Genomic DNA, 55,861 nt, shown 5'->3' with positions numbered 1-55,861 from the left:
GTGAGGCTCCGCGATCCTTCGGGGGAGGACCACAACGCATGGGCGTAGACGCTCGACACGCCGCCGGCCGGACCGTGCAGTACCTGCGGTCCCTCGCCGAGCGGCAGTACGACCGGGTCTGGACCCCTGACTTCCTGCACCTCACCCCGGACGTGCAGGGCTTCGCCGTGTTCCACCGCGGCGGCCTGGTGCTGGTCTACGGCGCGGTGTCGCCGGACGACCCGGCCCGCTGGGTCTTCCGGATGACGTGCGTGGCCGGTGCCGACGTGCCGGACATCTCCGGGGCGATGGCCTGGGCGAACATCAGGAACCGGCTGGCCGAGGCCGGGCGCTACTACTGTGTCGTGAAGGCCGACCAGAGCGCCTGCCACGTGGTGTTCGTGCTCGACGTGCGCAGCCCGCTGCTCGGCGACGTCACGGCCCCGGACGCGCAGGCGGCGCGGGAACTGCTGCACTTCTCGCTCGCGGTGTGCGTGCACAACGCCGTGGCGGACTTCCGCGACCTGGCGTCGTATCTGCCGGCGCGGCCGTTGGCGCCGACCGAGATCGACGCCTGGACCCTGTTCGCCGGCACGCAGGACTGACGGGTGTCCGCGGACCGGGTGAGACCGCTGCCGTACTCGGCCCCGCTGCGGGCTCCGTCACCAACCGGGATAGCGATCCCACCAGTCCGGATCACTCCCGTCGGTGTACCCGGTGCCTGACGGTCGGTCGACGAACTCGGCGAGCAGGTCGCGTGCCAGCACATCGGCGACCCAGGCCAGTTCCAGCCGGGACACCAGTCCAACCGGGAGAGCGTTCACGCCGTGCCGCGCGCCGAGCAGGGCTCCTGCGGTCGCTGCCGCATGCCGACCGTGCGGTGCGGAGGCGGCGAACAACAGAGCGTCGCGCACGTGCGCCCGCTCGGGGAAGGAGAGGACGACGTACACGGCTCCCGCGAGCGCTGACAGCGCCCGGCTGTCAGGAACGAGCCGCGCCAGCATCGCCGGGTCGCGCGGATGCGCAAGAGCTGTTTGTGCGGCCTCGGCGAGCGGCCGTCCGGTCAGCACCTGGAGGAAGCTCTGACATTCCCGTTGCGCCCGCTCCACCGCCTCATCGGGTTCACGGCCGGCTGCCATCGTTTTGATCATCGTTGCACCGAGCGCGGCGGCGTCCACCGCCTCGGAACCATGCGTGGTGGCCGCCACCTCCGCAGCGAACCGACCGGGCTCCGGATGCCACCACTCGATCAGGCCGGCGGGCAGGGTGCGGGTGAGCCCGTGCGCCCCCAGGCTGGTCCAGACATGGTCGTCGGGATCCAGCACCGGCCGGGCCTGCAGGGCGGACACGGTGGCCGGGGCGGACCCCCGGCGAACACCCAGTGCGGGGACCTGTGCAAGCCAGCCGTCCGGCCAGTTCTCGTCCCGCCAAGGTCTGATCCCAGGGATGCCCTGCACCGATGCCCAGCGCGTGTAGGCGTGCCACACGACGCTGGGCGGATGGCAGATGCCCTTGTGTGATCCCCGGACATCGGCGCGGATGATGCCCTCGACGGTGAAGCAGGCGAGTTGGCCGGCGCTCGTCGCCCGTAACGGGCCTTCGGCCGGCAGATGGCCGCCGGTCACGCCCACCGCGTCACCGAGCATCAGCCCGAGCATGCACCCCCTCGCCGTGGCGAGCTGCTCTGCCGTCACCCTGGTCATTCCGAGCAGCATAGGGGCGGGCGGCGCGAGCACGACCCGGCGTCCGGATGCCGTCGTGCCGGTGCAGGCCGGTCGTCTGCACGAAGATCTCCCGCTTCGCGGTGGCGACGCCCCGACGGTTGAGCACGTAGCCGGTCAGCCAGATCCAGTGGGTGTGCGGCACCTCTGGGCCGACCGACACGACCCGGAACGTCAGCGCCCGGCCGCCGTCGAACTGCACCGACGCGCGACCGTCGACCCGCAGGAGATCGCCGGGTTGCGGGCGCACCGCTACCAGTGACCGTCGTTCGGCGGGCGGCACTCCCGCGCGTGCATGGTCTGCCAGTCCCGCAGGGCGCGCTTCAGCCGGTCGTTCTCCTGCGCGAGCAGGCGTACCCGCCGGTGCAGGTCGGTCAGCTCGTCGGCGACCCGGGCCTGGAACTCGCGTACCTGATGAGGGTCGACGCCTCGCCTGCGTGCGTCGAAGGCGTGCGTGCGCACCTCGTGCGGGGTCAGCCGGGCCGGTGTACCGGTCAGGTAGAGCCGGCCGGATCGATGCGGCGTCATCTCGGTCCTTCCAGGAACAGGGGACAGTGCGGTGGGTCTGGAAGGGCGGGTCGTCCGCACTCCGGCCGCGGACGACCCGCCCGCTCCGCCGCCGCAGCCCAGGTCGGCGGTACGGAGGCGGAGCAGTCCGGAGGGTCGGGACGGGTACGCGCACCCGCCCCGACCGGGGGATGGGCCGAACTCGTTGCCACGCGAGGATCGGCCCGGAATCAACTTATCTAGACATGTCAGATGAGTCAACGCTGCTTGTTAGGCGAGTCGCGGTGTGATCGAATCGGATCGCCACGCGAGGAGTGCCATGCGAGAAGTGCCGGATTACTGGCGCATCGCCGACGATGTGATCGCCGACGTCAGGGGAAAGAAGCTGAAGCCGGGGGACAAGCTGCCCTCGATCGCTGAGCTACGCGATCGCTACGACGTCAGTCATGGAACCGTGCAGATGGCGTATGCGCGTCTCGAAGCGTTGCGGGTGATCCGGCGGCAGCAGGGCAAGGGTGTCTTCGTGACCGATCCGAAGACCTGGATGAGAGAGCCGTAACCGGCGTCAGCCTGTCAGGCCCCACCCGTCCGGCGCGCGACTCGCCATACTGTCGGCGATGAGTGCGGACGTTCGTACCGATGACGACTGCCACCTGTGGGCGGACGAGGCCGGCGCCGGGGCTGCGGTGGTGCTCTGTCACGGTGGTCCGGGCCTTTGGGACTACCTCGGGCCGGTCGCCCGGCTGCTCGACGGGCACGCCCGTGTCATCCGGTGGGACCAACGTGGTTGCGGGCGCTCCCAGCGGCGCGGTCCGTACTCGATCGGCCGCTTCGTCGCGGACCTCGACGCGGTACGCGAACACCTGGCCGGACCGCGGACGGCCCTGCTGGGCCACTCGTGGGGCGCGCACCTGGCGCTGCGGTACGCGATCGAACACCCGGAGCGGGTCAGTCACCTGATCTACGTGTCCGGCACCGGCATCGATCCCGGACGCGCGTGGCATCCGCACTACGAACGGAATCTCCGGCGGCGGCTCGGGCGGCATCTGGACCGGTGGGAGGCGCTGGGCGCGCGGGACCGCACCCCGGCGGAGGAACGCGAACGTGCCGTTCTCCAGTGGTCGGCCGACTTCGCCGACCCCGATGCCGCCGTGACGCACGCCGAGGACATGGCCACGCCGTGGCTGGGCATCAACCACGACTGCAACCGGGCCGTCAACGTCGAGGTCAAGCAGGAACTCCGTACATCAGGGATCGCGGCGCGGTGCCGGACGCTCGACCCGCCCGTGCTGATCATCGACGGTCCCGAGGACATCCGTCCTCGCTGGAGTGTCGACTCGCTGGAGGAGGTGCTGCCGAACTGCGAGCGGGTCAGCCTCCCCGGATGCGGTCATCTGCCGTGGGTCGAGAATCCGCACGACTTCCGCCGGGTTGTGACCACCTTCCTCGAGGCGGCGATGTGAGCCGGCTTCCCTCCGGCTCGGCATGCTGCCGAACTGGGGAGATCTTGGTACGAAAGGGCCCTCATGGGGGCCGTTTCCTACCAAGATCTGTGTCTCGTTTGGTGGGACATGAGTCTCGAAACTGCTCGGCCGGAGCGGCGGCGGGCGCTCACCGAGAGATTAATGAATCAGCATTTATGGATGTTCGGATGGTGTCGGACGGTTGATCGTCCTGGTCGGATGGCGGAACGGACATCGCCGTTCGACGATGACAGGAGGGACCGTGCGCACACCATCCCGTGCGTTGACGGGGACCACCGCGCTGCTGCTGGCAGCCGGTCTGGTCCTGACCGCCGCAGGCGGCGGCCAGGCGGCACCCCGGGAACAGACCCGTACCCAGGCGCCACCCGACCACCTGCCGGGCGACCGGCACGACACCAAGGCCACTGACAACCGTAAGGGCCGCGTCGCCGCCAGCGACCGGCAGCGCGACCGGGCCGCCGCGCTCGGCGCGCGCGTGCGCTGGACCGACTTCGGTACGCCCGCCACGCTCACCTCGACCGGCAAGCCGCTCGCCACCGGGCTGCCCGCCGACCCGGCCGCCGCCGCGCGCGCGTACGTCGCCGCGAACCGGGACGTGCTGGGGCTGACCGCCGAGGGCGCCGCCGCGCTGGAACTGCTGACGGTGGCGCCGATGGGGCAGGGCGCGACGGTCCTGTTCCGGCAGCGCTTCGGCGACCTGCCGGCCGCCGTCGACGGCATGCTGTCGGTCGGCGTACGCGACGGAGCGGTGTGGCACGTCAGCTCCTCGCTCGCCCGCGACGCCGGTACGCCGGCTCCGGCCACGATCAGCGCCGAGCAGGCCCGCAGGGCCGCCGTCGCCGACGCCGGCCGGGCCGACGCGCAGGTCGTACGTACCTCCTTGGTCGCGGTGCCCACCGCGGACCGTGGGCCGCGCGCGGCGTGGGAGGTGGTCCTGGGCGCGGACACCACCGGCGCGGACCCGGTCGCCTACTCCACCTACGTGGACGCCCGTGACGGCGCCGTGCTGGTCCGCGAGAACCTGATCGACCACGACGCCGACCACCCCTCGTGGGAGGTCTTCCCGAACTCGCCGCGGGTCGACAAGTCCTCCGTCGACACCCGCAAGCGGTGGTGCGCCGTGCCGGCGCGCGGCTGCGCCGAGGTGGTGGGCGTTCCCGGTCACCCGGCGTGGGACGTGGACCCGGCCACCGGGCAGTCCACCACCACGACCAAGGGCAACAACGCGATCGCGGTGCAGAACTGGTACAGCAATGACCCGTTCAGCGTCGGCACCGAGACGGCGACGCCCCGCGCGGACCGCAGGTACGCGTACCCGTGGACGAACCAGTGGCACGAGCAGCGCTGCAACCCGGAGGTCTTCACCTCACCGCAGGCCAACGACATCGACGCGGCGCGGGCGAACCTGTTCGCGATGCACAACCGGATGCACGACTGGACCTACCACCTCGGGTTCACCGAGGAGACCTGGAACATGCAGCAGGACAACCTCGGCCGCGGCGGGCTCGGTAACGACCCGGAGCAGGGCAACGCCCAGGCCGGTGGCGTCAGCGGCGGTCCGCCCACGTTCGCGGCCCGCAACAACGCCAACCAGATCACCCCGCCGGACGGCGTCGCCCCGACCACCAACATGTACCTGTGGCAGCCCATGGCGGGCTCGTTCTACGCGCCCTGCGTCGACGGCGACTTCGACATGTCGGTGATCGCCCACGAGTACGGCCACGCGGTCACCAACCGCATGATCGCCGGCCCGAGCGCCGGGGTCAGCTCGCCGCAGGGCATGAGCGAGAGCTGGTCGGACCAGCTCGCCATGGAGTACCTGTTCGAACACGGGTACGCCGCACCCGGCCGGCGCGGCTTCACCATCGGTGAGTACACCACCGGGGATCCGAAGGCGGGCATCCGCAACTACAACATGAGCGACAGCCCGCTCAACTACAGCTCGGTCGACTACGACCTCGCCGGCCTCCAGGTGCACGCCTCCGGCGAGTTGTGGAGCGCCACCAACACCGACATCCGCGCGGCGATGATGCGCCGCTGGGGCAGCGGCACCCCGGCCGTCCAGAAGGCGTGCGCGACCGGCGCCCGCGACGTGACCGCCTGCCCGGGCAACCGGCGCTGGATCCAGCTGGTCTTCGACTCGTTCCTGCTGATGTCGGTCAGCCAGGTCAGCATGGTCGACGCCCGGGACGCGATGCTCGCCGCCGACCGGATCCGGTTCGGCGGGGCCAACCAGGACCTGCTGTGGAACGCGTTCGCCGGGCGCGGCCTCGGTGAGACCGCGGCCAGCGTCGGCCACACCGATCCCGACCCCACGCCGGGCTTCACCTCGCCGTACGCGCGGGAGGGCGCGCTGCGGTTCCTGCCGGTCGGCGAGCGCGGGCCGGTCGCCGGCGCGCAGCTGTTCGTCGGGCGCTACCAGGCCCGTGCGGTGCCGGTGGCGGACACCGACGCGGCCACCCCGCTCACCGACCGGGTGGACCTGGTGCCCGGCACGTACGAGTTCGTGGTGCGGGCGCCCGGCTACGGCCACACCCGGATCGGTCCGGTGAAGGTCAAGGCGGGCCAGAACCGGACGCTGGCGGTGTCGTTGCGACCCAACCTGGCCTCGGCCGCGGCGGGTGCGGCGGTCACCGGCGACGGGATCAACCTGCCGCAGATCGCCGACGAGGACGAGGCCACCAACTGGGCCTCGCTCGGCGCGCCGGTCGCCGGCCGGCAGGTCACCGTCGACCTGGCCGGTGGCGTCCAGCAGGTACGCCGGGTGCAGGTGAGCGCCATGCTGCGCCCGGCGGTGGCCGGTGACGCGGACGCCGGCACCCAGAGCCGGTACTCCGCGGTGCGGCAGTTCCGGGTCCTGGCGTGCACCGCGACCGGGCCGGTGACCTGCGCGGACGCGGCGGACTTCCGCCCGGTCTACACCAGCCGGCCGGACGCGTTCCCGGCTGTGGCGCCGCGTCCCCGGGCGCCCGAGCTGATCATGCGGTCGTTCGACATCCCGCGTACCAAGGCTACGCACCTGCGCGTCGAGGTGCTGACCAACCAGTGCACGGGCGCGCCGGACTACGCCGGTGAGCAGGACGACGACCCGCGGGCGGCGACCGACTGCGCCACTGCCAGCCCGCAGGCGCAGAACGTGCGGATCGCCGAGTTCCAGGCGTTCGTGCGCTGATCCACGCGGCGGGTGCGGACGGGCGGCTCGGGTCGTCCGTCCGCACCCGCCATCGCGTGTTCACCCGGGATTCGGGGCGTCGTCGCCGGATCGGGGCTGTACCGCGGGCAGGATCCTCGACAGACTGAGCGGCAACCAGCCAACGATGCTGATCGATGTCCGGCCTGGCCCGCTCAAGGAGGATGCCTTGACCCCGTTCCGCGCCGGCGTCACCCGCGTACGCCGCGCTCTCGCCGCGTCCGCCCTGGTCACCGCCGTGGCCGCCGCCGCGCTCGTCGCACCGTCCACGGTGTCCACGCGCCTCGCCGAGCCCGCGGCGGCCGCCGTGTACGGCTCCTGCACGCAGTCCCGCTGCGCCGACGCGCGCACCGCCCGATCCGGCTGGTCGGCCAAGAGCTTCCCGACCAGCCGCGGCTGGTACTCGTGGAGCGGCGGCCGGTGCAACTTCGCCGGCGGCCGGTTCTACAACTACGAGGGACAGCTGCCCTCCGGCGCCACCTACCACGAGTACGACGTCTACCCGCGCGCCTGCAACGCCTCCCGGGACGCGTACCGGATCGTGGTCGACAAGAGCACCGGGGCGACCTGGTTCTCGCCCGACCACTACGCCAACTTCTACCGGCTCTGAGCAGCCTCGGCGCCGGCCGGCGCCGTCGGGAAAGGACGGATCCATGGGCGCGGCGTCCCCGCAGGTACCGGCCTGGCTCGTGTACGACGGCGCGCCGCCCGAGCCGGACGGCGGCGCGGCCGTACCGGGCTCGGGCGGTGACCCGCGGTCGGGTGGCGGGGTGCTGCCTGGTGGCGGGGTGCTGCCTGGCGGCGTGCTGATTTCCGGCCCGCAGGCGCGTACCCGGGCCGGGCTGCACGAGGCGCTGGCCGGGGCGCTGGAACTACCCGGCTGGTACGGCCGCAACTGGGACGCCCTCGCCGACGCGTTCGCCGACCGCCTCGACGCCGGCCCGCTGACAGTGGTCGTGGCCGACGCGGCGGACCTGCTCGCCGACGAGCCGCCCGCCCAGCTCGGCACGCTGCTCGACGTGCTCGGCGCGGTCGCCGCCGGTGGTCACGAGACGCTCCGGGTGGTGCTGCGCGACCACCCGGACCGGCTGCGCGCCCTGCGTGACCGCGTCGCCGCCGTACTCGGCGGGCGGGTGGGCGCCCCGCCTCCCGCAACCGGCTGACCGGGGTGCCGTTTCGCCGCCATCTCCCCGAAGCGGCGACCTCATGCGGTGAGCATGGCCGCCAGCTCGGCGAGGTGGCGGGGTCCGCTGGGTGAGGATGCCGCCACTTCCCCGTGATGGCGGGCCGATCGCCAGTTCGGGGAGGTGGTGGGGTCCGGTGGGGAGGGATGCCGCCACTTCGCCGTAGTGGCGAGCCGGGCGTCAGTTCGGGGTGGTGGCGTGGGCGTCGCCAGTTCGGGGGAGTGGCGGGGTCCGCTGGGTGAGGTTGTCGCCACTTCGCCGTAGTGGCGAGCCGTGCGCCAGCCTGGGGAGTGGCGGGCCCGGTGGGTGGGGATGCGGCCACCTCGGGGTGGTGGGCCGGGCGCCGGTTCGGGGAAGTGGCGAAGGTGAGGGTGAGTGCGAGCCGGGTGGTGAGGGCGCGGGTCGCGTCGGCGGTCCGGGCGGGACATGCCGGACCGGGTGGGGTCAGGCGGGCGGGTCGAGGATGGCGCTGAAGCGCTCCTCGGCCAGGTCCAGCTGGGCGAGGATGTGCTGCTTGACCGGCGGGGACAGCGGCGTGTCCGGCCGGGCGACCAGGTCACGGAAGACCGGCACCAGGGGGCGGTACTTGGTGGCGGCGCGGGTCACCTTGGGCCCCACTGTGTGGATCACGCCCACGCCGTTGTCGGTGAAGTCGGACACCTTGATCACCCGCGCCCAGGGCTCCCGTTCCAGGCTGGCCGCCACGTGCTCCCGGTACTGCTCGTCGCGGTCGCGACCCGGGTCGTACGCCGGGTTGGTGACGGCCGCGACCAGCCGGGCGACCCGCGCCCCGAACCGGTCGGACAGCGCGGTGAGCGCCGCCGGGGTCGCGTCCGCCGCGGAATCGGGATCGAGTCCGGCCAGCTCGGCCGGGTGGTCCTCGACCGCGTCGTGCAGCAGCCCGGCGACGATCACGTCCACGTCCCGCACCTGGTAGTGGTGCATCAGCCGGATCGCCACCCGCAGCAGGTGGTTCAGGTACGGCTCGCGTACCCGCCGGTCGTCGCGGTGCAGCTCGGCGGCCAGGTCGAGCGCCTCGGTCAGCCGGTCGCGGGCGGTCTCGTCGAACGCCTCGATCTCCAGCCGGAACCGGGCCAGCAGGCCGGGCTCACCGTGGATCTCGGTGATCGCGTGCATCGGCATGGTGGCCAGGTACGCGGGGAACTCCATGCGTCCCTTATAGCTGATCTTCGCTAGATCCGGCGCCCGCCGGGCCGCTCACGTCGCCGGTCAGGTGCTTGACCAGGCGTACGCAGGTGCCCTCCGGCGTGCCGACGATGGTGGCCTCGTCCATCACCCGCGCCATGATCAGCCGCCCGCGCCCCCGGTCGCCGCTCTCGTCGCCGTCGGCCGCGCGCCAGCCGCCCTGGTCGCGTACCTCGATCTCCAGCCGGTCGCCGCGCAGCTCGGCCCGCAGCGTGGTGATGCCCTCCCGGGCGAAGCGGTAGCCGTGCTCGATCGCGTTGGCGCACGCCTCCCCGGTGGCGATGAGGACGGTGTCGACGTCCCACTCGCTCACACCCCGGGCGTGCAGCCAGCCGCGCAGCCGTTCCCGGGTGTCGGCGAGCCGGGCCGGGTCGGCCGGCAGGTCGATGGTGAGGACCGGGCCGACGTCGCCGGATGTCCCACCCGTCACGTCCGGCCCTCCGTCCCGTGCCCGTCCCCGGACCTGGGCGCCCACTCGCGCTGTCACCGCCTGATTCTCACCCTGTTGTCCCCGGTGGCCGCCGTTTCATTCCCCCGGCGGCGGTGTCCGTCAAACGTGATCATTGCGCATCGGGGGCGGCGTGTCAGCCGGCGGGCCGGTGACGGCGCCGGGCCGGCCTCCCCAGGGGGACGCCGGCCCGGTCGCCTCAGTGGGCTCCGGTGTAGGTCAGAGCGGTAGCCGGCCGGCGCCCGCCCAGGCGTCCACGACGAACGGGACCACCGGGGTCGGCAGCGGCCGGGAGGCGCGCAGCGTGGGCGTCCATCCGGCGTCGCCGCCGAGGTCGGGGTCGTGGGCGGCGTTGTACGCGGCGAGCAGGTCCACCGGCCGGGGCAGCCGGTCACCCTGCCGGACCCAGCTGCCCCGCTCGGTGAGCGCGGTGCCGCCCCAGTCGTACAGCAGGTCAGCGGGGGTGGTGTCGCCGGTGAGCGTGAAGAAGTTGTTCTCCGCGTACAGGGCGGACTGCACGCCGACGCCGAGGGCGTACGCGAAGCCGGGCCCGCCGAGCCGGTAGTGGTTCTCGTGCACGTCGACCTGACCGAACCGGACCCGGGGCAGCCGTTGCAGCGTGCCGTCGAACAGGTTGTGCCGCACGGTGACGTTGAGCCGGCCCACGTCCGGGCCGACGGTGTTGGACGAGCCGATCAGCATCACCTTGTCCCGGCCGGTGAACCGGTTCCAGGAGACGGTGACCAGGCTGGCCGTGTGCGTGACGTCCAGCGAGCCGTCGTGCACCTGCCAGGGCCGGCCGAAGTAGACGGGCTGGGCGCTGTCCGGGTTGTCGCCGTCGGTGAACGTGTTGTGGTCGATCCACACGTGTTCGCTGCGCCGCACGGAGATCTGGTCGTACTGGGAGTTCCAGTTGCCGGTGTCGCCGTCGGTGGGGGACCAGGCCGGGAAGCAGTCCCGGGCGTCGGCGAACTCGATGTTGCGCACGATCACGTTGTCGACCCGGTCGATCATCAGCGTCAGGCCGGTGAGCCGCGCGCCGCGCAGCCCGACGATCGTGGTGTTGGAGCCGACGTTGATCTGGGTCTGCCGGGTCTGGTTGGCCACCGACCGCACGCGCGCGGCCTCCAGCGGTCCGCTCGGGGGCACGCGGCCCCAGGTCGCCGGGTCGTACGCGGCCAGGTAGGCGGGCAGCGAGTACTCCGGGTCGGCCAGGTCCGCGCAGTCCAGCGGGGTGCCGTCCGGGCCTTCGAAACCGTCGACGGTCCCGGCCACGTACACGATCTTCCCGGTGGCGTCGGTGGCGTTCGTGGCGTTGTCACCGCCGAGCGCGTCGACCAGTTCGGCGCGGGTCCGCACGACGCGTACCCGGTCCGGCGCGGCGGCCGATCCGCCGGTGGTGCCGGTGCCGGCGGCGGCCCAGCCGTCGTGCGCGGGAAGGGCCTGGCGGCCGATCCGCTCGGCGGCCCGGGACGGCTTGCCGGGTGCGGCCGGTGCGGGCGCGGCGGTGGTGAGGACGAGCGCGGCGGTCAGCGCCGCGACGACTGCGGTTCGGGTACGCATGACTCGTTCCGTTCTCCTGAAGGGATGTTCACTGCACTGGCAGGTCCACCACGTACGGGCGGACCGCCCACGGCACGCCCGCCTCGGACGGCAGCGCACCGGTCTCCGCGGCGGCCCGCAGCACCGCGCCGACGCCCCGCACCATCCGCAGCCGCTGCGGGCCGTCGCCCGCCTCGCGCACCAGGTCCCCGTCGAGCAGCGTCGGAACGGGTGCGTCCCGCAGCGCGTCCAGCACCGCGGTGAACGGCTCGGTACGCGCCAGCGGCGCGATCAGCGGCGTGCCGTCCGCGCGGTGGTCGAGCAGGTTCGCCAGCAGCCCCCGGCGGCCGGGCACCGGGCGCGGCGCGTCGTCGCCGGGTAGCCGCAACCGGTCGGTCGGGTACTCCAGCACCGCCCGTCCCCGTTCCCCGGTGACCAGCACCTCCCCGGGGACGTGTTCCTCGGCGGCGAGGGTGAGCGCGGCCAGCACGGGCGGCCCGGCGTGCGGGGTCAGCCGCAGCACGGTGGTGTCGTCCACCTCGATCGGACGGACGCGGTAGCGCTCCACCTCGATCCGGGCGGGGCGTACCGGCGCGCCGGTGACCGACTCGGCGACGGCGAGGCACTGCATCAGCGCGTGCGCGAGCGGGTTGGCGAGCGCGCCGTCCAGCGCCGGGCGGCCGTCGACGGTGCGCCGCCCGGCCCAGGGGGAGCGGGCGTAGTAGGCGTCCGGGCGTTGCCAGGCGGCGAGCGTGGCGATGCCGGTGACCGGGCCGAGCCGCCCGAGCGCGCCGGTCAGCTCGGCCAGCGCGGCCGAGCCGAGCGCCTGGAAGTTGACCTGCACGGCCCGGCCGGCGGCGGCCGCGGCGGCGGCGAGCATCAGGTGCTCGGCGAGGTCGAGCACGGGCGGCTTCTCCAGCAGCAGGTCCGCCCCGGCGGCGAGCACGTCGAGCGCGATCGGCAGGTGCGTGTGCGGGGGCGTGCAGATCACCACCACGTCGGGGCGGGCGGCGGCCAGCATGGTCCGGTGGTCGGTGAGGACGGCCGCCTCCGGCGGGACGGGCGCCTCCGGCTCGGCCTCCAGCGGGCGCACGTCGACCAGGGCGACCAGGCGTGCCCGCCCGGCCGCGTGCAGCCCGGCGATGGTCCGCCGGTGCCAGCGGCCGTGCCCGTTCGCCCCGATCAGCGCCACCCGCGGCGGGTCGCCGCCGCTCACCGGCCACCCCCGGCCGGTCGCCGCCCGCCGGGCGTCCCCGGCATGCCGCCGGTCACCGGGCGTCCGCGAGCGTGGCCCGGACGCCGTGCCGTTCCAGCGCGGTGAGCCAGCCGGTCACGTCGGCGCGGAACTCGTCGTCGGCGGCCAGGCCGGCCGGGAACACCTCGCGCAGCGCGAAGACCGCGTCCACCACCCCGGCCGGGGTGTGCGCCCCGGCGGCCAGCGCGGCGCGCAGCCGGTCCGCGAGCGGGTCGTCCAGCGGCAGCGGCCGGCCGTCGTCGGCGTACCCGAGCAGGAACCGCAGCCACGCGGCCACGACGAGCGCGCTCCACCGCGCCGACCGGCCGGCCGCGCGCAGGTCGGCGACGGTGTGCAGCACCCGCTGCGGCAGCTTCTGCGAGCCGTCCATGGCGACCTGCCACGTGCGGTGGCGGATCGTCGGGTTGCCGAAGCGGGCGAGCACCTGCTCGCCGTAGTCGGCCACGTCGACGCCGGGCGGCGGGGTGAAGCTCGGCGCGATCTCCTCGGTGACCAGCCGCCGCAGCACCGCCTCCAGGTGTGGCAGCGTCAGCGCCTCGGCCACCGTCTCCGCGCCGGCGAGCGCGCCCAGGTACGCGGTGGCCGAGTGCACGCCGTTGAGCGCCCGCAGTTTCAGCCGCTCCCACGGGCCGGCGTCGCCGGTGAGGATCGCGCCGGAGCGTTCCCAGGCCGGGCGGCCGCCGGGGAAGTCGTCCTCGATCACCCACTGCGACCACGGTTCGGCGGCGACCGCCGCCAGGTCGGTCACGCCCAGCGCCCGCCGCGCGGTGTCCCGCGTGGCGTCGGTGCTGGCCGGCACGATCCGGTCGACCATGGTGCCGGGGCAGGTCACCGCTGTCAGCACCCGCTCGGCCGTCGCGTCCGGCACCCGGGCCAGCGCGAGGCACTGCTCCACCAGCCCGCGCAGCCGCCGCCCGTTGGACGGCAGGTTGTCGCAGCTCACCAGCGCGATCGGCCCGGCGTCGGCGGCGGCGCGGGCGAGCAGCCCGCGCACCAGCAGGCCGGGCACGGTACGCGGGGGACGGCCGGTGGTCAGGTCGGCGGTCAGGTCCGCGTCCACTGTGACCGCTGCGGTGACCGGATCCAGCCGGTACGCCTTCTCGGTCACCGTCAGCGTGACCACCCGGATCGCCGGGTCGGCGAGCAGGCCGGCCACCGCGTCCGGATCGCTCGCGGCGTGCCGTACCCCGGCGAGCGCGCCGACCACCCGGGTGGCCGCGCCCTCGGCGGCGAGCGCGGTGACGCTGAACAGGCAGTCCTGCGCGGCCAGGGCGTCGACCACGCCGGTGCTGCGCGGCGCGACGCCGATGATGCCCCAGTCGCCGCCGGCCGCGCCGACCGCCGCCTCGGTGTGCACGGCCTGGTGGGCGCGGTGGAACGCACCGACGCCGAGGTGGACGATGCCGGCCGGCACCGTGCCGGGGCGCAGCAGCGGCCGGGACTCCTGCGGCAGGCAGCGCAGCGTGGCCAGGCCGAGCCGGTCGGTGGTCAGCGCCATGCCGGGCCGTCCGGGAAGCGGAACCGCGCGATCGACTCCTCGCGCATGGTGGAGCTGTAGCCGGGCGCGGTGGGCAGCAGGTAGCGCCCGCCCCGGGTGCGGACCGGGTCGGTGAAGTGTTCGTGCAGGTGGTCGACGTACTCGACCATGCGGCCGTCGAGGCTGGTGCCGACCCGCAGGTAGTCGAAGATCGCGAGGTGCTGCACGTACTCGCAGAGGCCGACGCCACCGGCGTGCGGGCACACCGGCACGCCGAACTTCGCGGCGAGCAGCAGTTCGGCGAGCACCTCGTCCACGCCGCCGACGCGGCACGCGTCGACCTGCATCACGCCGATGGCCTCGGCCTGGAGCAGCTGCTTGAAGATGACCCGGTTGGCGGCGACCTCGCCGGTGGCGACCCGGCAGCGGCCGCCGGTCAGCTCGGTCACCGCGCGGGCGATCCGGGCGTGCCCGAGCACGTCGTCGGCGTGCGTGGGCTCCTCGATCCAGTACGGGTCGACAGCGGCGAGCACGCCCATCGCGGCGATCGCCTCGTCCACGTCCCACACCTGGTTGGCGTCCATCATCAGCAGCGCGTCCGGGCCGATCTCGGCCCGGATGATCCGGGCCCGCCGCAGGTCGTCCTCGATCCGCCCGCCGACCTTCATCTTCATCGCGCGCCACCCTGAGGCGTACGCCTCGCGGGTCAGCGCGCGGACCTGCTCGTCCGGGTAGCCGAGCCAGCCGACCGAGGTGGTGTACGAGGGGAACCCGTCGCGTTCCAGCCCGGCGAGCCGGTCGGCGAGCCCGTCCCGTCCCTTGTCCAGGATGGCCGCCGCCTCGTCACGGGTGAGCGCGTCGGTGATGTGGTGGAAGTCGACAGTCGCCACCAGCTCGTCGGTGGGCGCCTCGGCGAGGAACCGCCACAACGGCTTGCCGGCGAGCTTGGCGCGCAGGTCCCAGACCGCGTTGACCAGCGCTCCGGTGGCCATGTGGATGACGCCCTTCTCCGGGCCGAGCCAGCGCAGTTGCACGTCCGCGGTGAGCGAGCGCCAGAACGCGACAGGTTCGGCGGCGATCTCGGCGACGGTACGGCCCCGGACGTGGTGGGCGAGCGCGCGTACCGCCGCGCAGGTGATCTCGTTGCCCCGGCCGTTGGTGAAGGTGAACCCGGCGCCGGTCGGGCCGCCGTCGGTGGTCAGCTCCACGTACGTGGCCGAGTAGTCGCCCCTGTTGATCGCGTCCGAGCCGTCGCCGCTGGCCGCCGTGGGGAAACGGACGTCGTGCACCTCGACGTCGACGATTGTGGTCATGCGGGCCCACCTCCGAACTTGAAGACCTGCTTCGGCAGCCGGTACGCCAGGTCGACGATGGTCTCGGCGGCCTCGTCCCCGGTCAGCCGGTGCTCGGCGACGAGGCGGGCGAGGAAGCCGGCGTCGACCCGGCGGGCCACGTCGTGGCGTACCGGGATGGAACAGAACGCGCGGGTGTCGTCGACGAACCCGGCGGTGTTGTAGAAGCCGGCGGTCTCGGTGACCGCCTCCCGGAACCGGCGCAGCACCTCGGGGGAGTCCAGGAACCACCAGGGCGCGCCGAGGCGCAGCGCCGCGTACCCGCCCGCCAGGGGCGCGAGTTCCCTGGTGAACGTGTCCTCGTCGAGCGTGTAGAGCACCACCGTGAGCCGGGGGTCGTTGCCGTGCGCGTCGAGCAGCGGGGCGAGGCCGTGCACGTACTCGGTGGCCTGCGGCACGTCGCCGCCCACGTCGCGGCCGTGCCGGGCGTGCAGCCAGCGGTTGTGGTTGCGGACCGCGCCGGGGTGCAGCTGCATGACCAGGCCGTCGTCGAGCGACATCCGGGCGAACTCCAGCAGCATGTGGGCCCGGAACGCCTCGGCGTCGCCCGCGTCGGCCAGGCCGCGCCGGCCCTTGTCGTACAGCGCCGCGGCCCGCGCCGGGCCGAGATCGAGGGTACGGGCGGTCGGGTGCCCGTGGTCGGTGGAGGTGGCCCCGGCGGCGGCGAACGCCGCCCGCCGTGCCCGCAGCGCGGCCAGGTATCCGGCGTACGTGCCGGTGTCCTCCCCGGACACCTCGGCGAGCCGGTCCACGTTCGCCGCCCAGCCGTCGAACTCCATGTCCACCACGTCGTCCGGGCGGAACGTGGTGACCACCCGCCCGCCCGGCCCGCCCCAGCCGTCGACGGCGAGCTTGGCGTGCCGGCCCAGGTCGTCCAGCGGCGACTCGGTGGTGGCGAGCACCTCGATGCCGAAGCGCTCGAACAGCGCCCGGGGCCGGAACCCCGGTTCGGCCAGGCGCGCGGCGAGCGCGTCGTAGACGGCGTCGGCGGTGGCCGGGCCCAGCGGCGTGTCGACGCCGAACACGTGCCGGAACGTCTGCTCCAGCCAGAGCCGCGACGGGGTGCCGCGGAACAGGTGCCAGTGCGCGGCGAAACGTCGCCAGATGGTCCGTCCGTCGGTCTCCACCGGGCTGCCGTCGACGCTGGGCACACCCAGGTCGGCCGGGGGCACGCCCTGGCTGAGCAGCATCCGGGTCAGGTAGTGGTCGGGCACGATCAGCAGCCGGGCCGGGTCGGGGAACGGCTGGTCCTCGGCCAACAGGCCGGGGTCGACGTGCCCGTGCGGGGAGATGATCGGCTGCTCGGCGGCGAGCGCGTACAGCTCGCGGGCCAGGGCGCGCAGCCCGGGCTCGGCGGGCAGCAGCAGGTCGCCGCGGGAGATGATCGGCACAGCGAGGGCTCCTCGGTCAGGGCAGGGTGAGCAGGTCGGCGACCCGGACGGGCGCGCCGGTCTCCAGCGAACGGTTGGCGGCCAGGCCGGTGAGCAGCGCCAGCGCGCCGTCCCGGGCGGTGGCGGCCCGGCCGAGCGGGTCGGGTTCGCCGCCGAGCAGCACCCGGGTCATCCGGGCGTCCGCGCCGCCGTGCCCGCGCCGGGTCCAGCCCTCGACCGGGATCTCCACCGGCGGCGCCCAGAACGGGCGCAGCGTGAGCCGGGCCGCACCCTGCTCGACGGCGGCCTCGTCGCCGTGCAGCGCCGCGCCCTTGAGCGCCCCGGCGACGGCCGGGCTGACGTGGTCGCTCTCGGTCACCTCCAGTTCGAGGCGGCCCCGGCTGCCGTTGACCATCACGCGGTAGCCCTCCCAGGGGGCGTACGCGGTCAGGTGGTAGGTCATCGTGGCGCCGGTGTCGTAGCGGGCCAGCACCGCCAGGTCGTCCTCGATGGTGACGCCGGGGGCGAAGACGTTGCGGTCACGGTGGTAGCCGTCCTCGGCCTCGGCGTCGAGGTACAGCTCACGCAGCCTCGGGTGGTCGGCCATCCGCAGCGCGAACGGGTCGCCGTCGGCGGCGGGGGAGCCGTGCGCCCGGTCGTAGTCGCGGGCGTAGCCGTGCCGGCGGCCGTCCGCGCCGTAGAAGAACAGCCGGCCGTACGCGTGCACCTCGACCGGGCGGGCGTCCAGCCACCAGTTGACCAGGTCGAAGTGGTGGCCGGACTTGTGCACCAGCAGGCCGCCGGAGACGGACTTGTCCCGGTGCCAGCGGCGGAAGTAGTCGGCGCCGTGGCGCACGTCGAGCAGCCACTCGAAGTGCACCGAACCGATCTCGCCCACCGCGCCGTCGGCCAGCAGCCGCCGGAACTGCTCGTGCAGCGGGTTGTAGCGGTAGTTGAAGGCGACGGTGACGCGCCGGCCGGTCTCGGCGACCGCGTCGAGGATGCGCCGGCAGCCCGCGGCGTCGACTGTCATCGGCTTCTCCACGACCACGTCGCAGCCGGCCCGCAGCGCCGCCGTCACGTACTCGTCGTGGGTGGCGTCCACGCTGGTCACCAGCACCACGTCGACGCGTTCCTTCGCCAGCATGGTGGCGAAGTCGGCGGCGGCGTACGCGGGCACCGGCGGGTGGCCCAGCTCGGCCAGCCAGCGGTTGTGCGCGTCCATCCTCCTCTGGTTGACGTCGGCGAGCGCGACCAGCTCGGCGGTGTCGGCGTGGTCGAGGGCCAGCGCGCGGACGAACATCTCGGCGCGTGCTCCGGCACCCACCAGGGCGTGGCGGACCCGTTCCCGGGCCGGTGGTGACATGACGTCGGCCTCCCCGGCAGTCGGCTGCAAAGGTTTGCAGCGAAGAAACCACGACGATGGATACGCCGTCAACGGTTGCCGCCCAAGCCGCCCCATCCATCCGCATTGATGCGCATTCCTGCACGCGGGCGGAACGCCGGCGCAATCGAGTCGCAACAATGGACCGTTGACACGAGCGCAACCGTTTGCATTAATGGGCGGCACCCGTGACCCCCACCACATCGGACGAGGGAGCCCGCCGTGCCAGCCACCATCCGGGACGTCGCCCGCGCCTCCGGTGTGCACATCTCCACCGTGTCCCGTACGTTCTCGGCCCCGCACCTGGTCAACCCGGAGACCCGGGTCCGGGTGCTGGCCTGCGCGGAGGACCTCGGCTACCGGCCCAACCGGGCCGCCCGGGCCCTCATCACCGGCCGTACGCACAACATCGGCCTGATCGTGGCCGACATCGCCAACCCGTTCTTCCCGCCGCTGATCAAGGCGGCGGAGGGGCAGGCCCGGCACCGCGACTACCACGTGTTCGTGGCCGACACCAACGAGGACCCGGTCGCCGAGGAGGACCTGGTCCACGCCCTGGCCAAGCAGGTCGACGGCGTGCTGCTGTGCAGCCCCCGGATGAGCAACAGCCTGATCGAGCAGGTCAGCCGCGAGGTCCCGGTGGTGGTGATAAACCGCCAGGTCGCCGGGCTGCCCTGCGTGATGATGGACGTCGGTCAGGGCGCCCGGGCCGCGATCGAGCACCTGCTCGGGCTCGGTCACCGCCGGATCGCGCTGCTCGGCGGTCCGCGCGGCTCCTGGACCGCCCGGGAGATGCGCCGCGCCGCGACCGCCGCCGCCCGGGGCGGGGGCGCGGACCTGACCGTCCTCGGACCCAACCAGCCCACCGAGACCGGTGGCGGCGCGCTCGCCGAACAGGTACGCCGCAGCGGCGTCACCGCCGTGCTCGCCTACAACGACCTGATGGCGATCGGCCTGATCGAAGGGCTGGACGCGCTCGGGGCGCGGGTGCCGCACGACGTCAGCGTCGTCGGCGTCGACGACATCGCGCTGAGCCGGCTCACCCGCCCCAAGTTGACGACGGTGGCCACGCCGACCGCGGCCGCCGGCCGGACGGCCGTCGACATGCTGCTGCAACTGGACTCCGACGCGCCGCGTGGCGCCCGGGGCCGGGGCACGGCGTCCGGCGACCGTCGCACCACCGCACAGGTAATGCTCCAGACCGAACTGGTCGTCCGTGACTCGACCGGGCCCGTCCCCGAGCCCGGCCGGGACGGCACCGGGGCCTGAGCAGGTGGCCCGGGCCCGCACAGCACTGCGGACCCGGGCGACCCGTGGACGGCCGCCGGTGACGTCGTCGCCTCCCACAGCCGAGGAGTGAGCGCAGATGCACCCCGCAACGTCCCCCACCGCCGGCGCACCCGCCGGGCGGGATCACCGTACCCCCCTGACCCGACGCCGACTCGTCCGCGGCCTGGCCGCCGTCGCGCTCGCCGTACCCCTCGCCCTGGGCGCGGCCGGCTGCGGCGACGACTCCGCCGGTGGCGACGGCGGCCCGGTCAAACTGTCCGTCTTCTGGTGGGGCGGTGAGGCCCGGGCGAAGCTCACCGAGGACGCCCTGGCCCTCTACACCAAGAAGCACCCGGACGTGACGTTCGAGAAGACCTGGCAGGCCAACCAGGGCTACTTCGACAAGCTCGCCACGCTGACCGCCGGCGGCAACCCGCCGGACCTGTTCCAGATCGACGACAACTACCTGGCCGAGTACGCCGGCCGCAGCACCACGCTCGACCTGGGCAGCTACCGCGACTCCGGCAAGCTCGACGTGTCGAAGTTCCCCAAGAGCCTGCTGGAGTACGGCGTGGTCGACGGCAAGCTCGCCGGGGTGGCCGCCGGGGAGAACACCCAGGGCCTGGTCTACAACAAGACGCTGTTGACCAAGAACGGGCTGCCCGAGCCGACCACCGGGATGAGCTGGGAGGAGCACATCGCCTGGGCCGAGCAGGTGGCGAAGAAGACGAAGATCCCCGGCACCCAGGACCCGAGCGCCGACTACAAGGCGCTCTGGGTCTGGCTGCGCCAGCAGGGCAAGGACCTGTACCAGGGCAAGGAACTCGGCTTCACCGCCGAGGACGTGACAAAGTGGTTCGAGCTGTGGAAGGGCGCCCGCGACCGGGGCGCCACCCCGACCCCGGACGTCATCCACGAGGGCAACGCCAGCGACGTCACCAAGCAGCTCGTGGTCACCGGCAAGGCGGCCACCTCCTGGGTGTGGGTCAACCAGATGCCGGACCTGAAGAAGAACACCAAGGACGAGCTGGGCGTGGTCGCGTACCCGGGTGACCCCAGCGCGCAGTGGGCGCGGGCCTCGATGTACTGGTCGGTGTTCAAGGGCAGCAAGCACAAGGACGTCGCCGTCGACGTGATCAACTTCTTGAACAACGACCCGGAGGCGGTCGCGCTGCTCGGCACCGACCGGGGCCTGCCGTCGAACATGGACCTGCGCGCCAAGGTCAGCGAGACCGCCACCGACCCGGCCATGAAGCAGTCCATCCAGGTCGAGTCCGAGCTGGCGCAGAAGTTCGGCGCCTCGCCCCAGGTGCCGATCAAGGGGCACAGCAAGGTCAAGTCCGAGCTGGTCAAGGCCGCCGAGAACGCCCAGTACGGCCGTGCCACCCCGGCCCAGGCGGCGGAGCAGTTCGTCACCGCCTGCAAAGCCGCGATCGCCTGACCCCACGAAAGGACCGATCCCGTGGCTGTCACCACGGTGCCCGGCCGGACCTCCCGTACCGGACCGGCCGGCCCCCGCCCCTCGCGGCGCGGGGCCGGCCGGGCCCGGCTCGGCGAGGGCCTGGCCGGGTACGTCTTCCTCTCGCCCTGGCTCATCGGACTGATGGGTGTCACGGCGATCCCGATGCTGCTCTCGCTCTGGCTGAGCTTCACCGACTACGACATCCTCACCCCGCTGTCCGAGGTGCGCTGGGTCGGGCTGGCCAACTACGAGCGGATGTTCACCGCCGACCCGTCGTACTGGCACGCGGTGCGGGTCACGCTGACGTTCGCGCTCATCGCGGTGCCGCTGAAGCTGGCCGCCGCGCTCGGGGTGGCGCTGCTGCTCAACCGCGCCTGGCGCGGCGTCGGGCTGTTCCGCAGCCTGTTCTACCTGCCGTCGCTGCTCGGCGGCAGCGTCGCGCTGGCCATCGTCTGGGTCAACATGTTCAACCGGGACGGCGCGTTCAACTCGTTCCTCGCCCTGTTCGGCGTCGAGGGGCTGCCCTGGGTCAGCGACCCGGACTGGGCGCTGGAGACGCTGATGGTGCTGGCGATCTGGCAGTTCGGCGCACCCATGGTGATCTTCCTGGCCGGGCTCAAGCAGGTGCCCACCGAGCTGTACGAGGCGGCGGCCGTCGACGGCGCCGGGGCGTGGCGGCGCTTCCGCGCGGTGACGCTGCCCATGCTCTCCCCGGTGATCTTCTTCAACCTGGTGCTGGAGACCATCAACGGCTTCCAGGGCTTCACCGCCGCGTTCGTGCTCAGCAACGGCACCGGCGGCCCGGTCGACTCCACCCTGATGTACACGCTGAAGCTCTACATCTCCGGCTTCACCGACCTGGAGATGGGCTACGCCTCGGCGATGGCGTGGGTGTTCCTGGTGGCGATCGGCGTGGTCACCGCCGTCTTCTTCAGCACCGGCCGGTTCTGGGTGCACTACTCGGACGGAGACGACTCATGACCGCGCTCACTGTCGCCCGCCGCCGGCCGGGCAGCGGCCGGAACGTGCTGCGGCTGGTCGTGCTCGTGGCGATCGTCGCGGTGGTGCTCTACCCGTTGTTCTGGATGCTCGGCACCTCGGTCAAGTCGCAGGCCGAGATCGTCAACAACGTCGGCCTGCTGCCGGAGGAGTTCACCCCCGGCAACTTCGTCGACGGCTGGACCAACTTCGACGTCAGCTTCGGCCGGTTCTTCCTCAACAGCGCGGTGGTCAGCGGCCTCACCGTCGTCGGCAACGCGCTGTCCTGCCTGCTCGCCGCGTACGCGCTGGGCCGGCTGCGGTTCCGGCTGCGCAAGCTGTGGTTCACCGTCATGATCGGGACGCTGCTGCTGCCCGGGCACGTGCTGATCGTGCCGCAGTACATCCTGTTCCGCAGCCTCGGCCTGGTCGGCGGCGACTGGCCGTACCTGCCGCTGCTGGTGCCGCAGTTCCTCGCCACCGAGGCGTTCTTCGTCTTCCTCATGGTGCAGTTCATGCGCGGCATCCCGCGCGAGCTGGACGAGGCGGCCACCATCGACGGCGCGTCCCCGTACGGCGTGTTCCGGCACGTCATCCTGCCGCTGAGCCGCCCGGCGCTGGTCACCACGGCGATCTTCTCGTTCATCTGGACCTGGAACGACTTCTTCCGCCAGCTGGTGTTCCTGTCCAACCTGGAGGACTACACCGTCCCGGTGGCGCTGACGCTGTTCATCGACTCGACCAGCCAGAGCGCCGTGGGCCCGATGTTCGCCATGTCGGTGCTCTCCCTGCTGCCGGTGTTCCTGTTCTTCCTGGCGTTCCAGCGGATGCTCGTCGAGGGCATCAACACCAGCGGACTGAAGGGATGACCGCCGTGCCGGCCCGTGCCGACTGGCGGGACACGCTGCGCGAGGCGACCGACCTGGCGCTGCTCGGCTTCGCCGTGGCGCTCGCCGCGCTGCCGGTGCTCACGCTCGCCCCGGCGGTCGCCGCCGCCAGCGCGGCGTTGCACGACCGGTCGGTCACCGGCGCCTGGCCCGACGTCCGGACCAGCCTGCGCCGGTTCGGCCGCGCGCTGCCCGCCGGGCCGGCGGTGAGCGCCGTCGTCCTCGCCGCCGCCGCCCTGCTGGTCGCCGACGTGCTCGCGCTCGCCACCGGCCGGGTGCCCGGCGGCGGGCCCGCGCTCGCGCTGACCACCGTCGTGGTGGCGGTCCTGCTCGGGTACGCGGGCCTGGTCGCCGTCGCGGTCGGGCGCACCGGCGGCCGGGGCTGGCGGGGCGCCGCCCGCCGGGTGGCGCGCACCTGCCCGGAGCGTCCCGGCGTGTGGGCCGCCGCCTCCGGTGTCTGCGCGCTCGCCGTGGTGCTGGGCGTGCTGGTCACGCCGGTGGCGGTGCCGATCCTCGGCGGGTACGCCCTCGCCGCGCTGCACGCGCTGGACGCCCGCCGCCCGATCACCGCCCCGGACCCGTCGTGACCGCCGAGCCGCGGCTGGTCGTGGGCGGCGCCGAGGTGGCCCGGTACGTGGTCCGGCCGGACCTGGACCCGCGCCACGGGCCCCGGCCCTACCTGCACCCGGTACGGACCCGGGCCGGCACGCCGGTCACCGACGCGCTCCCGGCCGACCACGTCTGGCACCTCGGCGCGTCACTGGCCGTGCAGGACGTGGACGGCGTCAACCTGTGGGGCGGCCGGACGTACGTGCGCGGCACCGGCTACACCTGGCGCGACGACCACGGCGTCATCGCGCACACCGGCTGGCGGGACCGGGCCGCCGACCGGCTCGACCACGAACTGGAGTGGCGGGACCGGCACGGCCGGGTGCTGCTGCGCGAGCGCCGGCGGATCACCGCCACCGCCGCCGGTGCGGACGCCTGGTGGCTCGACCTGTCGGCCACACTCACCGCCGCCGGTGCTGACGTGCGCCTGGGCAGCCCGGCCACGAACGGCCGTCCGGGCGGCGCCGGGTACGGCGGCTTCTTCTGGCGGGCGGCGGCCGACGGGGAACCCCTGGTGCGTACCGCTGAGGCGGAAGGCGAGGAGGCGGTGAACGGGTCGGCCGCGCCCTGGCTGGCGCTGTCCGCCACCGCGCCCGGCGGCGGCGGGTACACGCTGGTGTTCACCGGTCTGGGGCCTGGTGACAGGTGGTTCGTGCGCACCGCCATGTACCCGGGCGTCTGCGTCGCGTACGCGTTCGACCGCCCGGCCGTGGTCGCGGCCGGGCGGCCCCGGCACAACCGGCACCGCGTGCTGGTCGCCGACGGCCACCTGGACCCGGCCGACATCGCGGCCCGCCTGGACGTGGTGCCGTGAGCCCGGCGGGCGGTCCGGAGGTGGTCTGCGTCGGCGAGACGATGGTGGTGCTCGCCCCCGACGACGGCGGGTCGCTGGAGCACGCCGCGCGGCTGACTGTCGGCGTGGGCGGCGCCGAGTCGAACGTGGCGGCCGGGCTGGCCCGGCTCGGGCACCGGGCGGCGTGGGTCAGCCGGGTCGGGGACGACCCGTTCGGGCGGCGGGTGGTGGCCGAGGTCGCCGCCGTGGGCGTGGACGTCTCGCTGGTCGCCGTCGATCCGGATGCGCCGACCGGGCTCTACCTGAAGGATCCGGGGCCGGACGGCACCCGGGTGCACTACCACCGGGCCGGGTCGGCCGCGAGCCGCCTCGACGCGCCGGATCTCGGGCGTCCCGGGCTGGCCGGGGCACGCCTGCTGCACCTGTCCGGGATCACCGCCGCGCTCTCCGGCACCTGCCGTGACCTGCTCGGATCAGCGCTGGCCCGGCGTGCGCTGCCGGGCGCGCGGGTCAGCTTCGACGTGAACCACCGCCCGGCGCTCTGGCCCGCCGACCGGGCCGGCCCGGTCCTGCGTGACCTGGCCGACCGCGCCGACATGGTGCTGGTCGGGCTGGACGAGGCGGCAGTGCTCTGGTCGGCGGGCGGTCCGGCCGCCGTCCGTGACCTGCTGCCCGGCCCGGAGCTGGTGGTGGTCAAGGACGGACCGGTCGGCGCGACGGCGCTGCCGCGTAAGGGGCCGGCGGTGTTCGTGCCGGCGTTGCCGGTGGAGGTGGTGGAACCGGTCGGCGCCGGTGACGCGTTCGCCGCCGGGTTCCTCTCCGGGCTGCTGCGCGGCCTCGACCTGCGATCGTGCCTGCGGCTGGGTCACCTCACCGCCGCGCCGGTGCTGGCCGTGCCGGGCGACACCGCCCCGCCGCCGGACCCGGACACGATCGCGCGGGCGCTGGCGCTGCCGGACGAGGCGTGGACCGAACAGGCCCCGGTACGGGCCGAGGGAAGGAGCGGGAGATGAGCGGGCACGAGTTCGAGGCCCTGTTCGGCGACGCGCGGGTGATGGTGATCCTGCGGGACCTGCCGCCCGGCGAGACGGTCCGGCTGGCCGAGCTGGCCTGGGAGCTCGGCATCGCCGTGGTGGAGGTGCCGATCCGTACCCCGGAGGCGGTGCCGGCGCTGCGCGCCGCCGTGACGGCCGGGCGGCGGCGGGACCGGATCGTCGGCGCGGGTACGGTGCGTACCCCCGAGCAGGTCCACGACGCGGTGGCGGCCGGAGCGGCGTTCACCGTCGCGCCGGGCCTGGACCTGGCCGTCGCCGACGCGGCGGCCGGTCTCGGCGTGCCGCACCTGCCCGGCGTGGCCACCCCGACCGAGGCGCAGCGGGCGCTCGACCACGGCCTGGTGTGGCTCAAGGCGTTCCCGGCGGTCAGCCTCGGTCCGGCCTGGTTCCGGGCGGTCGCCGGGCCGCTGCCGGAGGCCCGGTTCGTGGCCACCGGCGGCGTCGACGCCGGCAACGCGGGCGACTTCCTCGCCGCCGGGGCGCGGGTGGTGGCGGTCGGGTCGGCGCTGACCGACCCGGAGCAGCTGCCGCGCCTGGCCACGCTCGCGGCCGGCGACGCGGTCACCTGACCGTACGGCCGGACGTGGTCGCGGTGGTCCGGATCGCCTTCACGATCGCCGGGATCGACCCGATCAGCAGCACCAGCGCCCAGATCAGTGCCACCACGGCGAACACCACGGCACCCAGGTCGTCCAGGATGCTGACCAGGATCACCGGCACCAGTCCGTGCAGGAACTGCAACACCACAGTGCACAGCAGCGTGGTCAGCGCCAGCGCGACGAGGCCCTTGTTGCGCAGGAACCGGGGCTGGGCGGCGAGCAGCAGCGCGGCCCAGACCAGTTTGAGCAGCAGCACCAGCCCGAGCAGCACCGCCGCGTCGCCGACCGGGAAGAACCCCCACACCGCGAGGTACGCCAGCGTGCCGAACGGCGGGGCCAGGAACAGCGAGACCATCACCGTGAGCTCGACGAACGCGACGATCAGCAGGACCAGCGACACCAGCAGCAGCACGATCGAGAAGACGAGCGTGGCCACGCCCTGCACCCGGCCCTGCACCCGGTCCGGCAGCACCAGGCTCAGGCAGAACAGCCCGGTCGTCCAGAGCGCCACCACGTCGATCAGCGCCAGGTAGCCGATGCCCCGCCCGGACGGCTCGGACACCGCGCCGACGTCGCCCAGTTCGACGCCGAGCTGCGCGGCGTTGTCAAGCAGCGCGCCGCTCGCGTCCCCGCCGCCGGTCAGTGCCGCCGCGCCCAGCTCCACGCCGACCACGAGCGCCACCGCGAGCAGGGCCAGCAGCAGGAACGGCTTGCGCAACTCACCCATTCCGCGTCTCCGTCCCGGTCAGGACCGGGCCAGCGTGACCGAACATCCGCCACCTCCCGGACAGCGCAGGAGCACCTCGGTCTCCCGGTCCACCGCCACCTTCGCCAGCGCCGGGCCGTCCGGGCCGGGGGCGACCTCGTCGGTGACTGTGACGTCCGCGTCGCCGGGTGCGGGGGCGGTCACCTCGAACGGCGTCGTACCGCGCAGCACGAGCGTGCGCAGCGCCCCCGGGTCGGCCACCCGCAGCCGGCACGCGGTGCCGAAGGCGAGCCTCACTCCGTCGGCGGTGGTGGCCGGTTCGGCAGCCGGCGGCAGGCACGTCACCGCCACCGTCGCCGGGTCCACCGTCCCGGACCCGCGCCCCAGCCGGGCCAGCGCCCCCGGCCCCGCCGCCGGGTCGCCCGTGTCGTCGCGGCGCCCGGCCACCGCCACCACGTACAGCCCCACCAGCAGCACGGCCACCGCCACCAGCAGCACCTTCTGCCTCGCGCTCACGGCCGGACGACGGGCGTGAGGCGGATCTGGTCCACACCGGCGAAGTACCTGTCCGTGCCCTGCGTCTTGCTGACCGCCACGAGCGTCAGCTTGTGCGGCCCGCGGGTCAGCTCCACGGTGCCCACGTCCACCTCGTCGGTGCGGACCACAGTCGGGCTGAACCCGAAGAACGTGTCGCCCACCTGCCGGCCGTCGACCAGCCAGATCGTGTTCGCGTAGTCGAACGAGGTGGTGCGCACCGTGGAGAACCGCCAGGTGCCGTCGGACGGCACGTCCACCTGCACGGTCACCCGGTCACCCACGCCCCGGCCCAGGAAGAACAGCTGCGCGTCGCCGGACCACACCACGTCGCAGCAGTTCTCCTGCGCCACCACCTCCGCCTTCGCGCCGGTGGTGGACTGCACCGCGGCGCCGGAGACGAGCGTCTCCGCCTCCACCGTCACCGCGTCTGCGCGCGGCGGCGGCGGGGTGTCCGGTCCGCGGGTCACCAGCCAGGCCACCACCCCGGCCACGACCAGCACCAGCGCCGCGGCGGCGGCGATCCACGGCCACGGCGCGCGCTTCCGGGGTACGACGGCACGCACGTCGTACGTGACCCGGCCGCTGGACCGGGAACTCTCCTCCGGCGCGGTGTTCGCCGAGTACGCGAACCCGGTCATGTCGTAGCGCCGGGGCGGCGTCCCGGGCGGCACGGCGAGCCGGACCAGGAACGACACCGAGCCCTGCCCGGGTACCACCCGCTGCGGCTCGGCCACCGTGAACCAGGCCCGCTGACCGCCCTCGCCGGGCGCCACGTCGAAGACGACGGTGTCCGGGGCGGTGCCCGGGTTGGACACGGTGAACGTCAGCTCACCGGCGTTGCGGGCGTCCAGCGTGAACTGTCCGGCGGCGGCGACGACTGTCCATTCGGTGGTCATGACGGCTCCTCGGGCGGATCGTGGGGCAGGGGTGCGGGTACGTGGGCCCGGCCGACCGCGCGGACCGTCGCCACCCCGGCGGCGGGCTCGGCGGCTTCAGGCGGTTCCTGGCCGGGCGGTTCCGGGCCGGGCGGCGCGGCGTCGGCCGGGACGGCGACGACCTCGACGGTGACCGCCGCCGGTTTCTCCGCCTCGACGATGCGGGTGACCAGCGCGAGCCGGTCGGCGGCGGCCGGCGGCACCCGCACCACCAGGTGGAACGGCCGCTCGGGCGGCTCGTCCAGCACGAACCCGGTCACGCCGGTGGCCAGCTCCAGCGCGGTCCGCATGCCGTACGGGGTGCCCCGCCACCGGGCCAGCAGCGCGCCGTGCGCCACCAGGTCCCGCAGCCGGCCCACCGGCAACGGCAGTGGCGCGTCGGCGCGGGGCGCGGCGACCACGTGGTCCATCGCCACCCACCGGGTCAGGTAGGCGACGAACCCGTCCGGTGTCCGGTACGGCCCGAACAGCGCGTCGACGTCGGCGAGCACCGCCTCGTCCGGGGCGTGCAGCGCCTCCATCACGTCCAGCAGCGCGCCCAGCACGCTGCCCGGCCCGGCGGCCCGCTGGTACGCGGCCGGCAGCAGCCGCTCAATCGCCGCTCGGCGCATCCTGCCGCACCACCTCGATGTCGTGCTCGCCGGAGCAGAGCAGCCACGTGCCGGGGACGGTGACCACGTCGGCGGTGGCCTGGTTGGCGCTCGCGCTCCAGTCCTCGCCGTCGCCGCTGCGGAACACGCCGCGCTCGCCGCCGGCCAGCACCAGCCGCCCGGCGCCGGACGTGCCGGTGGGCGCGGTGGCGGCGATGGCGTCGACCGGGACGAACCGGGTCCGGTCCCGCAGCGGCAGGCCGCAGTTGACCATCACCGGCGACCACTGCGGCTGCCCGGCGAGCGTGTCGAGCCGGACCACGCCGCCGCTCTGCGTCGCCGCGAGTGCGAGCGGACCGCTGAACGCCAGATCGCGGCAGGTCCCGCCGATCCAGCCGGACGCCATCGACTGCCACTTCACGTCCGACTCGAACAGCCGGGTGCGGTGGCAGCCCTGGCCGGGCTTCTTCGGGTCCGGCTCGCCCGCGCCGCACCACAGCAGCGTGGCCGGGCCGTCGTACTGCACGGCGAGCACCCGGTTGTCCACGTTGGCGAGGCCGACGTGGGCGAACGTGCCGGGCCGTCCGGCCGCGGTGGACAGGTAGACCCCGAATCCGGCCTGCGCGGCCACCGCCACGCCTGGTGCGCCGCGCTCGGAGACGAACGCGCGCACCGCGTAGAAGCCCCGGTCGGCGTCGGCCGGGTCGACCAGGATCTGCAACGGCACCGCGCCCGGTAGCAGCGGCACCTCGTACAGGCCGGTGTCGGTTGCCAGCAGCAGCGCGCCGGTGCCGTCCCGGTCGATCCAGGCCAGATCGCGGACGCCGGAGTCGAGGTCGGTCAGCAGCGTCCACGTCTCGCCCAGGTCGGTGCTCAGCCGGACCCGGGAACCACCGTCGTCGCGGGTGGTCACCACCGCCACCGAACCGGCCCGGGGAACCACGCCGGGACGTACCGGGGCGGGCGCGGGGACCACCCGCACCACCGTCTCGTCGTCGAACCGGCCGGCCGGTTCCCAGCCCGCACCGGCGTTCGTGGAGCGGAACAGCACCGGACCGCCGCCCGCGTACCAGGTGCCGGCCTGGTACTGGTCCACCGCCACGGTCCGCACCCGCGCATCGGGTGCCTCGTCGACTACGAAACGCACCGACTCGACGTAGCGCACGCCCGGCTCGGCGTGCTCCAGCATCCGGTACACGTTGGAGGCGCGCAGCGGTTCGCCGAACGCCCAGCCGGCCGGGTTCAGCGGCGTCGGCAGCGGGCTGAGCGTCTGGTGCAGCCGGTCGTGGATGCGGCGGCGCACCGCCTCCACGTCCTCCTCGCGGCGCACCACCACCCGCGCCCGGATGGACACCGCCTTGTACCGGGCCCAGCCCGCCCGCACCGCGGTACCCAGGGCGCGACGGCGTTCCAGGTCGGTCTCGACCCGGCGGCGGGCCTCCTCCACCTCGTGCTCCCGCAGCACCGCCACCGGCAGCCGCCCGCCGGGCCGGGCCGCCTCCGGCACGTACGGCACCAGCACCACCTCGACCTCGCCGGGCCGGGCGAAGCTGTAGACGGCGGCCCGGGTGAACGCCCGCGCCCGCGCCACCGCCCCGGAGCCGGTGGCCAGGATCTCGAAGTCCCGGGCGGTCACCGCACGCTGCTGGGCGAAGAACTCGTACGGCCCGCGCGCCAGCACCGACTCCAGCGTCTCCAGCTCCCGGCCACCGGTGGCCGGCTCCGGGTTGTCCACGGTCACCCCCGGCAGCGGGTCACGCAGGCTGGTCAGCACGCCCGCCGCCACGTTCCCGGCCGGGCCGCCGCCGCAGCGGTACCAGAGCCGCACCTGCCGCCCGGCCGGCGGCACCGCCGCCACAGTGGTCGCCCCGGCCGCCCCCTCGACGGCCGGGGCGCCCCCGTCCGGGCGCAGGTCCAGCGCCGGGGCGAACGTGACCACCCCGGAGGCCCGGTCCACCAGATAGACCTTCGCCTGCGGGCCGACACCGGCGAAGCTGTCCACCGGCCGCCAGATCTCGTACGTGCGCCCCTCGTGCTCCCGGGCCGCCGCGCCCAGCTCCACCGACCCGGCCGGCACCTCCACCCCGAGCAGCAGGTCCAGCGCCTCGGTGGTCCGCGTCAGCGGCACGCGGGCGGCCCGGAACACCTGACCGGGCTGCCCGGTTCCGGTGCCCAGCAGCTCGGCCTCGACCGGCTCGCAGTGGTGCACGCGTACCGTCGTCGTGGTCTCCCCGGCGGGCAGCACCGCCGGTTCGGTGGTCACGAAGACGACCGGCCGGGGGTCGGCGCCGCGGGCCGCGGCGACGCGGGTGCCGACCGGCACCCGCACCGGGCCGCGGTCCGGGCCGGTGCGGGTCAGGCGCACGTCCGCCCAGGCCGCCGCCGGTGGGTGCCGGGTGACGCCGAGCAGGTTCAGGAACGCCACGTACGCCTTCTCCGGCAACTGGTTCAGCCGGTAGATCATCACCTCGGTCAGGTAGGCGAACGCCTCCACCAGCGCCATGCCCGGGTCGTGCGCGGACAGGTCGGTCCAGTCCGGGCACGACCGGGCGATGCGTTCCCGCGCCTCGGTGACCAGGTCGAGGAAGGCGCGGTCGTCCAGGTGCGGCACCGGCAGCGTCATGACGTGCCCTCCTCGTCTGCGGTCTCCTCGTCGGCGGGCAGCAGGTCGACGGAGAACACCAGGTGGCCGGGGGAGAGGCTGGCCCGGACCCGGTAGTCCAGCCGGATCACCAGGCGCCACGGGTCGTCCGGGTCTCCACCGGCGTCCACGTCCAGCACCTCGACCCGCGGCTCCCAGCGGCGGACCGCCTGCCGCACGTAGTGGATCGCCAGCCCGGCGGTGGTGTCGTCGTTCGGCGCGAAGATGAGGCGGTGCAGCCGCGACCCGTACCCGGGACGCATCAGCCGTTCCCCGGGCGTGGTGGACAGCAGCAGGTACAGCGCCTGGCGTACGGTCTCGTCGCCGTCGGTCATGGCCAGCCCGCCGGCGGCGGTGAGCGCGAGACCACCGGCGCGGCCGGCGTCGAAGCCGGCGCCGACGAAGCGGAAGGCCCTCATGCGTCCGCCCCCAGGAAGCCCTGCCGCACGTCGCGGACCTGGTGGTGCACGGTGCCCGGCGGAGTGCCGTCGGTCAGGCCGTCCAGGTGCGACAGCACCACCGGCTGCCGGTCCACCCGCACCCACGTGCTGTAACCCACAGTCACGGTCAGCGTGTGCAGGCACGGTTTGATCGTCGGGCCGTAGTTGGGGCAGGCGGTGATGTCGCGCCCCTCCGGGTCGGGCCGCACCAGCACCGGCACGGCCTGGACGGTCACCCACTCCTGGGACGGGCGGTTGCGCACCCGCCCGTCGTGTCCGCAGGTGATCAGCGAGTCGCGGTGGATCCAGCGCATCAGCCACCTCCGGCGGAACGGGCGAGCGTACGGGCCTGCGCGGCGGCGGTCTCCGCGTCCTCGGCCGCCGGGGCGTGCAGGAAGTCGACGGTGCGGCCGCGCACCACGACGGCCCGGCCGGGCGCGGAGAGCACCAGGTCACCGGCCGCGTGCACGGTGGTCAACTCGGGACGCAGCTCGACGAAGCTGCCCGCGTCCGTGGCCAGCCGCAGCGTCCGCCCGTCGTCGTCGATCACGATCGACTGGCCGGTGCCGGTCCGCATCGACCAGCGCCGCGACCGCCCGGACACGATCCCCGCGTCGTACGGCTCGACCGCCCCGAACAGCGAACCGAGCACCACGCCCGAGGCCGGTTCGCCGCCGGGCAACGCCACCAGGACGGTGTCGTCCGGGTCGGGCAGCGCGACGATGCCCTTGCCCCGGCCCGCGCCCGGACAGAGCACCGCTAGCCAGCCGGCGTCCAGATCGCCGTACGCGGGAAGCGTCACCCGCGCCCGGCCGAGTCCGTCCGGGTCGTCGACGTCGGTGACGGTGCCGAGCGTGACAGTCGCCGCCGGGGGCGCGGCCGACGGCGGCGAGCCGGGCGGCGCGGTGGAGAACCGGGTCAGGTGCCCGTGCGCGTCCACCGTGTGCACCACCTCGGTGAGCACGTACACCCCGGCGACCGGCTCCGGGACGCCCGCGAGGGCGATCCGCCGCCCGGGCCGCAGCGCCGGGTCGCCCTCGGCGGTGCCCTCGGCGGTGACGAGCGCGGCCACCCGGGTGTCCAGCCCGGCCTGGGCCAGTGCGGCCAGCTCGTCGCCGCTGCGGCCCGGCTGGTCCACGGACGTGCGCACGCCGTCCGCGCCCACGTCGCCCGGCTCCGGGCGCAGCGGGATACGCCGCCCGCCGCGCGCCTCGCCCGCCCGCTCGCCCAGCGGCTCGGCGCGCTGCGGATGCCAGCCGAGGACGGCGCACTCCGCGCCCGCCCGGTCCAGGTTCTCGGTGACCCGCAGCGCGTGCACCGTCTCGCCGAGCGTCAACGGCAGCGGCTCCCCGTACCCGTCCAGCGTGAACAGCCGCAACCGGTCGCCGTCGACGCCCAGGTGCAGCCCGGCCCGGCCGGCCACCTCGCACAGCAGGTCCAGGTCGGTGTGCCGGTGCTGGAGCAGCCGGTCCAGGCGCGGCCCGTCGTCCTCGGCCGCCACACTCAACCCCAGCCCGGCGCACAGCTCACCGGCCAGCTCGGCGGCCGTCACCGACTCGAACACCCGCAACTCCTGCCGCTTGCGCAGCCGGTGCAGCGGGTCGTACGCCCGGATCCGGGCCAGCGCGGCGCCGTCGCCGGCGTACTCCCGCTCGACCGCTGTCACCTCACCCGTGAACAGCGCCTCCGCCTGCCCGTCGAGGCGCACATCGAGGGCGGCGCCGGGGCGTACCGGCGGGTCGAGCGGGCCCGCGCCGGGAGCGGCGGTGAGCGTCAGCTCGCACTGCGCGGGCCGGTCCAGCCGGGCGGCGACGCGGATGCCGCGCAGCCGGGCCGGGTCGGCCAGCGGCCGGCCGTCGACTGTGACCAGGGCGGCCCGGTTCACGGCGTGCTCCCGACGGCCGCTCGCCGCGCCGGGCTGGTCGCGTGGCGCGTCACGGGGTGCCTCCCGCGGTGACGGCGTCCGGGGTCGTGGCGGCGCCGGCCGGGGGGACGGCGAGCGCGGTGCCCGCGGGCACGGTGAGAGGGTCGGTGATCCGGTTGTGCTCGGCGAGCAGCCGCCAGCGCAGCGGCGAGCCCAGCGCGTCGTGGGCGAGCAGGTCGAAGCGCACCCCGGACCAGCCCGGCTCGGCCGCCCCGTCGGCCGCGGCGACCACCGCCGACCCGGGCGCGACAGCCGGCGTGCTCGCCGCGGCCAGTTCCTCCTCGAAACCGGCGCGCGCCGCCTCCGCGCCCTCCGCGACCCGGACCAGCTTCAGCCGCAGCCAGGACCGCCGGGGCGTGCCGGTGAGGGTGAACGCGTCGAACCGTTCCGCGATTGCGGTGATCACGCCGGGGACGTTCCAGGTCTTGCCCCAGACCAGGCGGACCAGCGGCGGGCGCAGCCAGCCGTGTTCGGCCGCCGAGTTCTCGGCCAGCATCCACAGTGGCCGGGTCAGTGCGCGGACGTCCTCGGGCCGGGCCGGGGACTCCACGAAGTCGATGTCGAAGAGCAGGTCGAGGACCAGCTCGGTGCGCCCGCCGCCGGTGAAGACGAGCGGGTCGTCGGCCAGCCCGGCGCCGGTGAGCGGCCCGTCCGGTCCGCCGCGCGGGCGTACCCCGGCCAGCCGGGTCACCTGCACTGTCTCCGGGTTGAGCAGGCAGTCGACCCGGGTGCCGGACTCGTCCACGAGGAAGGCGACGCGCTCCATCAGTCACCCGCCTGTTCCCGGTCCAGCCGGGCCGTGTCACCCCACGGCGTGGCCCGCGTCGCCGGGTTCCACCAGGCCGGTTCGCCCGGCAGCGCCGGCCACGGATCCCGGTGCGGCAGGCCGCCCCCGGCGGGTTGGTGCGGTGCGGGGTACGTCGTCCGGCCGGCGTCGTCCGGCAGGTCCGGCCACGGGCCGGGAGGCGTGGGCCGCTCGGGCCGCCGGCGCGCCGGACGTGCGCCGTCGAACGCCGGGCCGGACCCCTCCGGGTGCGGCGCGCAGGCGCGTTCCCGCTGACGGGTGGTGGGTTCGGCGAGCCCGAACCGGTCGCCTCCGGGCCCTTGTGGTGCGGCCGGCCCCGGTCGTGCGGCCGGCCCCGGTCGTGTGGCCGGCTCCGGTGGTGTGGCCGGCCCTGGTGGTGCGGTCGTTGGTGCTGCCTGTCGTGCGGCGGCGAAGACGAGCGGGAGGACGTCGCCGTGACCGGGCGGCGGGATCTTCCCGGCGGCCGCGTTCCGGTTCCGGCGTACCAGGTTAGGGAGCACGTCCACCCGATCCGCGCCGAGGGAGGTCCGCCGCTCGGGCGGTGACGGCCGGCCTGATTCGCGGGACGTCACGCCGGTCGTGCCCCGGCTTCCGGTGAGGTGGACGGGCCCGGCAGGGCGGGCGGGCTGGCCCGGGTCGGTGGGCCTGCCGTTGCCGTTGTTGCTGCTGCCGCTCGCGCCGCTCATGCCGTTCGCGCCGCTCAGGCCGCTCGAGCCGCTCGCGATGGCGGTGGCGGGCCTGGCGGCGCGGGTCACCGTCGGCCTGCGGGCCGAGGGCGCGCCGCCGCCGGCGTCAGCGGTGCGTGTGGTGCCGGTCGTACCGGTGGCGCTCGGTGATCCGGTCCCGTCCGAGTTGCTCGCCGTTCCGGTCAGCTCCGCCGGGCCGGCCGGATCACCCGGTTCCGTCACGTACCCGTCTGCGGGTCCACCCGCGAGTGACCCGGTGTCTAACGGCCGCGCAGCACTGTCCGAGAAGGAGCTCGTGCCCGCCGCCGGTGCGGAGGCCATCGCCCCGCCCGCTTCCCGGCCCGCACCCGCCCTTCCCGGCGACCGCACACCCCGCCCCGGCACCCCCTTTCCGTATTCCGAGAACCCCGTTCCACTTACCAGGATCTCCGGGAGATCTTGGTAGGAGGTGGCCCGTATGGGGGCCCTTTCGTACCAAGATCTCGAGGGCCCGGGGCTGGCGGCGGCGAGTCGGTTGATCAACCGTTGCGTCCACGCCGGCCACCAGCCCTTCGGGCGCCGCCCGACGGAGGGCGGGGGAGGGACGGGCGGCGGGGGAGCAGCGGAGGGCGGGGGAAGATCGCGCAGCAGCCCCGGGGCGTGCGCTGCCACCAGACGCCGCCAGTGTTCGGGCGGCTGACCGGGAGCGGGCGGCACGTCCTCCGCCGGGCCCGGTGCGGACAGGCGGTCGGCGGCGGCCCGCAGCGCGCGGGCCAGCCGGTCACGCGGTCGCCGGGGCGGCGGCACCGCCGGCCTCCAGTTCCAGGCCCTCGTACGCCAGGGTCAGCGCCTCGATGGCGATCTCCTGCGACAGGGTGTTCAGGTGCGCGCCCCGCCACCGGGTCGGCCAGGCGTTGATCATGTTCCAGCGCAGCACCTCGGCGGTGCCGGCCGGGTCCAGCAGCACCACCGACACGTTGCGCCGGTTGACAGTGCCCTTCGCCGCCGCGTTCACCCAGTCCCACAGCTCGCGTGAGCTGGTCAGGCCGAAGTGGAGGGTGACCGGGGCGTACTCGACCTGGCCGGGCACGGCCCGGATGCGCTCGTTGCCGGCCTCCCGGTACGACAGCGCCGGTATCGCCACCTCGAAGCCGCTGACCTCGGTGAAGTGCCCGTTGGTGATGCCGTTGATCAGCAGCTTGAAGTGGTACGCCCGGTACGGGTCGACGGGTGCTCCCGGCTGCGGCGTCGCGGTGGTGGGCATGTCAGCCTCCGATCGTCTCGGTCTCGGTGCCGCCGGCCCACTGGCTCAGCTTGAACACCACGAACTCGGCGGGCTTGACCACGGCGATGCCGATGTGGGCCACCACCATCCCGGCGTCGCGGACGTCGGCCGGGTTGGTCTCCTCGTCGCACTTGACGAAGAACGCCTCTTCGGGCGTACGACCGAGCAGCGCGCCGTCGCGCCACACCCGGGTGAGGAACGCCCCGATGTCGCGGCGGATCGAGCGCCACAGCGTGAAGTCGTTCGGCTCGAACACCATCCACCGCGTGCCGCCCGCGATGGCCTGCTCGATGGAGATGGACAGCCGGCGTACGTTCAGGTAGCGCCACTCGCTGGCCTCGGCGGCGAGCGTCCGGGCACCCCACAGCCGGATGCCCTCCCCGGCGAAGAAGCGGATCACGTTGACGCCCTTGGGGTTGAGCACGTCGTGCTCCGGCCGGGTCACCCGGTACGCGAGGTCGACCGCGCCGCGTACCGGCTCGTTCGCGGGCGCCTTGTGCACGCCGCGCAGCGCGTCGGTGCGGGCCCAGATGCCGGCCACGTGCCCGCTCGGCGGGGTGAGCACCAGGTCGCCGCTGAGCGGGTCGCGGACCCGGATCCACGGGAAGTAGAAGGTGGCGTAGTCCGACTGCCGGGGCCGGTCGCCGCCGGTGCCGGGCGGCTCGCCGTCGCCGTCGCCCGGCGTACCCTCGGCGGGCTTGCCGGACGACGCAGCCGAAGCGGACGACGCGGCCGAAGCGGACGACGCGGCCGAAGCGGACGACGCGGCCGAAGCGGACGACGCCGGCTTGGCGGGCTTGCCCGGCGTGGCGACCCGGGTGAGCCGGGAGACGTCGGTGACCTCCGGCGGCGGGTCGCAGATCGCCACCATGGTGCGCAGCCGCTCGGCCATGCTGATCAGGGCCTCGTGCGAGACCGGGTCGTGGTAGCCGGGCGCGGCCAGGATGGAGATCTCGTCGATGGCCTCCAGCAGTTCCAGGCCGGCGCGCCGCCCGCCGGTGCCGGTGAGCCGGCCGCCCTCGCCGACGTTGACCACCCAGCAGCGGGTGCCGCCGTTGTCCAGGAAGCCGAACACGGCGCGGGCCAGCGGGGTGCTCTCCAGCTGCTCGCCGTCGGCGTACAGCCGCAGGAACTCGGTCCAGCTGTTCACCGCCAGCGCCTCGCCGACGTGGGCGCCTCGGTCGGGCGCGACCCCGACGAACGCGGCGGTGCTCATGCCGACCGGCCCGATCGGGCGGGCCCCGCTGGGCACCTCCTCGACGTAGATGCCGGGGGAGAAGTAGGTGGGCATCGGTCCTCCTCGGGACGTCAGTCGGGGGCGCGGACGACGATCAGGCCGTCGCCTTCCGGGTCGAGCTCGGCGGTGTGGACGCGCCCCGCGCCGGTGAGCCGGATCCGCACCGGGGCGTCCGGCGCGTCGGGGTCGTGCGGGACGCCGGCCAGCCGGAACCGGCCGGCGGCGTCGGTCTCGGTGGCCTGGGCGGTGCCCACCAGTTCCACCCGGACGGCGGCGAGCGGCTGGTCCTGCGGTCCGATCACCCGCCCGTGGAGCGTGCGCATGCCGAGCTGCCGAAGCCGCAGCGGCTGCCGTACCGGCGGCGCGACCGGGGCCGGCCGCTCCACCCGGGCCGGCGCGTCGAGCAGCAGCGCGGGTCGGGGCGCCACGCCGAGTGCCCGCCACAGCGCCGGGTCGCCGGCGGCGAGCACCAGCTCCGGCCGGCCCGCCGTGGTGGCGGCGGCGAGCACCCGGTCCAGCGCGGGCAGCGCCGCCGGCCCGCCGCCCGCGACCAGCAGGCGGACCACGAACCGGTACGGCTCGCGCGTCGCGCCGCCGGTAGCGGTCTGCCGGGCCGGCCGCAGCTCCAGCGGCCAGAGCGTGAGGCCGCCGCCGGGGTCGTCGCGCGGCGGACCGACCGGTACGGGCTCACCCGCGGCTCCGGTCAGCCAGCTCGCGACGTCCGCGACGGCCGCCTCGATCGCGCCGGTCATCGCGGTGGCGTCCCCTGGATCCGGTACGCGATGGCCTCGTTCCACACGTGCGGGTAGACGCCGATCTCGAAGTAGCGGGTGAACCGGTTGATCGGCGCGTTGGTGTGGTCGTGCCAGAGCAGCCACACCGGGGCGACGGTGAACAGCACGTAGTTGAGCGCGACCAGCGGCAGGTAGAACGGGCCGAGCAGCCGGGCCTGGAACACGTGCACGTCCTCGTGCCGCTGGATGCCGGGGCTGGACCCGGCGCACACGGTGCCGATCGTGGTCGCGTACCGGGGGGAGACGCCCTCGACGACGTTGACCCGGCCGCTGCCGGCCGAGACGACCCGGTCGAGCTGGTGGCCGAAGACCAGGTGCAGCGCCAGGAACAGCGCCCCGGCGAACGTGTTGAGCAGGCTCCAGGTGTGGTCGACCACGAAGAGGAAGATCCCCTTCGGGCCGGCCCCGTACGTGCCGGCGGAGGCGGACGCCCAGCCGAACGGCGCGCCGAGGAGCAGTCCGACGACCGCGCCGACCAGCAGGCCGACGGTGCCGGCGGCGAGCTGTCCGAGCAGTGCGCCGAAGACGACCTGGACGGCCGCGCTGAGAATGCCGAAGATCATGGGGTCACCTCTCTCAGACCCAGGAGCGGACGAACCGGGGCTCGCGCCCCTGGGCGAGCTGGGTCGGCGACGCCTGCGTCGCCTGCCGGTTGCCAGGGGGGAGTTGGTTGACGCCGAGCGCGGCGGAGAAGATCACCAGTCCGTTGAAGAACGCGATGACCCACTTCTCCGGGCCGGCGTCGTCGGCGAACGCGGCGGTCAGGTACGACAGCAGGAGCGCGACGCCCAGCGCGATCCACTTCCGCGCCTTGTCGCCGCTCGGGCCGATCAGCCCGCCGATGACGTTGGTGGCGAGCAGGGTGGCGGCGCTGGCGCCGGTGAGGCTGCCCAGGGCGGCCCAGGTGAAGAGATCGTTCACGGCGATCCCCCTCTTTCCACGGTGCGGTGGTGCGGTCGGGGTGGGATGGTGCGGCGGAACCGGGGTGTCGGGCCCGGGTTCCGCCCGGTGTGCGGCGGGCCGCCGGCGCGGGCGCCGTCGGTGGTCGGTGGGTGTCAGGCCGGCGGGCCGGCGGGTGGTGCCGGTGCCGCCGGTGTGCCGGGCGCGGCCGGTCCCGTGGTGGCGGCAGGTGCCGGTCCGGCGGGCGCACCCGGGCCGGTGGTGGCCGTCGCGTCCGGGTCGCCGCGGGAGGCCCGGCGCCGCAGCAGGAGCACGATCGCCACGGCGACGACCAGCAGCAGGACGACCGCGCCGGCGACCACCGGCAGCCAGGGGAAGGAACCGTTCCCGGTCACCACGGCGGCCGGGCTGGTGGCGGGCGGCGGGGGCGCCTGGGCGACGGCGCGCAACTCGGCCGGCTTCGGCTGGTTGGCGACCACCTTCCAGCTGACCGAGCGTCCGGTGATCGTGCCGTTGGTGTCGAGCACCCGGCCGGGGAACGTCACGGATATCTCGAACGCCATCAAGGTCATGAAGGCCTGCTGCTGGCGCGGATCCTGCTGCCCGAACTTGCCGCCGTATTTCTTCGGGTCCAGCGGGAGCGAGAAGCGATAGAGATCGTCGTCGCGGACAAGATTCACGCTTTCGCTCGTGAATTGCGCCAGCGGCGTTTTCCGGTACGTGATCTGAATGCCGTACGAGGTGGCGTCCTCGTACCGGGTCTCCGCTCCGGGCGGAAGTGAGGGAATGTTCGGCCGCAGTTCGGCGAACGCCACCGCCGGGTCCGGGTTCCGCTGCTTGAGCACGGATTTCGGCGCGGTGAGCAGGAGCTGACCGGAGACGGTGTCGTCGTCGTTCACGGTCAGCCCGAGGTTGAGCTGCATGCAGCCGCTCAATGTCGCCACGAGGGCGAGACACACCGCGAGGCCGAATGCCCGGCTGCGGCGGAGTCTCGTATTCATGCGCTCAGTGTGAGCCGGTTCCGGCCGCCTGGCAGTCCGTGATCGGTCGCCGTTCTGTCGCCGATCTTACCGGCTCCCTCTCCCGTTCGGACGACCTCGAAAATGCGAGCGATCGATATTCTGAAGGATTGTCGCGACGCCGCTTCGCCAGGGTCCGGTGACGACCCGGGCGCCGGGTCAGCGCGGCGGCTGCCAGTCGGCGTGCCGGGCCATGCCGCGCAGCGCCGCCCTCGACGGGGTCAGCCGGATCGTCGTGTCGCGCAGGGCCACCGCCACCGGGTGGCGCAGTTGCTGGCCGTACCGGGCGGTGCGCAGGGCCGCGCGGGCGACGGCCTGACTGCGCGGCCGCCGCTGCCGGTCGTACGAGGCCAGCGCGCCGGCCAGGTCCGCCGTGCCGTTCGCGCAGACGGCGCCCAGCACCACGGCGTCCTCGATCGCCTGCCCCGCGCCCTGACCCAGGTGCGGCGTCATCGCGTGCGCGGCGTCGCCGAGCAGCGCCACCCGCCCCCGTATGTAGGTCGGTAGCGGGGTGTCCAGGTGCAGCAGGTCGGTCCGGAGAACCGCGTCGGGCGGCGTGGCCGCCAGCAAGGCCGGGATCGGCTCGTGCCAGTCGCCGAAGCGCTCCCGCACGGCGGCCAGTTCGTCCGGCTCGCGCCCGCCCGGCGGCGCGACGTCCGCCGCGTACCAGTAGAGCCGGCCGTCGCCGAGTGGAACGGTGCCGAACTCGCGGCCCGGTCCCCAGGTGACGGCCGTCGCCACCGGGGCGGGCCACGTGATCGCCGCCCGCCACGCCGTCGAGCCGGAGTACGCCGGCGGCGGCGCCGCCGGCCACAACCGGCGGCGCAGCGTGCTGTTCAACCCGTCCGCGCCGACGACCAGGTCCGCCGCGAGGACCTCGGTGGTGCCGTCGGTCCGGCAGGTCACCGACGGCGTGGTGGTGTCGGCGTCGACGACCTCGACGCCGGTGCGCAGCGCGCCGGGCGGCAGCGCGTCGCGCAGCAGGCGGTGCAGGGCGGTCCGGTGGATGCCGAGCGCCGCGGTGCCCAGGGCGTCCGCCAGGTCGGCGCCCTCGATCCGGGACAGCCATCGGCCGTCGCGGGTGCGGAGTCCGCCGGGCGTGTCGGGCCGGCCGTCGCGCCGCACGGCGTCGCCGAGGCCGAGCGCGTCGAGCCCGCGCAGCGCGTTGGCCATCAACGTCAGACCGGTGCCGAGTTCGCGCGGCCGTTCGGCGCGCTCCAGCACGGTGACGCGCCATCCGTGCCGGTGCAGCGCGACGGCCGCGGCCAGCCCACCGATGCCCGCGCCGACCACCGCCGCGTGTGGTACCCCCACCCCGCACCTCCTTCTACAGCTGTAGAAAAGCGATACTACGCCGGTACGGCGCGGTTGAGGAGAGTGACGTGAGCGCACGAACGGCCCGGGTGGAGTTGCTCGCCGACGCGGCGGTGCGCCTGCTCGCCGCCGGCGGCATGCGCGCGCTGACCCATCGGGCGGTCGACGCCGCCGCCGGGGTGCCGCCCGGCACCACCTCGGCCTACCTGCGTACCCGGCAGGCGCTGATCGAGGCGGTGGTGCAGCGCCTGGCCGACCTCGACCGGGCGGACCTCGCCGACCACGACCTGCCCACCGCCCCGACCGGGCCCGCGCCGGCGCTCGGGCCGGACGGGCTCGACCACCTCGCCGCCGGGGTGGCCGACGTGCTCGACCGGTGGCTGACCGCGGGACGCGACCGGGCCCTGGCCCGCTACGCCTGCCTGCTGGAGGCGACCCACCGGCCGGAACTGCGCGCGATCCTGCACCACGGCAGCGTCCTCCGCGTCCAGGCCCGGGAACTGCTGTCCCGGGCGGGGGCCGCGGACCCGCACCGGCAGGGCGACCAGTTCGTGGCGTTCGTCGACGGGCTGCTCTTCGACCGCCTGGTCGGCGCGGGCGCGCTCAGCGCGCCACCGCCCGGCACCCCGGCGAGCCGGGACGACCTCCGGGCGGCCGTCCGCACCCTGCTGCGCGCGTTCACCGGAGCGTGAGCCGGTCGTCACCGCGCCGAGGGCTCCACCGCGACGATCCGGAAGACCGGGATGCCGGCGGCCACCCGGGCGAAGTCGGCGAGCGGGGCGTGCCGGTCCACCGGGGCGTGCGCCCGGGCGCCGGGGGCGAGCGCGAGGTGACGGCGCAGGATCGGCGGTCGCCGCGCCACCGGCACCTCGATCAGCCGCACCGGCTCGCGGCCGCGACGGCGCAGCACCACCCGCCCGCCCGCGGCGCGCACGTTCGCCACCCAGTTGGCCCGCTCGCCCAGCATCGACACCACGTAGCGCTCGCCGTCGTGGTCGGCTACCACGATCGGCACCGAGACGGTCCGGCCGGTACGGCGGCCCGGCACCTCCATGGTCATCCAGTGCCGCGGCGCGAGGCCGGCGCCGTACTGCCAGGCCGACAGCGCGTTCAGCGTCCGGGCCAGCCGGTTCGGCCGGCCGCCCCGGTACATCCACGTCATGACTCCGCCCATCGAACCCCTCCCTCTCCCGTGTCCATTTGACGGACGGGCGGGCGGCGGCGGCCAGGGCCGACCGGCCCGAACACGTCCACCGCAGCGTGAACCACCGCGCGCCGCGCCACCGGCCGGGCCGCAGGACGGGGCCGGGCACCGACCGGCGCTCAGGCGCTCTCCCGGGTCACGAGCGTCGACGGGAACGCGGTGCTCGGGGCGACCGGCGCGCGGGTCAGCACGGCCGTGGCCGCCGCGGCGGCGATCCGGTCGACCGGGTGGGTCGCGGTGGTCAGCGGCGGGCTGCTGATCGCCGCGTACGGCAGGTCGTCGAAGCCGGCCACCGCCACGTCGTGCGGCACCCGCACGCCGCGCCCGCGCAGCGCGGCGATCACCCCGAACGCGGTGGCGTCGCTGGCCGCGTAGACCGCGTCGGCGTCCGGCCACCGGCGCAGCGCCTCCAGCGCCGCCCGGCCGCCCCGTGCCGTGGTGAAGTCGCCGGTGACCAGCCGCTCCGGCGACCCCGACTCCCGCATCAACTCCCGGTACGCGGTGACCGAACGCTCGGCGCAGCTCAGCCAGCGCGGCCCGGTGACCATGACGATCCGGCGCCGGCCGGTGGCGTACAGGTGACGCAGCACCTCGCCCGCGCCACCGGCGTTGTCGACGTCGAACGACGGCACCGTCGCCGAGCCCTGACCGATCGAGACGACCCGGCCGCGCAGCCTCGGCGGCACCGCGTCCAGCGCCGCCTGGGTGGTGTTGACCAGGATCACCCCGCAGACGCCCCGGTCCGTGCCGAGCCGGGTCAGCCCCGACGGGTCGGCCAGTGGCAGCCACTCCAGTGCCACGCCGACGCCGTGCGGCGCGCACACCCGCGACGCCGCGCTCACCACCCGGTGCACGTACGGGTCGTCCAGCACCGTGTCGTCGCGGCCCACCACCGCCACCACCAGGCGTACCCCGCCGCCGCGCACCAGCGCCCGGGCCGCGAGGTCCGGCACGTAGTCGAGGCGTTCGGCGGCGGCGCGCACCCGGGCGCGGGCGTCCGCCGAGGTGAACCCGTAGCCGCCGAGAACCCGGGAGGCGGTGGCCCGGGACACCCCGGCGTCGCGGGCCACGTCGTCGAGCGTGGCGGGACGTGCGGTCGGCGTACCCATGTCCGCATCATGCCTGCTCCGGTGCGAACGGGCTAAGCCATAACGGCGCTTGTGGTGGAAGCGCTCTCAGGTGTGCGATCGTCGTCGGGAACCAGACGGGGGAAGGGAACGCCGCACCGTGAGCAGGACCATCGACGCGCCGGCCGGGAAGCGGCCATCGGCGCCCCGGGCGGTGCTGACCGCCCGCAACGGCGTCGCCGTCGTCTTCGCCCTCAACGGGCTCGCGGTGGCGAGCTGGTTCTCCCGCGTTCCGGCGGCCCGCGAGGCGCTCGACCTCAGCCCGAGCCGGCTCGGGCTCCTGCTGCTCTGCGTGTCGGCGGGCTCGCTGCTGGCCATGCCGACCGCCGGCCTGGTCACGCAGCGGCTCGGTCCCGCGCGCACGGTCGCCGTGTCGGTGGTGCTCGTCACGCTCGGCCTGACCGGCACCGGCCTCGCCGCCAGCCTGGCCGGATCGGTGGTCGGCGTCGGCCTCGGGCTCGCCGCGTTCGGCTTCGGCTCCGGCATGTGCGACGTGGCGATGAACGTCGAGGGCGCGACGGTGGAGAAGCGGCTCGGCTACACCATCCTGCCGCGGTTCCACGCCGCCTGGAGTCTCGGCTCGGTGGCCGGAGCCGGGCTGGGCGCCGGTGCGGCCCGGCTGGACGTACCCGTCGGGGTGCACCTGCCGGTCCTGTCCGTGCTGGTCCTGGCCGGCACGCTGCTCGGCGCCCGGGCGTTCCTCGCCGCACCCGCCGACGCGGCCGGCGACGGGGAGCCCGCGGCCCGGCGACGGGCGCTGCTGGCCGCCTGGCGCGAGCCCCGTACGCTGCTGATCGGGCTGCTCGTGCTGGTCATGGCGTTCACCGAGGGCAGCGCCAACGACTGGCTCGCGGTGGCGTTCGTGGACGGGTACGGGGTCGACGAGGCCGTCGGCGCCGCCGTGTTCGGCGTGTTCGTGGTGGGCATGACGCTCGGCCGCACCGTCGGCACCGTCGCCATCGACAGGTGGGGGCGGGTGCCGGTGCTGTACGCGACCATCGCGACGGCGTCCGCCGGCGCCGCGCTCGCCGTGCTGGCCGGCTCCGGCCCGCTCGCCGTGGCCGGCGTCGCCCTGTGGGGACTCGGCGCCTCGCTCGGCTTCCCGGTCGGGATGAGCGCCGCCGCCGACGACGAGGACAAGGCCCCGGCCCGGGTGAGCGTGGTCGCCGTGATCGGTTACACCGCCTTCCTCGCCGGCCCGCCGCTGCTCGGCTTCCTCGGCGACCACTTCGGGGTACTGTCCGCGCTCGGCGTGGTGCCGCTGCTCCTGCTGCCCACGCTCGCGCTGGTGCCGGTGCTGCGGGAACGCCCCGCCGCGCCGGGCCCGCCGGCCGGCGCCCCGGCGGCGAAGGTCGGCTGAAGCCGGTCCAGCCGACTCCCACCGCGCTCCCAGCCGCCTGCCAGGCGGGCGTGCTGCACTGGAGCGAACGCGAGGAGAGGAGGCGGGCATGGGCTGGTTCAGCCGCCGGGCCGCCGACCCGACGACGCCCACGAAGCTCGACCGCGAGGCGAACAAGGAGGACCTGGCGCAGCTGGAGGCGTTCGTCACCAGCCGGCGCGGGGTCGAGTTCTACCTGGAACCGGAGACCACCGCCACCGACACCACAGTCGTCGCCATCGCGGACGACGGAGAGTGGATCCGCCGCCGTACCGGCTCGCCCCGGGTCGCCGGCCGGATCGCCCAGAAGCACGCGGTGCCGCTGTACGAGGCGGCCCGCACCGGCTACCCGGAGCGGATGCGGGCGTGGAACCGGGCCCACCCGGAGCGCCGGGCCCGCTGACCGGCGCGGTCAGCCGGTCAGCGCGGTGACGAGGACGTAGCCGAGGAACGCCGCGCCGAGCCCCGCGACCACACTGAGCGCCATGTTCGCGTACGCGGCGCGGCGCTCGCCGGTGCGAGCCAGGCGCAGCGTCTCGTAGCTGAGCGTGGACCAGGTGGTCAGCGCGCCGCAGAAGCCGGTGCCGGCCAGCGCGGTCACGGCCGGGCCGACGGGCGCCGCGAGCAGGCCGCCGAGCAGCAGCGACCCGGCCACGTTGACGGTCAGCGTGCCCCACGGGAACGGCGAGGCGTGCCGGGACTGCACCGCCCGGTCGGTCAGGTAGCGCAGCGGAGCGCCGATCGCGGCGCCGAGCGCGATCAGCAGGACCGTCATCGGTCCGCCCCGGTCCGGGCGGGCAGCAGCAGGACGGTCACCGTCGCCTCCCGTCCCGGGCGGCCAGCAGCCGGGCGGTCATCGTGTCCCCGGCCGCGACCGCCGCCAGCGCGCCGAGCACCGTCGCGGCCAGGTAGACGCCCGCCGTACCGGCCGCCCCGTCGGTCAGCAGCCGCTGCGCGTCGACCGCGTACGCGGAGAACGTGGTGAACCCGCCGAGCACGCCGACGCCGAGGAACGGCCGGGTCAGCGGGTGGGCCGGGCGGGCGGCGAGCACCGCCGTCAGCACCCCGATGAGCAGGCAGCCGGTGACGTTGACGGCGAACGTGGCCCAGGGGAAGCCGCCAGGCTGGTGCGGCATCGCCGCCTGGGCGCCGGCCCGCGCGAGCGCGCCGAGCACGCCACCGGCGGCGATCACGCCGAGCACCGCCGCCGGGTGCGCGGACAGTTCCGCCCGGTCCGCCGGTACGCGCAGGTCGACGTCCGGATCGACGCGGGGATCGGACACGGCACCTCCCACCAGGACTCGTCACTGGCAGGGACCGTTGGCGACGTCGCGGTTCTCCCGGCACCCGCCGGAACGGCGGGCCCCACCGCCACCGCGAGCATAACCCCCTCGCCCCGCCCCGCCCTCCCGCCCCGCACGGCACCCGCGATCTTGCAGGTTCTGCCCCGGCAGTCCGGACATCCGGGACACCCGAGGGGCGGCAAGTGCAAGATCGCGGAGGAGAGAGCGGGGGAGAGCGGGGGAGAGGGCGGGGCGGGCGTACGGTGGGCGGCAGCGCCCGGCGCGGCGGCGTCGGGCCACTCCCGTGCCAGGAGGTACCCCCGTGCAGGAGCGCACGCCCCGTCCGGACGAGCTGGATCCCGTCGAGCGGATCGGCGTCGACGAGCTGCGTGCGCTGCAACGGGACCGGCTGCGGCACTCGCTGCGGCACGCGTACGACAACGTGCCCCACTACCGGCGCGCGTTCGACGCCCTCGGCGCGCACCCGGACGACCTGCGTGAGCTGGCAGACCTGGCCCGCTTCCCGTTCACCGCCAAGGCGGAGCTGCGCGAGAACTACCCGTTCGGCATGTTCGCGGTGCCCCGCGAGCGGGTCGCCCGGCTGCACGCCTCCTCCGGCACCACCGGCCGTCCCACGGTGGTCGGCTACACCCGCGCCGACGTGGACACCTGGGCGAAGCTGATGGCTCGGTCGATCCGGGCCGCCGGGGGCCGCCGCGGCGACCGCGTGCACGTCGCGTACGGCTACGGGCTGTTCACCGGCGGGCTCGGCGCGCACTACGGCGCCGAGGAACTGGGCTGCACAGTCGTCCCGGTCTCCGGCGGCATGACCGAGCGCCAGGTGATGCTGATCCGCGACCTGGAGCCGGAGGTCATCATGGTGACGCCGAGCTACATGCTCGCCATCGTGGACGAGATGGAACGGCAGGGCGTCGACCCGCGCGCCACCTCGCTGCGGGTGGGCATCTTCGGCGCCGAGCCGTGGACCGAGGACATGCGCCGCGAGCTGGAGCAGCGCCTGGACATGCACGCGCTCGACATCTACGGCCTGTCCGAGGTGATGGGGCCGGGCGTGGCGGTCGAGTGCGTGGAGACCAAGGACGGCCTGCACCTGTGGGAGGACCACTTCTACCCGGAGATCATCGACCCGGTCACCGGGGAGGTGCTGCCCGACGGGGAGCGGGGTGAGCTGGTGCTGACCTCGCTGACCAGGGAGGCCATGCCGGTGGTCCGCTACCGCACCCGCGACCTGACCCGGCTGCTCCCCGGCACCGCCCGCCCGATGCGGCGGATCGAGAGGATCACCGGGCGTACCGACGACATGATGATCGTCCGGGGGGTGAACGTCTTCCCGACCCAGATCGAGGAGCTGATCCTGCGTACCCCGGCCCTGTCGCCGCACTTCCAGTGCGTGCTCGACCGGCGGGGACGGCTCGACACGCTCACCGTGCACGTGGAGCGGCGCGCGGGCGCCGCCGCCGACGAGGCCGAGCGGGCCGGCGCGACGCTGGTCGAGCAGGTCAAGAACACCATCGGGGTGTCCGTGGCGGTACGGGTGATCGAGCCGGACGGGGTGGAACGCTCGATGGGCAAGATGCGCCGCATCGTCGACCAGCGGCGGGAGTCCTGAGATGGCGGGCGACGGCGGCCGTACCGCGGCGCACGACATGTTCGACGCCGACGTGGCGTCCAAGGGGCTCGGCATCGAACTCGTCTCGGCCGGCGCCGGCGCGGCGGTGGCCCGGATGCGGGTCACCCCGTCGATGCTCAACGGGCACGCGATCGGGCACGGCGGCTTCGTGTTCCTGCTCGCCGACACCGCGTTCGCGCTGGCCTGCAACAGCCACGGTCCGGCCACTGTGGCGGCCGGCGGCGAGATCAGCTTCCTGCGTCCGGTGCGCGAGGGTGACCTGCTGGAGGCGTACGCCACCGAGCGGGTCCGGCACGGCCGCAGCGGCATCTACGACGTGACGGTGCGGCGCGGCGACGAGGTGGTGGCCGAGTTCCGCGGCCGCAGCCGCGTCATCGCCCGCGACTGATCGCCGGCCCGCACCCCGCACGCCCGCGAGCCGGGTGACGTCCGGGCCGGAGTGGCCCCGTGCCCGCTCCGGCCCGGACGTCATGCGGCCGGCCCGAGCGTGTACCCGCCGGGCTCGGTTCTTCGCCGCTTCCGGCCCGCCTGCCCGGGCGGACCGGTCCGCCCGGGCCACGCCGGAGCCACGGGTGGCGGGCCGGTCCGTTGCCCGGGCCACGACGTGACCGCGGGCGACGTGCCGCTTCGCCACCCCGGCCGCTCCGCCGCATCCGCGACGGCCCGCGTCGCGCCGGCCGTCGCCGGCCCGGCGCGCGCCGGCTGCCCCGCCGGCCCGGGCACCGCCCGGAGCGCACCGGCCCGTCGGGGCTGTGCGGGTACCGGATCCTCGGGCACCGGACGGAGCATGCCGAAACGATCGAGCCGGTCCGGCGGGACGGACGCCGGTCGGGCCCCTCCACCCGACCGGCGCGACCGTCCCGCCCCGAGCGGGCAGACCTCCCGCCCGCCGGCGCCCCGGGACGGGACGCCGGTTCCCGCTCCCGGCACCCGGCCGGCAACGGTGTCCTTCGCGGCGCGCAGGCGGCGGGCGAAATCCGCCCGTACCGCACGGGACAGCCGCAGCGCGGCCACCCGCGCCACCAGCGCGTCGATCGCCCAGCCACCTGCCGCGGCCGGGCGCATCAGCCCCGCCGAGGCCAGCGCCCGCAACGCCGGCTCGGCCCGGCCGGCGGGCCAGCCGAGCATCGCCTCCACCGAGGCGGCAACGACCGGGCCGCTCCGGGCGGCGCCGGCCAGCAGCACCGCCCGGTGCGTACCGTCGAGCCGGTCCAGCCGGGCGTCCACCAGGCGGCGCGCGGCGGCCGGCACTCCACCCGGCTCGCCGGCCGGGTCCGCCGACGCGTACGCGGTCGCGAGCGCCGGACTGCCACCGACCAGCGCGACCAGCCGCGCGGCGAGCGCGACCGGCCGCCCCGCCCGGTCGAGCAGGTGCCGCAGCAGCCGCCCGGTGTCCAGCGGGCCCAGCGGCTCCACCGGGATCCGCCGCGCCGGGGCGGGCAGCGGATCGGCCGAGCCGGAGCCGCACGTGGTCACCACCGCCAGCGGCAGTCCCCGCTCACCCGCCGCCACGTGGAGCTGGTGCAGGAACCGGCGCAGCGCCGGGGCGGCCCGGTCCAGGTCGTCCACGGCCACCACCAACGGCGCGCCGGCGGCCAGGCCGAGCAGCGCCTCGCGGCAGGCGCCCACGGCGCGGGCCGCCACCGTGTCGTCGTCCGGCGCGGCGAGGAACGCGGCGAGCACGCCACCGCCCGGACCGTCCGCGACAGTGCCGTCCGGCCGGGGACGGACCAGGTCGGCCAGCGGCGCCAGTTCCCCGCACGGGTACGGCGGGCAGACCGTCACCCGCCGGCGCACCGGCACACCGTCCACGTGCGGCACGGCGCGGGTCACCTCGTGCAGCAGCCGGCTTCGGCCGCTGCCCGGCGGTCCGACCAGCGAGATCCACCGGGGACGGCGCTCGCGCAGGGCCCGGGTCACCTCGTCTGCCGCGCTCGCCAGCTCCCGGCCGCGGCCGACGAGCGGGACGCCGTGCCGGGCCGGCCCGCTCCCGGCCGCCCCGGTCACCCGCCACACGTCCAGCGGCAGCGCCTTGCCGGCGAGCGCCAGGGTGGCGAGTGGACGCTGCTCGACCAGCCCCGCCACCGCGCTCCGGGTGACCGGGCAGACCACGACCCCGCCGGGCGGCGCGTGCTCCTGGAGGCGGGCCGCCGTGGTGATCACCGCGCCGCTGGCCGCGCCGTGGCCGCCGTCGCGGAACCCGGACAGGTCCAGCAGCACCTCGCCGGTCGCCACACCGACCCGCACGCGCAGCCGGACGCCGGCCGGTCGCCGCCGCGCCAGCGCGGCCTGGATGTCCAGCCCGGCCCGCACCGCCCGGTACGCGTCGAGACCGTCCGAACCGGACGCGCCGAACAGCGCCATGACCGCGTCGCCGACGTACTTCTCCACCACGCCCCGCCAGCGGCGCAGCACCGAGGCGACGGTGCCGAAGTAGGCGCGCTGCAACGCGCGTACGTCCTCCGGGTCGAGCCGCTCGACCAGCCGCGTCGAGCCGACGATGTCGACGAAGAGGACGGTGACGGTACGCCGTTCCTCGGGCACCGGCCGGCACGCCGCGATGACGGCTTTCCGACTCCCTGCGGGCGTGGTGATCAGCATCGCACCCACCCTTTCCCGATCGTGGTGCCCGACGACCTCAGCAGACTTTCACCACCGGGTCCTCGGCGGATCTGTAGGACGACGTATGTCGGGCACCCGCAACCATTAGTCGTGTAGTCGACGCGAGAGGTACGAGTCCGGCCCCGAGGCCGTAGAACGGTGCGGGGACCTGTGACTAGGCTGCGTCCCATGGCCAGCGACGTGGACACGGCACCTCTCGTCGGCCGTACCGGGACGATGGCGACGCTGCGGTCGGCGCTCTACGACGACCTGCGGCCCGGGCAGACCGGCGCGGTGTTCCTCACCGGAGAGAGCGGGGTGGGCAAGACCCGCCTGCTGACCGAGGTCGGCGAGCAGCTGCGGCAGACCGGCGCCCTGGTGCTCACCGGCACCTGCCTCGACATCGGAGACGCCTCGCCGCTGCACCCGGTACGGCAGGCGCTGCGCCGGCTCGACGCCGAGCAGGCGCAGGCGCGCACCACGTCGGCGATCCGCGGGGTGTTGCAGGTCTTCGACGAGGAGACCCCCGGTCCGGACGGTGCCGGCGCGCTGCTGGAACGCGTCGCCCAGGGCCTGCACGTGGTGGCCGGTGGACGGCCGCTGGTGCTCGTCCTCGACGATCTGCAGTGGGTCGACCGCAGCACCAGGCAACTCCTGCTCTACCTGCTGGCCGGGCTCGGCGACCTCCAGCTCTCCGTGCTGGCCGCGATCCGGGCCGAGTCGCTGCGCGGCGCGCACCCGCTGCGCCGGGTGCTCACCGAGCTGCGCCGACTGCGCTCGGTACGGGTGATCGACCTGCTGCCGCTGGACCGGTCCGCCACCGACGAACTGGCCGCCGCCGTGGTCGGCGCGCCGCTGCCCCCGGAGGCCGCCGACCAGCTCTGGCAGCGCAGCGGCGGCAACCCGTTCGTGGTGGAGGAGCTGGCCCGCGACCGGCGCGACGGCCGCGACGGCCTCTCCGACACGCTGCGCGAGGTGTTCCTCGACCGGGTCGACGCGCTGCCGCAGCCGGCGCACGCGGTGGTGCACGCGGTGGCGGTCGGCGTCGAGCCGGTCGAGCACTGGCTGCTGGCGCAGGTGGTGCGGCTGCCCGAGGAGGAACTGCTCGACGCGGTCCGCGAGGCGGTCGCGCACCGCCTGCTGGTCGGCGCCGACGACGGCTACCGGTTGCGGCACCGGCTGGTCGCCGAGGTCCTGGCCCACGAGCTGCTGCCCGCCGAACGGGCCGCGCTGCACCGCCGCTACGCCGAGGCGCTCACCGCCGTACCGGCCGAGCTGCACCAGGCCCGGCTGGCCCACCACTGGCGGCACGCCGGCGAGCCGGGCCGGGCGCTGCCCGCCGCGATGGCCGCCGCCCGGGAGGCGGAGCGGCTGCACGGGTACGCCGAGGCGCACCGCCACTGGTCCGCCGCGCTGACCCTGGCCACCGAGCCGACCGCCGTCCTGCCCGACGGGGCGCGGCCCGAGCCGGTCGAGGTGGACCGGGCCGAGCTGCTCAGCCACGCCGCCGAGGCCGCGCACCACAGCGGGGAGCACGCCCGCGCCCTGACGCTGCTGGAGGAGCTGACCGACGACCCGTCCGGCCCGCCGGTCTGCGCGCTGCGCATCCGCCGGGCCCGCTACCTGGCCGCGGCCGGCCGGTCGGCCCCCGCCGAGCAGGAGTACCGGCGGGTGCTGGACTCGCCCGACTGCACGCCGCAGGAGCGGTGCACCGCCGCCGCCCGGCTGGCCGAGCTGCTGCTGCACCTCGGCCGCTACGCCGAGGCCGGCGACCAGGCCCGGGAGGCTCTCGCGCTCGCCGCCGACGTTCCCGGCACCACCTCCGAGGTGGTGATGGCCAGCGCCGCGCTCGGGTTCAGCGAGGCGTTCCTGGAGGATCCGGCCGCCGGGCTGGCGGTGATGCGCCGGGCGCTGGACACCGCCGAGCGGTCCGGCCGGCCGGAGGACGTGGCCTGCGCCTACCTGCACCTGGCCGAGCTGCTCACCGGGCCGCTGAACATCCTCGAGGAGGGTGTGGTGGTGGCCCGCCGGGGCGCCGACCGGGTCGCCCAGATGGGGCTCGGCCGCACGTGGGAGACCCGGCTGCTGGCGGTGGCGACGAACGGGTTGTTCCGGGTCGGGCAGTGGGCCGAGGCGGAGAAGGTCGTCGCGGCGGCGCTGCGGCACCGCCCGTCCGGGGCCGACGCGGTCGAGCTGCTGCTGGCCCGGTGCCGGCTCTCCGTCGGGTACGGCGACGTCGAGGCGTCCGACCGGGACCTGGAGGCGGTCGCGACGGTGCTGGCCGGCGGCGGCGCCCGGCACGTGCTGCCGATGCTCATCCTGCGCGCCGGCCTGGCCATGTGGCAGGGCCGGCACGACCTGGCCCGGCAGGCGGTGCAGCGGGGCCTGACCGAGAGCCGCTCCGACGACGTGATCGTGCTGGCCACGCTGGCCTGGCACGGGCTGCGCGCGGAGGCCGAGGCGGCGGCCGGCCGCACGATCGAGGTGGACCCGAACGCGGTACGCCGCCTGCGCGAGGTGGTCGACCGGGTGACCGGCAAGAGCGCCAAGGCGGGCGCACCGGTGCGCTACGTCGCCGAGGGGTTCCTGGCGCTCTGCGACGCCGAGCTGAGCCGCCTCGACGACGGCCGGGGCGACCCCGCGCTGTGGGAACGCTCCGCGCTCGAGTGGGACCGGCGCAACCACCCCTATCCGGCCGCGTACTCGCGGTTGCGGCAGGCCGAGGCGCTGCTGTCCCGCCGCAGCCGGGTCGCCACCGCCGGCAAGCTGCTGCACCGGGCGTACGCGATGGCCCAGTCGCTCGGCGCGGTGCCGCTGACCGCGGAGATCCGTACCGTCGCCTCGCGGGCCCGGGTGACCATGGACGCCGCGCCGGACCCCACGCCGGTGCCCCGGCAGCGGGCGGCGGCGCCCGCCGGGCCGGCGGTGGACGAGCTGGCGACGCTCACCGCGCGGGAGCGGGAGGTGCTCGCCGCCGTTGCCGAGGGGCTGACCAACCGGGAGATCGGCCAGCGGCTGTTCATCAGCGAGCGGACCATCGGCGTCCACGTCTCGCACATCTTCGACAAGCTCCAGGTACGCACCCGGGTCCAGGCCAGCGCCATCTTCCTGCGCAACGGCGCGGCGTAGGCGTACGCCGGCAATACGTCGTTCGACGGATCCGCGATGTGGACGGCGGCTGGCAGGCTGTCCCGCGGAACGCCGGTGGTGGCGTCGTGGGCGCCGGCCGTTGTGGAGGAGAGATGACCGAACCGGTCTGGGGTCCTGTGCACCAGGACATCGTCGGGTTGCTCGCCGACCACCCCGCCGACGTGCCGGCGGTCGTGGACCATCTGACCAAGTTGCAGGATCTGCTGGTGCGGCTACCGCCGCTGGAGGAGAGCTGCCCGCTCGCCGACTTCAACAAGCTCTACCTGGTCATCACCAGCACCGTGCTCGACGGCCTGTACGACGACCGGTTCTGCGACCCGGCGTTCCTGGCACGGCTGGACGTGGAGTTCGCGGCCCGCTACTTCGAGGCGCTGCGGTTCTGGACCGACTCCAGCCCGAGCACCCCGAAGGCGTGGTCGTGCCTGTTCAAGCGGATGCGTGGCCCGGACGCCCGGCCGCTGCCGTCGGCCGCCGCGGGCGTCAACGCGCACATCAACTACGACCTGCCGTTCGCGCTGGTGACCACGTTCGACAGCCTGGAGTCCGAGCCGATCGACGGCAGCGACCAGCACCGCGACTACCTGGAGATCAACAAGATCTTCGCCGAGCGGATCCCGGAGCTGCGCCGCGGCTACCTGGACAACTGGCAACTCATGATCGACATGGTCAACGGCGACATCGACGACTGGTACCAGGGCGAACTGGTGGAGTACACCCGGAACGTGGCCTGGCGCAACGCGCAGAAGATCTGGCACTGCCGGCACGACCCGGACGCCCGTGAGTGTGAGCGGACGCGGCTGGACGACAACGCCGCGCTGCTCGGCCGGCTGCTGCTGTCGCCCCTCGGGGCGTTCCTGCAGTAGCCGGGACGGGGGGTTCCCGCGTCCCGCCGTCCGGGCGCGGGACGCGGGAACGCCGCCCGCGGGTGTCGAGCCCGCCGCACCGGGTACGTCGTCGCCGTGCCGCGAGACGAACCGGCCGGCCCCGGAGCCCTCCCGCCGGGCCCGGTCCGCCGCTTCCCGTTCCGCTTCGACCCGGCGTTCCGGCTGCCGCTGGCGCTGCTCGGGGTACGGCCCGCCACGGCCTGGCTCGGCTGGGGCCCGGAAGCGCTCGTCGTCCGGTTCGGGCCGTGGCTGCTGCGTACCACGCCGGGCAACGTGACCGGTGTCGAGCTGAGCGGGCCGTACCGCTGGTGGCGGGCGATCGGCCCGCACCTGTCGCTGGCCGACGGCGGGGTGACCTTCGGTACCAGCGTGGCCGGTGGGCTCTGCCTGCGTTTCGCCGAGCCGGTGCCGGTGCTGGCCCCCGGCCCCTGGCCGCGGCATCCGGCGGTCACCGTGACGGTGGCCGACCCGGCGGCGGTGCGCGACGCGCTGGCCCGCAGACCGGATCTTTGACCGGTTCGGCCGGGTCGAGGCGGGGACAACCCCTACCGTCTTCACAGGGACGAAGGGGAGCAGATGGGGCAGGCGGGGGAGCCGGAACAGCCCAGGCGCACGCGGGAGCGGCGCCGGGAGGCGCGCGCGGCCGCGGCGGCCCGGGCCGGTCGGCACGGCGATCACGCCGAGCGGTCCGGCCGTGCCGTGCCGGAGCTGCCGGAACGGGTGGCGGCCCCGGCGCGGCCGAGGCCGCCGGCGGGCCGGCTGCACCGGTGGTTGTTCGCGCACCGGGTCGAGCCGGTCGGCCCGGAGGTCCGCGAGCACCAGACCCGGTCCCACCCGTGGTGGCAGGTGATGTGCCTGACCGGCGTCGACTACTTCTCCACGCTGTCCTACCTGCCCGGCATCGCCGCCGTGGCGGCCGGCGCGCTCAGCCCGCTGGCCACGCTGCTGATCGTGGCGCTGACGCTGCTCGGGATGCTGCCGATGTACCGCCGGGTGGCCCGGGAGAGCCCGCACGGGCAGGGCTCGGTGGCCATGCTGGA

At 74.8% G+C, this 55,861-nt stretch carries 56 protein-coding genes (1 of these 56 cut by a window edge); 23 read left to right on the top strand and 33 right to left on the bottom strand.

Going from position 1 to position 55,861, the window contains the following annotated elements; all coding sequences use genetic code 11:
• Window positions 1–38: 38 nt before the first annotated feature.
• On the top strand, window positions 39–584 hold the full coding sequence (locus tag KSK32_RS29250) for a hypothetical protein (RefSeq protein ID WP_216934578.1): 546 nt from the start codon (window positions 39–41) through the stop codon (window positions 582–584).
• A gap of 57 nt (window positions 585–641) precedes the next feature.
• Here the strand turns inward: KSK32_RS29250 and KSK32_RS29245 are convergent, their stop codons facing one another.
• The 3 genes from KSK32_RS29245 to KSK32_RS29235 are packed head-to-tail and all read right to left on the bottom strand — an operon-like array spanning window position 642 to window position 2,228.
• Window positions 642–1,637: an ADP-ribosylglycohydrolase family protein gene (locus KSK32_RS29245; RefSeq protein WP_216934576.1), complete on the bottom strand. Its 996-nt coding sequence runs from the start codon at window positions 1,635–1,637 to the stop codon at window positions 642–644.
• Entirely contained in the window at window positions 1,615–1,950 is a 336-nt protein-coding gene (locus tag KSK32_RS33650) for a hypothetical protein (protein ID WP_308163751.1), read from the bottom strand. The genes KSK32_RS29245 and KSK32_RS33650 overlap by 23 nt, the downstream gene beginning before the upstream one ends.
• Before the next feature lie 2 nt (window positions 1,951–1,952).
• The gene (locus KSK32_RS29235; protein ID WP_216934574.1) at window positions 1,953–2,228 is read right to left on the bottom strand and encodes a DivIVA domain-containing protein; all 276 of its coding nucleotides are present in this window, start codon (window positions 2,226–2,228) and stop codon (window positions 1,953–1,955) included.
• Window positions 2,229–2,526: 298 nt separating this feature from the next.
• On the opposite strand from KSK32_RS29235, the gene KSK32_RS29230 reads away from it, so the two are divergent.
• The 5 genes from KSK32_RS29230 (at window position 2,527) to KSK32_RS29210 (ending at window position 8,044) form a co-directional block, all read left to right on the top strand.
• Window positions 2,527–2,766 (top strand): winged helix-turn-helix domain-containing protein, encoded by a 240-nt coding sequence (locus KSK32_RS29230; protein ID WP_064445718.1) that lies wholly within the window; start codon window positions 2,527–2,529, stop codon window positions 2,764–2,766.
• Between the two features lie 58 nt (window positions 2,767–2,824).
• The gene (locus KSK32_RS29225; protein WP_216934572.1) at window positions 2,825–3,670 is read left to right on the top strand and encodes an alpha/beta fold hydrolase; all 846 of its coding nucleotides are present in this window, start codon (window positions 2,825–2,827) and stop codon (window positions 3,668–3,670) included.
• A 283-nt stretch (window positions 3,671–3,953) separates the two neighbouring features.
• Window positions 3,954–6,863 (top strand): M36 family metallopeptidase, encoded by a 2,910-nt coding sequence (locus KSK32_RS29220; RefSeq protein WP_254187229.1) that lies wholly within the window; start codon window positions 3,954–3,956, stop codon window positions 6,861–6,863.
• A gap of 187 nt (window positions 6,864–7,050) precedes the next feature.
• Window positions 7,051–7,491, top strand: coding sequence for a ribonuclease domain-containing protein (locus KSK32_RS29215; protein WP_216934569.1), 441 nt, complete (start codon window positions 7,051–7,053; stop codon window positions 7,489–7,491).
• Window positions 7,492–7,534: 43 nt separating this feature from the next.
• Window positions 7,535–8,044, top strand: coding sequence for a barstar family protein (locus KSK32_RS29210; protein WP_216934567.1), 510 nt, complete (start codon window positions 7,535–7,537; stop codon window positions 8,042–8,044).
• A gap of 465 nt (window positions 8,045–8,509) precedes the next feature.
• Here KSK32_RS29210 and KSK32_RS29205 read toward each other — a convergent pair whose 3' ends face one another.
• From KSK32_RS29205 to KSK32_RS29170, 8 genes are all read right to left on the bottom strand, one after another.
• Entirely contained in the window at window positions 8,510–9,235 is a 726-nt protein-coding gene (locus KSK32_RS29205) for an HD domain-containing protein (protein ID WP_216934565.1), read from the bottom strand.
• Between the two features lie 7 nt (window positions 9,236–9,242).
• Window positions 9,243–9,758, bottom strand: coding sequence for an ATP-binding protein (locus KSK32_RS29200; protein ID WP_308163750.1), 516 nt, complete (start codon window positions 9,756–9,758; stop codon window positions 9,243–9,245).
• 180 nt (window positions 9,759–9,938) lie between these two features.
• Complete coding sequence (locus tag KSK32_RS29195) at window positions 9,939–11,282, bottom strand: polysaccharide lyase family 1 protein (protein WP_216934564.1); 1,344 nt, start codon at window positions 11,280–11,282, stop codon at window positions 9,939–9,941.
• 28 nt (window positions 11,283–11,310) lie between these two features.
• Complete coding sequence (locus KSK32_RS29190) at window positions 11,311–12,477, bottom strand: Gfo/Idh/MocA family protein (protein WP_216934562.1); 1,167 nt, start codon at window positions 12,475–12,477, stop codon at window positions 11,311–11,313.
• A 52-nt stretch (window positions 12,478–12,529) separates the two neighbouring features.
• Window positions 12,530–14,014 (bottom strand): mannitol dehydrogenase family protein, encoded by a 1,485-nt coding sequence (locus tag KSK32_RS29185; RefSeq protein ID WP_216934560.1) that lies wholly within the window; start codon window positions 14,012–14,014, stop codon window positions 12,530–12,532.
• Window positions 14,005–15,306: an enolase C-terminal domain-like protein gene (locus KSK32_RS29180; RefSeq protein ID WP_216934558.1), complete on the bottom strand. Its 1,302-nt coding sequence runs from the start codon at window positions 15,304–15,306 to the stop codon at window positions 14,005–14,007. The genes KSK32_RS29185 and KSK32_RS29180 overlap by 10 nt, the downstream gene beginning before the upstream one ends.
• A complete protein-coding gene (uxaC, locus tag KSK32_RS29175) occupies window positions 15,303–16,736 on the bottom strand; it encodes a glucuronate isomerase (RefSeq protein ID WP_216934557.1) in 1,434 nt (477 codons plus the stop codon). Before uxaC ends, KSK32_RS29180 begins: the two co-directional genes overlap by 4 nt.
• A gap of 16 nt (window positions 16,737–16,752) precedes the next feature.
• Entirely contained in the window at window positions 16,753–18,081 is a 1,329-nt protein-coding gene (locus KSK32_RS29170) for a Gfo/Idh/MocA family protein (RefSeq protein WP_216934555.1), read from the bottom strand.
• 240 nt (window positions 18,082–18,321) lie between these two features.
• On the opposite strand from KSK32_RS29170, the gene KSK32_RS29165 reads away from it, so the two are divergent.
• The 8 genes from KSK32_RS29165 (at window position 18,322) to KSK32_RS29130 (ending at window position 25,721) form a co-directional block, all read left to right on the top strand.
• Window positions 18,322–19,368: a LacI family DNA-binding transcriptional regulator gene (locus KSK32_RS29165; RefSeq protein ID WP_216934553.1), complete on the top strand. Its 1,047-nt coding sequence runs from the start codon at window positions 18,322–18,324 to the stop codon at window positions 19,366–19,368.
• 97 nt (window positions 19,369–19,465) lie between these two features.
• Window positions 19,466–20,809 (top strand): ABC transporter substrate-binding protein, encoded by a 1,344-nt coding sequence (locus KSK32_RS29160; protein ID WP_216934551.1) that lies wholly within the window; start codon window positions 19,466–19,468, stop codon window positions 20,807–20,809.
• Between the two features lie 21 nt (window positions 20,810–20,830).
• Complete coding sequence (locus tag KSK32_RS29155) at window positions 20,831–21,811, top strand: carbohydrate ABC transporter permease (protein ID WP_216934548.1); 981 nt, start codon at window positions 20,831–20,833, stop codon at window positions 21,809–21,811.
• The gene (locus KSK32_RS29150; RefSeq protein ID WP_216934546.1) at window positions 21,808–22,677 is read left to right on the top strand and encodes a carbohydrate ABC transporter permease; all 870 of its coding nucleotides are present in this window, start codon (window positions 21,808–21,810) and stop codon (window positions 22,675–22,677) included. The genes KSK32_RS29155 and KSK32_RS29150 overlap by 4 nt, the downstream gene beginning before the upstream one ends.
• On the top strand, window positions 22,674–23,282 hold the full coding sequence (locus tag KSK32_RS29145) for a hypothetical protein (RefSeq protein ID WP_216934545.1): 609 nt from the start codon (window positions 22,674–22,676) through the stop codon (window positions 23,280–23,282). The genes KSK32_RS29150 and KSK32_RS29145 overlap by 4 nt, the downstream gene beginning before the upstream one ends.
• Window positions 23,279–24,118, top strand: coding sequence for a PmoA family protein (locus tag KSK32_RS29140; RefSeq protein WP_216934543.1), 840 nt, complete (start codon window positions 23,279–23,281; stop codon window positions 24,116–24,118). The genes KSK32_RS29145 and KSK32_RS29140 overlap by 4 nt, the downstream gene beginning before the upstream one ends.
• Window positions 24,115–25,110 (top strand): sugar kinase, encoded by a 996-nt coding sequence (locus KSK32_RS29135; RefSeq protein ID WP_216934541.1) that lies wholly within the window; start codon window positions 24,115–24,117, stop codon window positions 25,108–25,110. Before KSK32_RS29140 ends, KSK32_RS29135 begins: the two co-directional genes overlap by 4 nt.
• On the top strand, window positions 25,107–25,721 hold the full coding sequence (locus KSK32_RS29130; RefSeq protein WP_216934539.1) for a bifunctional 4-hydroxy-2-oxoglutarate aldolase/2-dehydro-3-deoxy-phosphogluconate aldolase: 615 nt from the start codon (window positions 25,107–25,109) through the stop codon (window positions 25,719–25,721). Before KSK32_RS29135 ends, KSK32_RS29130 begins: the two co-directional genes overlap by 4 nt.
• Here the strand turns inward: KSK32_RS29130 and KSK32_RS29125 are convergent.
• The 17 genes from KSK32_RS29125 to KSK32_RS29045 all read right to left on the bottom strand — a co-directional run bounded on the left by KSK32_RS29125 (window position 25,714) and on the right by KSK32_RS29045 (window position 41,543).
• Window positions 25,714–26,478 (bottom strand): hypothetical protein, encoded by a 765-nt coding sequence (locus KSK32_RS29125; protein WP_216934537.1) that lies wholly within the window; start codon window positions 26,476–26,478, stop codon window positions 25,714–25,716. The two genes, KSK32_RS29130 and KSK32_RS29125, sit on opposite strands and share 8 nt — an antisense overlap.
• A gap of 18 nt (window positions 26,479–26,496) precedes the next feature.
• Window positions 26,497–26,973, bottom strand: coding sequence for a hypothetical protein (locus KSK32_RS29120; RefSeq protein ID WP_216934535.1), 477 nt, complete (start codon window positions 26,971–26,973; stop codon window positions 26,497–26,499).
• The gene (locus KSK32_RS29115) at window positions 26,970–27,890 is read right to left on the bottom strand and encodes a hypothetical protein (RefSeq protein WP_216934533.1); all 921 of its coding nucleotides are present in this window, start codon (window positions 27,888–27,890) and stop codon (window positions 26,970–26,972) included. Before KSK32_RS29115 ends, KSK32_RS29120 begins: the two co-directional genes overlap by 4 nt.
• A complete protein-coding gene (locus KSK32_RS29110) occupies window positions 27,887–28,540 on the bottom strand; it encodes a phage tail protein (RefSeq protein WP_216934531.1) in 654 nt (217 codons plus the stop codon). The genes KSK32_RS29115 and KSK32_RS29110 overlap by 4 nt, the downstream gene beginning before the upstream one ends.
• The gene (locus tag KSK32_RS29105) at window positions 28,521–31,142 is read right to left on the bottom strand and encodes a putative baseplate assembly protein (protein ID WP_216934529.1); all 2,622 of its coding nucleotides are present in this window, start codon (window positions 31,140–31,142) and stop codon (window positions 28,521–28,523) included. The genes KSK32_RS29110 and KSK32_RS29105 overlap by 20 nt, the downstream gene beginning before the upstream one ends.
• Window positions 31,139–31,579 carry a GPW/gp25 family protein gene (locus KSK32_RS29100; protein ID WP_216934527.1) on the bottom strand — a complete coding sequence of 147 codons (441 nt, stop codon included), beginning with the start codon at window positions 31,577–31,579 and terminating at the stop codon, window positions 31,139–31,141. Before KSK32_RS29100 ends, KSK32_RS29105 begins: the two co-directional genes overlap by 4 nt.
• Window positions 31,576–31,914 (bottom strand): hypothetical protein, encoded by a 339-nt coding sequence (locus KSK32_RS29095; RefSeq protein ID WP_216934525.1) that lies wholly within the window; start codon window positions 31,912–31,914, stop codon window positions 31,576–31,578. Before KSK32_RS29095 ends, KSK32_RS29100 begins: the two co-directional genes overlap by 4 nt.
• Entirely contained in the window at window positions 31,914–33,485 is a 1,572-nt protein-coding gene (locus KSK32_RS29090) for a phage baseplate assembly protein V (protein WP_216934523.1), read from the bottom strand. Before KSK32_RS29090 ends, KSK32_RS29095 begins: the two co-directional genes overlap by 1 nt.
• Before the next feature lie 49 nt (window positions 33,486–33,534).
• Window positions 33,535–34,290, bottom strand: coding sequence for a hypothetical protein (locus tag KSK32_RS29085; RefSeq protein ID WP_216934521.1), 756 nt, complete (start codon window positions 34,288–34,290; stop codon window positions 33,535–33,537).
• A complete protein-coding gene (locus tag KSK32_RS33645; RefSeq protein ID WP_254187228.1) occupies window positions 34,290–35,237 on the bottom strand; it encodes a hypothetical protein in 948 nt (315 codons plus the stop codon). The genes KSK32_RS29085 and KSK32_RS33645 overlap by 1 nt, the downstream gene beginning before the upstream one ends.
• 538 nt (window positions 35,238–35,775) lie before the next feature.
• Window positions 35,776–36,258 carry a phage tail protein gene (locus KSK32_RS29075; protein WP_013286679.1) on the bottom strand — a complete coding sequence of 161 codons (483 nt, stop codon included), beginning with the start codon at window positions 36,256–36,258 and terminating at the stop codon, window positions 35,776–35,778.
• A 1-nt stretch (window position 36,259) separates the two neighbouring features.
• Complete coding sequence (locus tag KSK32_RS29070; protein ID WP_216934518.1) at window positions 36,260–37,570, bottom strand: phage tail sheath subtilisin-like domain-containing protein; 1,311 nt, start codon at window positions 37,568–37,570, stop codon at window positions 36,260–36,262.
• A 17-nt stretch (window positions 37,571–37,587) separates the two neighbouring features.
• Window positions 37,588–38,268 (bottom strand): carboxypeptidase-like regulatory domain-containing protein, encoded by a 681-nt coding sequence (locus tag KSK32_RS29065; protein WP_216934515.1) that lies wholly within the window; start codon window positions 38,266–38,268, stop codon window positions 37,588–37,590.
• Window positions 38,265–38,873, bottom strand: coding sequence for a glycine zipper family protein (locus KSK32_RS29060; RefSeq protein WP_216934514.1), 609 nt, complete (start codon window positions 38,871–38,873; stop codon window positions 38,265–38,267). Before KSK32_RS29060 ends, KSK32_RS29065 begins: the two co-directional genes overlap by 4 nt.
• Window positions 38,874–38,886: 13 nt before the next feature.
• Window positions 38,887–39,231 (bottom strand): hypothetical protein, encoded by a 345-nt coding sequence (locus tag KSK32_RS29055; RefSeq protein WP_216934512.1) that lies wholly within the window; start codon window positions 39,229–39,231, stop codon window positions 38,887–38,889.
• Window positions 39,232–39,365: 134 nt separating this feature from the next.
• On the bottom strand, window positions 39,366–40,211 hold the full coding sequence (locus KSK32_RS29050; RefSeq protein WP_254187227.1) for a DUF3153 domain-containing protein: 846 nt from the start codon (window positions 40,209–40,211) through the stop codon (window positions 39,366–39,368).
• Between the two features lie 177 nt (window positions 40,212–40,388).
• A complete protein-coding gene (locus tag KSK32_RS29045) occupies window positions 40,389–41,543 on the bottom strand; it encodes an FAD-dependent monooxygenase (RefSeq protein ID WP_216934510.1) in 1,155 nt (384 codons plus the stop codon).
• 68 nt (window positions 41,544–41,611) lie between these two features.
• On the opposite strand from KSK32_RS29045, the gene KSK32_RS29040 reads away from it, so the two are divergent.
• Window positions 41,612–42,235 (top strand): TetR/AcrR family transcriptional regulator, encoded by a 624-nt coding sequence (locus tag KSK32_RS29040; RefSeq protein ID WP_289256418.1) that lies wholly within the window; start codon window positions 41,612–41,614, stop codon window positions 42,233–42,235.
• 8 nt (window positions 42,236–42,243) lie between these two features.
• Here the strand turns inward: KSK32_RS29040 and KSK32_RS29035 are convergent, their stop codons facing one another.
• Both KSK32_RS29035 and KSK32_RS29030 read right to left on the bottom strand, forming a co-directional pair.
• Entirely contained in the window at window positions 42,244–42,717 is a 474-nt protein-coding gene (locus KSK32_RS29035) for a nitroreductase/quinone reductase family protein (RefSeq protein ID WP_216934508.1), read from the bottom strand.
• A gap of 149 nt (window positions 42,718–42,866) precedes the next feature.
• Entirely contained in the window at window positions 42,867–43,856 is a 990-nt protein-coding gene (locus KSK32_RS29030; protein ID WP_216934506.1) for a LacI family DNA-binding transcriptional regulator, read from the bottom strand.
• 118 nt (window positions 43,857–43,974) lie between these two features.
• Here KSK32_RS29030 and KSK32_RS29025 point away from each other — a divergent pair, with 118 nt between their 5' ends.
• Entirely contained in the window at window positions 43,975–45,234 is a 1,260-nt protein-coding gene (locus tag KSK32_RS29025; protein ID WP_216934504.1) for an MFS transporter, read from the top strand.
• A gap of 88 nt (window positions 45,235–45,322) precedes the next feature.
• Entirely contained in the window at window positions 45,323–45,655 is a 333-nt protein-coding gene (locus KSK32_RS29020; RefSeq protein ID WP_013476546.1) for a hypothetical protein, read from the top strand.
• A 9-nt stretch (window positions 45,656–45,664) separates the two neighbouring features.
• Here the strand turns inward: KSK32_RS29020 and KSK32_RS29015 are convergent, their stop codons facing one another.
• Window positions 45,665–46,027 carry a CrcB family protein gene (locus tag KSK32_RS29015; protein ID WP_216934502.1) on the bottom strand — a complete coding sequence of 121 codons (363 nt, stop codon included), beginning with the start codon at window positions 46,025–46,027 and terminating at the stop codon, window positions 45,665–45,667.
• Window positions 46,028–46,064: 37 nt separating this feature from the next.
• Window positions 46,065–46,547: a CrcB family protein gene (locus KSK32_RS29010; protein WP_216934500.1), complete on the bottom strand. Its 483-nt coding sequence runs from the start codon at window positions 46,545–46,547 to the stop codon at window positions 46,065–46,067.
• 310 nt (window positions 46,548–46,857) lie between these two features.
• Here KSK32_RS29010 and paaK point away from each other — a divergent pair, with 310 nt between their 5' ends.
• Window positions 46,858–48,165, top strand: a complete 1,308-nt coding sequence (gene paaK, locus KSK32_RS29005; RefSeq protein ID WP_216934499.1) for a phenylacetate--CoA ligase PaaK — start codon at window positions 46,858–46,860, stop codon at window positions 48,163–48,165.
• Between the two features lies 1 nt (window position 48,166).
• Window positions 48,167–48,574: a hydroxyphenylacetyl-CoA thioesterase PaaI gene (gene paaI / locus KSK32_RS29000; RefSeq protein WP_216934490.1), complete on the top strand. Its 408-nt coding sequence runs from the start codon at window positions 48,167–48,169 to the stop codon at window positions 48,572–48,574.
• Window positions 48,575–48,654: 80 nt separating this feature from the next.
• Here the strand turns inward: paaI and KSK32_RS28995 are convergent, their stop codons facing one another.
• Window positions 48,655–50,787 carry an adenylate/guanylate cyclase domain-containing protein gene (locus tag KSK32_RS28995; protein ID WP_216934488.1) on the bottom strand — a complete coding sequence of 711 codons (2,133 nt, stop codon included), beginning with the start codon at window positions 50,785–50,787 and terminating at the stop codon, window positions 48,655–48,657.
• Between the two features lie 189 nt (window positions 50,788–50,976).
• On the opposite strand from KSK32_RS28995, the gene KSK32_RS28990 reads away from it, so the two are divergent.
• The 4 genes from KSK32_RS28990 to KSK32_RS28975 form a co-directional block, all read left to right on the top strand.
• The gene (locus tag KSK32_RS28990; protein WP_216934486.1) at window positions 50,977–53,916 is read left to right on the top strand and encodes a helix-turn-helix transcriptional regulator; all 2,940 of its coding nucleotides are present in this window, start codon (window positions 50,977–50,979) and stop codon (window positions 53,914–53,916) included.
• Between the two features lie 113 nt (window positions 53,917–54,029).
• Window positions 54,030–54,800, top strand: a complete 771-nt coding sequence (locus tag KSK32_RS28985; RefSeq protein ID WP_216934484.1) for a DUF5995 family protein — start codon at window positions 54,030–54,032, stop codon at window positions 54,798–54,800.
• Window positions 54,801–54,896: 96 nt separating this feature from the next.
• Window positions 54,897–55,334: a hypothetical protein gene (locus KSK32_RS28980; RefSeq protein WP_216934483.1), complete on the top strand. Its 438-nt coding sequence runs from the start codon at window positions 54,897–54,899 to the stop codon at window positions 55,332–55,334.
• 63 nt (window positions 55,335–55,397) lie between these two features.
• On the top strand, window positions 55,398–55,861 hold the beginning of the coding sequence (locus KSK32_RS28975; protein WP_216934481.1) for an amino acid transporter. 1,633 nt of this gene lie beyond the right edge of the window; the window shows 464 of its 2,097 coding nt (coding positions 1–464); its start codon is at window positions 55,398–55,400; its stop codon lies beyond the right edge, outside the window.

Source organism: Micromonospora sp. WMMB482, from assembly GCF_019038635.1.
Taxonomy (GTDB): Bacteria; Actinomycetota; Actinomycetes; order Mycobacteriales; family Micromonosporaceae; genus Micromonospora; species Micromonospora marina.
Note: the sequence above shows the minus strand (reverse complement) of the source record. Positions and strands in the feature narration are given on the sequence as shown.

What these genes read in the sequence shown, in the direction of transcription:
- KSK32_RS29250 (WP_216934578.1), top strand. Translation starts at nt 39, where the DNA reads ATGGGCGTAGACGCTCGACACGCCGCCGGCCGGACCGTGCAGTACCTG.
- KSK32_RS29245 (WP_216934576.1), bottom strand. Translation starts at nt 1,637, where the DNA reads ATGCTCGGGCTGATGCTCGGTGACGCGGTGGGCGTGACCGGCGGCCAT.
- KSK32_RS29235 (WP_216934574.1), bottom strand. Translation starts at nt 2,228, where the DNA reads ATGACGCCGCATCGATCCGGCCGGCTCTACCTGACCGGTACACCGGCC.
- KSK32_RS29230 (WP_064445718.1), top strand. Translation starts at nt 2,527, where the DNA reads ATGCGAGAAGTGCCGGATTACTGGCGCATCGCCGACGATGTGATCGCC.
- KSK32_RS29225 (WP_216934572.1), top strand. Translation starts at nt 2,825, where the DNA reads ATGAGTGCGGACGTTCGTACCGATGACGACTGCCACCTGTGGGCGGAC.
- KSK32_RS29210 (WP_216934567.1), top strand. Translation starts at nt 7,535, where the DNA reads ATGGGCGCGGCGTCCCCGCAGGTACCGGCCTGGCTCGTGTACGACGGC.
- KSK32_RS29205 (WP_216934565.1), bottom strand. Translation starts at nt 9,235, where the DNA reads ATGGAGTTCCCCGCGTACCTGGCCACCATGCCGATGCACGCGATCACC.
- KSK32_RS29195 (WP_216934564.1), bottom strand. Translation starts at nt 11,282, where the DNA reads ATGCGTACCCGAACCGCAGTCGTCGCGGCGCTGACCGCCGCGCTCGTC.
- KSK32_RS29185 (WP_216934560.1), bottom strand. Translation starts at nt 14,014, where the DNA reads ATGGCGCTGACCACCGACCGGCTCGGCCTGGCCACGCTGCGCTGCCTG.
- KSK32_RS29180 (WP_216934558.1), bottom strand. Translation starts at nt 15,306, where the DNA reads ATGACCACAATCGTCGACGTCGAGGTGCACGACGTCCGTTTCCCCACG.
- KSK32_RS29170 (WP_216934555.1), bottom strand. Translation starts at nt 18,081, where the DNA reads ATGTCACCACCGGCCCGGGAACGGGTCCGCCACGCCCTGGTGGGTGCC.
- KSK32_RS29160 (WP_216934551.1), top strand. Translation starts at nt 19,466, where the DNA reads ATGCACCCCGCAACGTCCCCCACCGCCGGCGCACCCGCCGGGCGGGAT.
- KSK32_RS29150 (WP_216934546.1), top strand. Translation starts at nt 21,808, where the DNA reads ATGACCGCGCTCACTGTCGCCCGCCGCCGGCCGGGCAGCGGCCGGAAC.
- KSK32_RS29145 (WP_216934545.1), top strand. Translation starts at nt 22,674, where the DNA reads ATGACCGCCGTGCCGGCCCGTGCCGACTGGCGGGACACGCTGCGCGAG.
- KSK32_RS29130 (WP_216934539.1), top strand. Translation starts at nt 25,107, where the DNA reads ATGAGCGGGCACGAGTTCGAGGCCCTGTTCGGCGACGCGCGGGTGATG.
- KSK32_RS29125 (WP_216934537.1), bottom strand. Translation starts at nt 26,478, where the DNA reads ATGGGTGAGTTGCGCAAGCCGTTCCTGCTGCTGGCCCTGCTCGCGGTG.
- KSK32_RS29115 (WP_216934533.1), bottom strand. Translation starts at nt 27,890, where the DNA reads ATGACCACCGAATGGACAGTCGTCGCCGCCGCCGGACAGTTCACGCTG.
- KSK32_RS29110 (WP_216934531.1), bottom strand. Translation starts at nt 28,540, where the DNA reads ATGCGCCGAGCGGCGATTGAGCGGCTGCTGCCGGCCGCGTACCAGCGG.
- KSK32_RS29105 (WP_216934529.1), bottom strand. Translation starts at nt 31,142, where the DNA reads ATGACGCTGCCGGTGCCGCACCTGGACGACCGCGCCTTCCTCGACCTG.
- KSK32_RS29100 (WP_216934527.1), bottom strand. Translation starts at nt 31,579, where the DNA reads ATGAGGGCCTTCCGCTTCGTCGGCGCCGGCTTCGACGCCGGCCGCGCC.
- KSK32_RS29095 (WP_216934525.1), bottom strand. Translation starts at nt 31,914, where the DNA reads ATGCGCTGGATCCACCGCGACTCGCTGATCACCTGCGGACACGACGGG.
- KSK32_RS29085 (WP_216934521.1), bottom strand. Translation starts at nt 34,290, where the DNA reads ATGGAGCGCGTCGCCTTCCTCGTGGACGAGTCCGGCACCCGGGTCGAC.
- KSK32_RS29075 (WP_013286679.1), bottom strand. Translation starts at nt 36,258, where the DNA reads ATGCCCACCACCGCGACGCCGCAGCCGGGAGCACCCGTCGACCCGTAC.
- KSK32_RS29070 (WP_216934518.1), bottom strand. Translation starts at nt 37,570, where the DNA reads ATGCCCACCTACTTCTCCCCCGGCATCTACGTCGAGGAGGTGCCCAGC.
- KSK32_RS29065 (WP_216934515.1), bottom strand. Translation starts at nt 38,268, where the DNA reads ATGACCGGCGCGATCGAGGCGGCCGTCGCGGACGTCGCGAGCTGGCTG.
- KSK32_RS29060 (WP_216934514.1), bottom strand. Translation starts at nt 38,873, where the DNA reads ATGATCTTCGGCATTCTCAGCGCGGCCGTCCAGGTCGTCTTCGGCGCA.
- KSK32_RS29050 (WP_254187227.1), bottom strand. Translation starts at nt 40,211, where the DNA reads ATGAATACGAGACTCCGCCGCAGCCGGGCATTCGGCCTCGCGGTGTGT.
- KSK32_RS29035 (WP_216934508.1), bottom strand. Translation starts at nt 42,717, where the DNA reads ATGGGCGGAGTCATGACGTGGATGTACCGGGGCGGCCGGCCGAACCGG.
- KSK32_RS29030 (WP_216934506.1), bottom strand. Translation starts at nt 43,856, where the DNA reads ATGGGTACGCCGACCGCACGTCCCGCCACGCTCGACGACGTGGCCCGC.
- KSK32_RS29020 (WP_013476546.1), top strand. Translation starts at nt 45,323, where the DNA reads ATGGGCTGGTTCAGCCGCCGGGCCGCCGACCCGACGACGCCCACGAAG.
- KSK32_RS29015 (WP_216934502.1), bottom strand. Translation starts at nt 46,027, where the DNA reads ATGACGGTCCTGCTGATCGCGCTCGGCGCCGCGATCGGCGCTCCGCTG.
- paaI (WP_216934490.1), top strand. Translation starts at nt 48,167, where the DNA reads ATGGCGGGCGACGGCGGCCGTACCGCGGCGCACGACATGTTCGACGCC.
- KSK32_RS28995 (WP_216934488.1), bottom strand. Translation starts at nt 50,787, where the DNA reads ATGCTGATCACCACGCCCGCAGGGAGTCGGAAAGCCGTCATCGCGGCG.
- KSK32_RS28990 (WP_216934486.1), top strand. Translation starts at nt 50,977, where the DNA reads ATGGCCAGCGACGTGGACACGGCACCTCTCGTCGGCCGTACCGGGACG.
- KSK32_RS28985 (WP_216934484.1), top strand. Translation starts at nt 54,030, where the DNA reads ATGACCGAACCGGTCTGGGGTCCTGTGCACCAGGACATCGTCGGGTTG.